The sequence below is a fragment of the Chryseobacterium sp. SN22 genome (genome assembly GCF_008329705.1).
GTDB lineage: Bacteria > Bacteroidota > Bacteroidia > Flavobacteriales > Weeksellaceae > Chryseobacterium.
Genome location: NZ_VTSX01000031.1, coordinates 1 through 46,462 on the forward strand (window position 1 = coordinate 1; position 46,462 = coordinate 46,462).

The 46,462-nt window shown below is 41.8% G+C and carries 43 protein-coding genes and 4 tRNA genes; 25 read left to right on the forward strand and 22 right to left on the reverse strand.

Annotated features, from left to right (window positions below):
* The first annotated feature begins 68 nt into the window (after positions 1-68).
* Positions 69-2,204 (forward strand): N-6 DNA methylase, encoded by a 2,136-nt coding sequence (locus FY557_RS17900; protein ID WP_149248613.1) that lies wholly within the window; start codon positions 69-71, stop codon positions 2,202-2,204.
* Positions 2,201-3,343, forward strand: a complete 1,143-nt coding sequence (locus FY557_RS17905) for a hypothetical protein (RefSeq protein ID WP_149248614.1) — start codon at positions 2,201-2,203, stop codon at positions 3,341-3,343. Before FY557_RS17900 ends, FY557_RS17905 begins: the two co-directional genes overlap by 4 nt.
* A gap of 280 nt (positions 3,344-3,623) precedes the next feature.
* On the opposite strand, the gene FY557_RS17910 is transcribed toward FY557_RS17905, so the two are convergent.
* Positions 3,624-4,034, reverse strand: coding sequence for a helix-turn-helix domain-containing protein (locus tag FY557_RS17910; protein WP_149248615.1), 411 nt, complete (start codon positions 4,032-4,034; stop codon positions 3,624-3,626).
* 171 nt (positions 4,035-4,205) lie between these two features.
* Between FY557_RS17910 and FY557_RS17915 the strand changes: the two genes are divergently transcribed.
* The gene (locus FY557_RS17915) at positions 4,206-5,009 is read left to right on the forward strand and encodes an RNA polymerase sigma factor (protein WP_149248616.1); all 804 of its coding nucleotides are present in this window, start codon (positions 4,206-4,208) and stop codon (positions 5,007-5,009) included.
* A 12-nt stretch (positions 5,010-5,021) separates the two neighbouring features.
* Entirely contained in the window at positions 5,022-6,116 is a 1,095-nt protein-coding gene (locus tag FY557_RS17920; protein WP_149248617.1) for a hypothetical protein, read from the forward strand.
* Between the two features lie 2,378 nt (positions 6,117-8,494).
* Here FY557_RS17920 and FY557_RS17925 read toward each other — a convergent pair.
* The 3 genes from FY557_RS17925 to FY557_RS17935 all read right to left on the reverse strand — a co-directional run bounded on the left by FY557_RS17925 (position 8,495) and on the right by FY557_RS17935 (position 11,663).
* Positions 8,495-8,848 carry a hypothetical protein gene (locus FY557_RS17925; RefSeq protein WP_149248618.1) on the reverse strand — a complete coding sequence of 118 codons (354 nt, stop codon included), beginning with the start codon at positions 8,846-8,848 and terminating at the stop codon, positions 8,495-8,497.
* 760 nt (positions 8,849-9,608) lie between these two features.
* Complete coding sequence (locus FY557_RS17930; protein ID WP_149248619.1) at positions 9,609-10,148, reverse strand: hypothetical protein; 540 nt, start codon at positions 10,146-10,148, stop codon at positions 9,609-9,611.
* 54 nt (positions 10,149-10,202) lie between these two features.
* Positions 10,203-11,663 carry a hypothetical protein gene (locus FY557_RS17935; protein ID WP_149248620.1) on the reverse strand — a complete coding sequence of 487 codons (1,461 nt, stop codon included), beginning with the start codon at positions 11,661-11,663 and terminating at the stop codon, positions 10,203-10,205.
* Between the two features lie 931 nt (positions 11,664-12,594).
* Between FY557_RS17935 and FY557_RS17940 the strand changes: the two genes are divergently transcribed.
* From FY557_RS17940 to FY557_RS17950, 3 genes are all read left to right on the forward strand, one after another.
* Positions 12,595-12,873, forward strand: a complete 279-nt coding sequence (locus FY557_RS17940; RefSeq protein WP_149248621.1) for a hypothetical protein — start codon at positions 12,595-12,597, stop codon at positions 12,871-12,873.
* 226 nt (positions 12,874-13,099) lie between these two features.
* Positions 13,100-13,357: a DUF1294 domain-containing protein gene (locus FY557_RS17945; RefSeq protein WP_149248622.1), complete on the forward strand. Its 258-nt coding sequence runs from the start codon at positions 13,100-13,102 to the stop codon at positions 13,355-13,357.
* A gap of 354 nt (positions 13,358-13,711) precedes the next feature.
* Positions 13,712-14,260, forward strand: coding sequence for a type 1 glutamine amidotransferase domain-containing protein (locus tag FY557_RS17950; protein ID WP_149248623.1), 549 nt, complete (start codon positions 13,712-13,714; stop codon positions 14,258-14,260).
* A gap of 56 nt (positions 14,261-14,316) precedes the next feature.
* Here FY557_RS17950 and FY557_RS17955 read toward each other — a convergent pair whose 3' ends face one another.
* A complete protein-coding gene (locus tag FY557_RS17955) occupies positions 14,317-14,541 on the reverse strand; it encodes a hypothetical protein (RefSeq protein ID WP_149248624.1) in 225 nt (74 codons plus the stop codon).
* Positions 14,542-14,871: 330 nt separating this feature from the next.
* On the opposite strand from FY557_RS17955, the gene typA reads away from it, so the two are divergent.
* The 5 genes from typA (at position 14,872) to ychF (ending at position 23,109) form a co-directional block, all read left to right on the forward strand.
* Positions 14,872-16,680: a translational GTPase TypA gene (typA, locus tag FY557_RS17960; protein ID WP_149248625.1), complete on the forward strand. Its 1,809-nt coding sequence runs from the start codon at positions 14,872-14,874 to the stop codon at positions 16,678-16,680.
* A gap of 632 nt (positions 16,681-17,312) precedes the next feature.
* Complete coding sequence (locus FY557_RS17965; protein ID WP_149248626.1) at positions 17,313-18,422, forward strand: M23 family metallopeptidase; 1,110 nt, start codon at positions 17,313-17,315, stop codon at positions 18,420-18,422.
* Between the two features lie 169 nt (positions 18,423-18,591).
* Entirely contained in the window at positions 18,592-20,172 is a 1,581-nt protein-coding gene (locus tag FY557_RS17970) for a glycoside hydrolase family 10 protein (protein WP_149248627.1), read from the forward strand.
* 1,127 nt (positions 20,173-21,299) lie between these two features.
* Entirely contained in the window at positions 21,300-21,851 is a 552-nt protein-coding gene (locus tag FY557_RS17975) for a ferritin (RefSeq protein WP_149248628.1), read from the forward strand.
* Between the two features lie 166 nt (positions 21,852-22,017).
* Entirely contained in the window at positions 22,018-23,109 is a 1,092-nt protein-coding gene (gene ychF / locus FY557_RS17980) for a redox-regulated ATPase YchF (protein ID WP_149248629.1), read from the forward strand.
* An 80-nt stretch (positions 23,110-23,189) separates the two neighbouring features.
* On the opposite strand, the gene FY557_RS20195 is transcribed toward ychF, so the two are convergent.
* The 3 genes from FY557_RS20195 to FY557_RS17995 all read right to left on the reverse strand — a co-directional run bounded on the left by FY557_RS20195 (position 23,190) and on the right by FY557_RS17995 (position 24,062).
* The gene (locus FY557_RS20195; RefSeq protein WP_185151766.1) at positions 23,190-23,351 is read right to left on the reverse strand and encodes a hypothetical protein; all 162 of its coding nucleotides are present in this window, start codon (positions 23,349-23,351) and stop codon (positions 23,190-23,192) included.
* 276 nt (positions 23,352-23,627) lie between these two features.
* Positions 23,628-23,810 carry a hypothetical protein gene (locus FY557_RS17990; RefSeq protein WP_149248630.1) on the reverse strand — a complete coding sequence of 61 codons (183 nt, stop codon included), beginning with the start codon at positions 23,808-23,810 and terminating at the stop codon, positions 23,628-23,630.
* 36 nt (positions 23,811-23,846) lie between these two features.
* The gene (locus FY557_RS17995) at positions 23,847-24,062 is read right to left on the reverse strand and encodes a hypothetical protein (protein WP_149248631.1); all 216 of its coding nucleotides are present in this window, start codon (positions 24,060-24,062) and stop codon (positions 23,847-23,849) included.
* A 151-nt stretch (positions 24,063-24,213) separates the two neighbouring features.
* Between FY557_RS17995 and FY557_RS18000 the strand changes: the two genes are divergently transcribed.
* On the forward strand, positions 24,214-25,161 hold the full coding sequence (locus FY557_RS18000; protein ID WP_149248632.1) for a helix-turn-helix domain-containing protein: 948 nt from the start codon (positions 24,214-24,216) through the stop codon (positions 25,159-25,161).
* Positions 25,162-25,250: 89 nt separating this feature from the next.
* Entirely contained in the window at positions 25,251-26,015 is a 765-nt protein-coding gene (locus FY557_RS18005) for an SDR family NAD(P)-dependent oxidoreductase (RefSeq protein ID WP_149248633.1), read from the forward strand.
* A gap of 57 nt (positions 26,016-26,072) precedes the next feature.
* Here FY557_RS18005 and FY557_RS18010 read toward each other — a convergent pair whose 3' ends face one another.
* The 3 genes from FY557_RS18010 to FY557_RS18020 all read right to left on the reverse strand — a co-directional run bounded on the left by FY557_RS18010 (position 26,073) and on the right by FY557_RS18020 (position 29,479).
* On the reverse strand, positions 26,073-27,221 hold the full coding sequence (locus FY557_RS18010) for a methionine aminotransferase (protein ID WP_149248634.1): 1,149 nt from the start codon (positions 27,219-27,221) through the stop codon (positions 26,073-26,075).
* 247 nt (positions 27,222-27,468) lie between these two features.
* Entirely contained in the window at positions 27,469-28,635 is a 1,167-nt protein-coding gene (locus FY557_RS18015) for a T9SS type A sorting domain-containing protein (RefSeq protein ID WP_149248635.1), read from the reverse strand.
* A 127-nt stretch (positions 28,636-28,762) separates the two neighbouring features.
* Positions 28,763-29,479, reverse strand: a complete 717-nt coding sequence (locus FY557_RS18020; RefSeq protein ID WP_149248636.1) for a LytR/AlgR family response regulator transcription factor — start codon at positions 29,477-29,479, stop codon at positions 28,763-28,765.
* A gap of 283 nt (positions 29,480-29,762) precedes the next feature.
* Between FY557_RS18020 and FY557_RS18025 the strand changes: the two genes are divergently transcribed.
* From FY557_RS18025 to FY557_RS18035, 3 genes are read left to right on the forward strand one after another with little or no spacing between them, the layout of a single operon-like run.
* Positions 29,763-31,652, forward strand: coding sequence for a DNA topoisomerase IV subunit B (locus tag FY557_RS18025; protein ID WP_149248637.1), 1,890 nt, complete (start codon positions 29,763-29,765; stop codon positions 31,650-31,652).
* A 42-nt stretch (positions 31,653-31,694) separates the two neighbouring features.
* Positions 31,695-32,171 (forward strand): hypothetical protein, encoded by a 477-nt coding sequence (locus FY557_RS18030; RefSeq protein ID WP_149248638.1) that lies wholly within the window; start codon positions 31,695-31,697, stop codon positions 32,169-32,171.
* An 8-nt stretch (positions 32,172-32,179) separates the two neighbouring features.
* Entirely contained in the window at positions 32,180-34,762 is a 2,583-nt protein-coding gene (locus tag FY557_RS18035) for a DNA gyrase/topoisomerase IV subunit A (RefSeq protein WP_149248639.1), read from the forward strand.
* Between the two features lie 90 nt (positions 34,763-34,852).
* On the opposite strand, the gene FY557_RS18040 is transcribed toward FY557_RS18035, so the two are convergent.
* Positions 34,853-35,236, reverse strand: coding sequence for a Fur family transcriptional regulator (locus FY557_RS18040; protein WP_149248640.1), 384 nt, complete (start codon positions 35,234-35,236; stop codon positions 34,853-34,855).
* Between the two features lie 339 nt (positions 35,237-35,575).
* Between FY557_RS18040 and FY557_RS18045 the strand changes: the two genes are divergently transcribed.
* Both FY557_RS18045 and FY557_RS18050 read left to right on the forward strand, forming a co-directional pair.
* Positions 35,576-36,340 carry a GEVED domain-containing protein gene (locus FY557_RS18045; protein ID WP_149248641.1) on the forward strand — a complete coding sequence of 255 codons (765 nt, stop codon included), beginning with the start codon at positions 35,576-35,578 and terminating at the stop codon, positions 36,338-36,340.
* 135 nt (positions 36,341-36,475) lie between these two features.
* A complete protein-coding gene (locus FY557_RS18050; protein WP_149248642.1) occupies positions 36,476-37,129 on the forward strand; it encodes a rhomboid family intramembrane serine protease in 654 nt (217 codons plus the stop codon).
* Positions 37,130-37,371: 242 nt separating this feature from the next.
* On the opposite strand, the gene gwsS is transcribed toward FY557_RS18050, so the two are convergent.
* The 4 genes from gwsS to FY557_RS18070 form a co-directional block, all read right to left on the reverse strand.
* Entirely contained in the window at positions 37,372-38,253 is an 882-nt protein-coding gene (gene gwsS, locus FY557_RS18055) for a grasp-with-spasm system SPASM domain peptide maturase (RefSeq protein ID WP_228451829.1), read from the reverse strand.
* 258 nt (positions 38,254-38,511) lie between these two features.
* The gene (gene gwsG / locus FY557_RS18060; protein WP_228451830.1) at positions 38,512-39,324 is read right to left on the reverse strand and encodes a grasp-with-spasm system ATP-grasp peptide maturase; all 813 of its coding nucleotides are present in this window, start codon (positions 39,322-39,324) and stop codon (positions 38,512-38,514) included.
* Positions 39,325-39,326: 2 nt separating this feature from the next.
* Positions 39,327-40,193, reverse strand: a complete 867-nt coding sequence (locus FY557_RS18065; RefSeq protein ID WP_149248643.1) for a hypothetical protein — start codon at positions 40,191-40,193, stop codon at positions 39,327-39,329.
* 107 nt (positions 40,194-40,300) lie between these two features.
* Complete coding sequence (locus FY557_RS18070) at positions 40,301-40,543, reverse strand: TIGR04139 family peptide modification target (protein WP_149248644.1); 243 nt, start codon at positions 40,541-40,543, stop codon at positions 40,301-40,303.
* 376 nt (positions 40,544-40,919) lie between these two features.
* Here FY557_RS18070 and FY557_RS20430 point away from each other — a divergent pair, with 376 nt between their 5' ends.
* Positions 40,920-41,147 carry a hypothetical protein gene (locus tag FY557_RS20430; RefSeq protein WP_228451831.1) on the forward strand — a complete coding sequence of 76 codons (228 nt, stop codon included), beginning with the start codon at positions 40,920-40,922 and terminating at the stop codon, positions 41,145-41,147.
* A gap of 11 nt (positions 41,148-41,158) precedes the next feature.
* Here FY557_RS20430 and prmC read toward each other — a convergent pair whose 3' ends face one another.
* The 4 genes from prmC to FY557_RS18095 are packed head-to-tail and all read right to left on the reverse strand — an operon-like array spanning position 41,159 to position 44,110.
* A complete protein-coding gene (prmC, locus tag FY557_RS18080; RefSeq protein ID WP_149248645.1) occupies positions 41,159-42,013 on the reverse strand; it encodes a peptide chain release factor N(5)-glutamine methyltransferase in 855 nt (284 codons plus the stop codon).
* 2 nt (positions 42,014-42,015) lie between these two features.
* On the reverse strand, positions 42,016-42,774 hold the full coding sequence (yaaA, locus tag FY557_RS18085; protein ID WP_149248646.1) for a peroxide stress protein YaaA: 759 nt from the start codon (positions 42,772-42,774) through the stop codon (positions 42,016-42,018).
* 4 nt (positions 42,775-42,778) lie between these two features.
* Positions 42,779-43,480 carry a CPBP family intramembrane glutamic endopeptidase gene (locus tag FY557_RS18090; protein WP_149248647.1) on the reverse strand — a complete coding sequence of 234 codons (702 nt, stop codon included), beginning with the start codon at positions 43,478-43,480 and terminating at the stop codon, positions 42,779-42,781.
* Positions 43,481-43,498: 18 nt separating this feature from the next.
* Positions 43,499-44,110: an L-threonylcarbamoyladenylate synthase gene (locus FY557_RS18095; RefSeq protein WP_149248648.1), complete on the reverse strand. Its 612-nt coding sequence runs from the start codon at positions 44,108-44,110 to the stop codon at positions 43,499-43,501.
* Positions 44,111-44,211: 101 nt separating this feature from the next.
* Between FY557_RS18095 and FY557_RS18100 the strand changes: the two genes are divergently transcribed.
* The 5 genes from FY557_RS18100 to FY557_RS18120 all read left to right on the forward strand — a co-directional run bounded on the left by FY557_RS18100 (position 44,212) and on the right by FY557_RS18120 (position 45,142).
* Positions 44,212-44,284, forward strand: a tRNA-Met gene (locus FY557_RS18100).
* 41 nt (positions 44,285-44,325) lie between these two features.
* Positions 44,326-44,398 (forward strand) — tRNA-Met (locus FY557_RS18105).
* A 38-nt stretch (positions 44,399-44,436) separates the two neighbouring features.
* Positions 44,437-44,509, forward strand: a tRNA-Met gene (locus FY557_RS18110).
* Between the two features lie 38 nt (positions 44,510-44,547).
* A tRNA-Met gene (locus tag FY557_RS18115) sits at positions 44,548-44,620 on the forward strand.
* A 111-nt stretch (positions 44,621-44,731) separates the two neighbouring features.
* Positions 44,732-45,142 carry a hypothetical protein gene (locus FY557_RS18120; RefSeq protein WP_149248649.1) on the forward strand — a complete coding sequence of 137 codons (411 nt, stop codon included), beginning with the start codon at positions 44,732-44,734 and terminating at the stop codon, positions 45,140-45,142.
* A gap of 61 nt (positions 45,143-45,203) precedes the next feature.
* On the opposite strand, the gene FY557_RS18125 is transcribed toward FY557_RS18120, so the two are convergent.
* Positions 45,204-45,410, reverse strand: coding sequence for a DUF2945 domain-containing protein (locus FY557_RS18125; RefSeq protein ID WP_149248650.1), 207 nt, complete (start codon positions 45,408-45,410; stop codon positions 45,204-45,206).
* A 337-nt stretch (positions 45,411-45,747) separates the two neighbouring features.
* Positions 45,748-46,332, reverse strand: a complete 585-nt coding sequence (locus FY557_RS18130; RefSeq protein ID WP_149248651.1) for a hypothetical protein — start codon at positions 46,330-46,332, stop codon at positions 45,748-45,750.
* Between the last annotated feature and the right edge of the window lie 130 nt (positions 46,333-46,462).

Sequence of the window (46,462 nt, forward strand, 5' to 3'; positions counted from 1 at the left end):
AAATTTTAAACCCAGAGCATTTAGAATATTATTATTAAATCAAGTACCTTGATTAAAATAACTTTTAAATGAAATACTTTGATAAAACTAATATGAAAAACAGATTTGATATAGAGTTTGAGACACAGGCGTATAATAGCCTCAAAAAATATCTGGAAAGCTTAGGCTATCCTAACTCATCAATTTTTCCAGAATATAATTTACTTAATTCAAAAATTGACGCAGTCGTTAAATCTAAGGATAAGATCCTAATTGCTGTTGAAATAAAGAAAACCGCTGCTATAAAATCAATTGCTATAGATGAAATAGGATATCATCCTATTACTCGAAACTTACAAAAAGTAGCTATTGAACTAAATGCAAAATACTACTTACTTTCTGATGGAAAACAAAATTTGTGGTTTAAAACAGGGCAAGATGGGCGACCAGAAAAAACAATAGCTGTACGGTATAATCAATTTCATACACATACACTATCTGAATTTGAATTCACTAAAGAACTTTTAATACACATTACTGAATACATCCGAAATTTTCCTTTAACTGGAGACCATTTATATGATGTATCAATAGTACTGTATGCTAAGCTAATACAGAATCTCAATGGCAAAAAACATAATACTATTAATTTTCAGAATCTTAGTGGGACGCATCATATTCACGAAAAATCACCTAGCAGTTATTCTCCGGATACTATATTGAAAAAAGCTTTAGAACGTTTGAAAGATATCGATTTGTTAGAAAATCGAATCACAGTATTTGAATTTATTGATTCTTTTTTTGATGCCTCACGAAAAGAATGGAACGTACCAAGATGGATGGCTGATTTGATGGTGGCCTTGATTGACAAAGATAAACAATCTAATCTACTGGATTTATTTTCCAGAAATGGTATATTCATATCTTCAGCTTATTTAAGAGAATTCCAAAACATTACGGCTTATTATAGTTCTCACAACGAATTATATTGGATAAAAATTCAGGAAATTTTAGGGAGAAAAAAAGAATCTAAGGTGAAGTTTGAGCCTGGCTTATTAAAAGGTAATTTAGAAGTATTATCTCAAGATAGTATGGATGCTGTTTTATTGGCTTCTCCTTTTAATCTAAAATTTGAAAAGCATATCGATAGTTATCTTGGGCGACAAGGTGTTAAAGACGGTAATACACTATTTCTAGAAGCTGCATTAAATGCCGCTAAACAGGATGGACAGGTTATAGCTATTGTACCAGATGGTTTTCTTTTATCAGCACAATATAAAAAAGCTAGGAGCTATTTTCAGTCTCAAATTGAGGCTATTATTAGTTTACCAGACGATGCTTTTAAGCCTTATTCTTCAGTAAAAACCAGCTTGCTACTATTAAGAAAAAGCGATTCAAAAAAACAAGAAAAAGTTTTTATGGCTGCTCTGAATAAAGTACCTGTAAGCAATCCGTTGTACAAAGAATATGATTCTTCCATGATAGATATTTTACAAAATCTTGCTTTATATAGAACAGAAAAAAAGATTGTTGCTTCAAAAAATGGGTTCACAGTAGAAAAATTAAATGCAGAAAATTTTCACGTAACCAAATATTGGCTTGATCAGTATGCAAAACCTTTAGGTACTATAAGATCAGATTTTTCCATACTCCCCTTAAAAGAACTTATAAAGAGCATATCTCGTGGTAATACAATTATAAATGACAGCGATGGTGATATTCCTTGTATTAGTCCTGCTGTTATCAGAGAACTGCATTTAAGCAAAGAAGAGTTATCTTTTACTTCTAAAGAAAAATTACCTCATGGTAAAATACACCGAGTTGTTGCAAATGATATATTGGTCAATATAATTGGTCCATATCGTGGAAAAGCTGCATTGGTTTCTAAAGATTTTGAAGAAATGCTGGTAAACCGACATATAGCTATTATCAAGCCCCATCTTGAGTTTATTTTACCTGGTTATTTAGCCATAGCATTAAATAGTCAGTTTGTTCAAGCACAATTCCATGACCAAACTTCGGGTACTGTCATACCTGCTTTAAATCTATCAAGTTTTGATCACATAGTCATACCAGTTCCAAGCATGGAAACACAACAAAAAATTCACCAAGAGTTTGTTTTACAGCTAGATGAATTGGCTGCCATTCAAGCAAAGGCGGCTATCCTCAAAGGAGAAATAAATAAAAGATTGTCTAACCTCAGTAAAGAAGGAGATAAGCTATGAATTCTTTTCCTAAAATCACAAACGATTTAATTACCAATTGCTTTTTCAAATTTCGGACACTTTATAGCAATGATCTAATAAAATTGTTACAAGCAGCACAAACAGCTACATTAGGTGAACAATCAGCTTTTGTCATTGGACCAGGTGATACAAATCAACAGGTTGACATAATCGAAACGAGAATTAAGAGAATAGCGGATAGTTATGGGCAAAAATTGTTGATAAAAATTATAGAAAGCTTGTATGAAGATTTACAAATAAACGGTGCAATTGGAGTAACAAATACCGATTTCTTAGCTTGTAGCAAAATCGTTCTTCAAGATGGAAGTCAGTTACAATATAAAGCAGTAAAAAAATGGCATTGGGTATGGAATCTGGAAGTGGACGGTAACCCTGGCTCAGTTGATCTGGAGATAAGAGCTGGTAATAATACTCCTGGAGAAATTGTACCTGAGTATATCCTACAATATATACAACAAGGTGTTACAGCCTTTAAGTCGGGCAAGCCTGCAGTTGCAATGGCATTAATGACAATAGGTTTAGAAGGTACTCTTCGAGATGCATTGGAAACAAAAGGGTATAGTTATCAATATGGAACTCCTTCACAAGATATTTATGAAAGAGTAAATATGGATGTTCATAAAGATTCTTCAGGCTATAAAGTAACATTTCCCAATTCAATGCCTAAAGTTCATAATGATTATTTATCTGCTCCTGGAGATCCTACTTACAAAAGAGTTAGAATTAAACGAGTAAAACAGCCTGATGGAAATTTTATTCTTGAAATTAAAAATATAGGTGATTTATTTGATTACTGGTCATCTGATCAAATTACTACGACAGGAACCGCACAAGTTAGTGGCCTTGGGGCAGCAATAAACATTGGGAGAAATTTATTAGGAATTATAACTCCCATAGATATTCCAGAAGATTTAGATAGGCCAATCCAAGCAGTAAGAAATAATTTAATTCACTTATCTGGCAATTCGATGTCAGAAATTGTTCAACAGGATACTGTAGGAAACGATATTACATTAAAAGAATTCTTAATTGATAGAAATCGAGTTTTTGATGCTATATGTACTATTGGTAACGCAATTAACATTTTATATAATAGAATTGCAAGCGGAACATTATAAAAATGGAAACTACTTGAACATCTTCGGAAAAACCATGCGGATTTTCTTTATAGACTGCATCTCAAAAGTCTTACCACAGCGAAACTCAGTAACTGAACAGGAATAGATATCAAAATATCTCATATTAAAGTATAAGAATAATCATCTTTTTAGGTTTTGTCTCAAATTGAAAATTATGGATGGTAAATCGGAGAAGATACAATAAATGGCAAAAGAGTATTTTTTACGGGAGAGTGTTTTTAAATATAACAAAGCCTGAGAAATTTCTCAGGCTTCTGTATTATCTAATAAGCTTTTCTAACCTAGTCATCATTTCATCTTTCTCTTTCAACATTCGTTCATATAAAGCAATTTTTTCATCGTGCAATTCAATAATTTTTTCCAGAGGATTTATTGTAGCATTATTACTATATAAAGAATGCATCACGGAATTATCACTATTATTAACCGTGTTAGCAATAATGTTGACTGCTTGTTCTTCGTTAAAATTCTGAAACGCCTCCACAGGAATTTTCAGCACTTCGGAAATCTTTTGCAGCAGGGCTTCTTCTACCACGTCTTTCTGTTCGAGGAGGGAGATTTTCTTCTGGTTCCAGTCTTCGCCGAGGTCGAAGGCGAGGGCTTCCTGCTTGATGCCCAGCATTTCCCTGAATCGTTTGATGTTGCGTCCCTGGTGTATTTTCTGTTCCATGTGTTTTTATTTTTAATGTACCTTAAAGATACGGCGGTTCCGTAATACGATGAAGGGTAAAATTAACAATTATCCGGTAAAAATCCTAATGGAGTGACTATAATATCCCTCTTTGGAATAGAATATCTTTTTACAATTTCCCTGCTTTGTACTGCATAAAATGGGAGGATCATGAAAGCAACAAACACTCTGCCCCGGAAGTTGAGCAATCATCAGTTATACGAACTGCTGAAAAAAGGCAATCCGGCCTCTTTGGAACATATTCATTCCCGCTACAAAAGACTTTTGTTCTGGCTCGGGAAACAGATGCTTGACGATGATTTTGTCGTGGAAACGCTGGTACAGGATGCCTTCCTGAAACTCTGGCTGCACCGGGATTCCATTGAAACGCCGAATCATATCCTTGGTTTTTTGCGTTTTGTCCTGAAAAGGGACTGCATCACGTATTTCAATGCCCCGAAAACCCAATTCAGCCGTTTAATGGGTTCCCTTGAACGTTTTGAGAATTATCAGGATTATCTTATCCGTTACGATCCCGTGCAGGACCAGGAACACCTTCTCCGCCAGGAATCAGATCAAAGAAATTTTGATGAAGTGAATAAGGTGTTAAACGTGCTGGATCCGAAAAGAAAGCACCTGATCGAACTTTGCCTTACGTATGGCTTCCGGTACAAACCCATTGCCGAGGCTATGGGAAGCAGCGTGAAAGACATCAGCAATGAGGTGAGCAGGGCCATCGCTGATCTCCGGAAAATTTTGAATAAAAGTTCTTTTGAACAGCCAAATGAAAAAGCGTGCAATCATGAAAAGCAGCCGGATACACTCAGCAGCCGGCAGCTCGAGATTATGAAAAGAAGGTTTGAGCAGAAGTCTTCTTTCACGGTGATTGCCCGGGAACTCAGGCTGCCTGAAAAGGAAGTCCACCGGGAATTTTTATATGCTTATCAATATGTACAGAAGGACAACAGATATTAAAACCTTTTTGATATGGAAAAATCCACTATGACCCTGACCCGGAAAATCCAGCTGCTGATCGATGTTCCTGCACATGAACAGAAAAAGATGTGGGAAAAACTCCATCGGTATCAGAACCGGTGTTTCCGGGCAGCGAACTTCATCGTTTCCCACCTGTATGTCCAGGAAATGATCAAGGATTTCTTTTACCTCACCGAAGACATCCGATACAAGCTGGCGGATGCAGGGAAAGACGGGATGGGAATGTTTAACCGTTCGAAAACAAATACCACGGCACGCATGGTCTTCGACCGGTTCAAAGGGGAGATCCCGACCGATATCCTGGGAAGCCTGAACAATACGATTCAATCCGCCTTTTCCAAAAACAAAGCCGACTATTGGCAGGGCACCAAATCGCTGAGGAACTTTAAAAAAGACATTCCCATCCCGCTCCCGGTGAAATGCATCAGCAGAATGAGGTATGACCCTGAAAAGAAAGCCTTCTGCTTCAATATGTTTGCGGTTCCGGTGAAAACCTATTTGGGAAAAGACTTCTCGGATAAGCGCCTGCTCATGGAACGCCTGTTAAGGGGAGACATAAAGCTCTGCACCTCGCAGGTCCAGCTGAAAGCCGGGAAAATCTTCTGGCTCGCCGTATTTGAATTTGAAAAGGAAGACCATCTTTTAAAACCTGAAATCATTGCCGAAGCTTCGCTGTCCCTGGAACACCCCATCGTCGCAAAGGCTAACAACGTACGGATCAACATTGGGTCAAAAGAAGAGTTTTTATATAGAAGGCTGGCCATCCAGGCCCGTCAGAAAAGGGTTCAAAACGGTATTGCCTATGCCCGTTCCGGGAAAGGAGCAAAACGGAAACAGAAAGCATTGTACAAAACCGATAACCTGGAAAGCCGGTATGTCAGCCACCGGCTTCACCTGTACAGCCGGCAGCTGATCGATTTCTGCATCCGCCAGCAGGCAGGCACCCTGATTCTTAAAAACCAGGAAGACAAAATCGGGATTGCCAGGGAGCAGGAATTCGTGCTCCGCAACTGGAGCTATTATGAACTGCAGGCCAAAATAAGATACAAAGCCGAAAAAGCAGGCATCGAACTGATCATCGGATAGAAAAAAAACAACGAGGGTGCCTGTACACCCGCAGGGTGAGGTTGTCATAGGAAACACTCACTAAATACTTTAGAGTATATACAGCGGCGTGGGCTCTTTTTAATTTAAAATATTGATAACTAACGGAGTGGTCCGGCGACGGTAAGGATTTAAATGAACTTTCTATTAACACACCCACTTCTCAATACGGTTTTTCAAACCTACCCGAAGTGGCGGCGTTGTTCATCAATCGACGAAATTGAATTATTTAGGCCTTCGATTTGACCATTAAACTTTTAGCGTTAAGCAAATTGAGAGGAGTGGCCACCAGGAAACCATCTATGGTTCGGCGAAACCAATAAAAAAATAAGAAATCATGAGCCAAAAGTTTAGTGTCTGAAGCGCGGGACTCAAAGTCACTAAGGAGACCAATGATCAATCCGCGCAAACCTAACGAAGCGGTTCGACGACCGACGGGAGTCAATTTTTAAACTTTTCAGCGCCGGCTCAATTTGCAGCGTTAAAAAGTTTTGGGGTCCTGAATTTTTGGTTCGTTTTGGATCAAGCCAAAATGAACAAAGTGGTCCGGCGACGGTAAGGATTTAAATGAACTTTATTAATACACCCACTTCTCAATACGGTTTTTCAAAACCCACCCGAAGTGGCGGCTGTATTCATCAATCAACGGAATCTATTGGTTTGCCCCCAACTGACCATTAAACTTTCAGCGTTAAGCAAATTGAAAAGCGAAGGCCACTTAAAAACCATTTATGGTTCGGCGAAACCAATAAAAAATAAACAATGATGAGCCAAAAGTTTTATGTCCGAGGCGCGGGACTAAAAGTCACTGAGCAGGCCAATGATCAATCCGCGCGAGTTTAAACTTTTCAGCACAGGCTCAATTTATAGCGTAAAAAGTTTTGGGTCCTGATCTTTTGGTTCGTTTTGGATCAAGCCAAAATGAACGAAGTGGTCCGGTGACTATAAGGATTCAAATAAACGTTTCTATTAATACACCAACTTCTCGATACGGTTTTTTCAAAACCTACCCGAAGTGACGGCGGTATTCATCAATCAACGGAATCTATTGGTTTGGCCCCAATTGACCATTAAACTTTTAGCGTTAAGCAAATTGAGAGGAGTGGCCACTACGAAAAGTTTAGTGTTCGAAGCGCGGGACTAAAAGTCACTGAGCAGGCCAATGATCAATCCGCGCGAGTTTAAACTTTTCAGCACAGGCTCAATTTGTAGCGTAAAAAGTTTTGGGGTCTTGATCTTTTGGTTCGTTTTGGATCAAGCCAAAATGAACAAAGCGGTTCAGCGACTGTAAGGAATCAAATGAACGTTTCTACTCATTACACCAGCTTCTCGATACGATTCTTCTTCGAAAAATCAATTGAAGTGACGGCCGTTCATCAATCGCTCGGCAGGAGTGGTTATTTGGGTCCGAACGACCATTAAACTTTTAGCGTTAAGCAAATTGAAAAGCGAAGGCCACTTAAAAAAAGCTTAGTGTTCGAAGCGCGGCGATAACAGTGATCAACAGGCTTATAGCAAATCCGCGCAAGTTTAAACTTTTCAGCGTTGGCTCAATTTGTAGCGTTAAAAAGTTTTGGGGTCCTGATCTTTTGGTTCGTTTTGGATCAAGCCAAAATAAACAAAGCGGTCCAGCGACTGTAAGGAGTCCAACGAACGAAGTAACTGCCATTCATCAATCAACGGAATCTATTGGTTTGGCCCCAACTGACCATTAAACTTTTAGCGTTAAGCAAATTGAAAAGCGAATGCCACTTAAAAAAAGTTTAGTGTCTGAAGCGCGGGACTAAAAGTCACTGAGCAGGCCAATGATCAATCCGCGCGAGTTTAAACTTTTCAACGCCGGCTCAATTTGTAGCGTTAAAAAGTTTTGGGTCCTGATCTTTTGGTTCGTTTTGGATCAAGCCAAAATGAACGAAGTGGTCCGGCGACGGTAAGGAATCAAATGAACGAAGTGACGGCGGTATTCATCAATCAACGGAATCTATTGGTTTGGCCCCAATTGACCAATAAACTTTTAGCGTTAAGCAAATTGAAAAGCGAAGGCCACTTAAAAAAGTTTTATGTCCGAAGCGCGGGACTCAAAGTCACTGAGCAGGCCAATGATCAATCCGCGCAAGTTTAAACTTTTCAGCGTTGGCTCAATTTGTAGCGTAAAAAGTTTTGGGGTCCTGATCTTTTGCTTCGTTTTGGATCAAGCCAAAATGAACAAAGCGGTCCGGCGACCAACGGGAGTCAATTTTAAACTTTTCAGCGTTGGCTCAATTTGCAGCGTTCAAAAGTTTTGGGGTCCTGAATTTTTGATTCTTTTGTTTGACTGCGTCGAATCTTCGATTTCAGGACAAAAGAATATTAGGGTTAAATCAATTTAAAATCCCCATACTTTTAATCCTTACACAAAACTCAGTCCCCAGAAACCTCGGATCCCCGTGCTTCTCCGACCAGAACCCGTCCAGCACATCGGGACTGAGGCAGCGGTAAACGGCGACGCCTTTGTAGGTCCTGTCTTCCCCTTCGTAGCGGAAGTTGATCACCAGGATGCCGTCTCTGTAAAAGCCGGTGCCCTGCTGTTCGTGGTCGCCGATGAGCCATTGCGCAAGGAGGCGGTGGTTCCCATCCAGCGAAAGGGTAAGGAAGCCGTGATAAGTAACAGCGTCGGTGGCTTCCTGGTTGCTGCCCTGGACAGTATAGCTGCCCACCAGATCGTGTACGGTCATTGGTATTCGGTTTTAGATAAAACAAAAATAAAAAATTCCGGCGTCAATTTGCAACCGGTTTGAAATCATCTAAATGGGTTTCCAAAATTAAGGTCTCGCAGATCAGGCAGGGGACGCAGATTTTTCTAAAAGGCAGTGTTGTTTCCTGTTGGTTCTAAAGATTGGAAATTAGCAAAGCCGTAAGGAATACGGAAATATTGCTGCAGTTCGACGGTTCCCTCCAAAACCACCCCGTCAAAAATTCAATGAATTTTCGCCACCCCTCCAAAGGAGTGGAATTTCGGTTAAGGTATTTCAGTCTTCTGCCTTCCGCAGCCTTCCGCCTTCCACACCAAGCATCTAAAACCTCCCGCGCCGCTGCTTTTTTTAAAAACCATACATAACCGCTGCAAAAAGACTGTCATGATGTACTTCAAAGTAAATACAGATATTCGGTAATAGGATGTTCTGTATCACAATATACTGTTGCGGAAAGATTCTGCCGGCGACATACCTGTTATAGCCCAAAATTTAAGCCTCTCAATGGAGAAGCTTAAATAGGATGTCATCAATGTTTTTAGAATCTGGTCTATTAATTTTTACCGTTGTTGTAAATGCTGTGTTGTCCGCTGTTGATGCAGTGGCTTACAGGATACGATCGATGATCCTCAGTCTGTTGCCATGTTCAGTATCGGTCTTTTACCGCGAAAAGATTAAAAAGAGGCTTTTATTGTAAGCCTCTTTAGGGAGATTTGCATTAACACCGTTACAGTATTATATCTTAAGGCTTCCAGTAAGACCATTTACTTCCGTTGTAAACAGCCAGACGTTTTGCGCCGCTTTTGTTTATATAAACCATCATGCCGGGAGAAGGGCTTGGGATGTTCTGTACATCCGATACGGTCGGCAGTATCATGGATTTTGTAGTGGACTCCAAAACAAGGACACCGTCCGCAGAACTTGAACTGGCTCCTATAACGGTCTTTGCGGAAGTTGCTTCCGAAACCTGTGCACCGGTAGGCTGTGATGCCAAAGCCGTGGTGATATCAGCACTCTGTCCGCTAAGATCAATCCAGGTACCGTTGTAATATCTTACCCTTGCGCCTGTGGGAGAAGAAGCATCCAATACCAGTGTTCCTTCAGAAGGGGTGGAAGGGAGCGTTCTTACATAAGGCAGAATAATACCTTTATTCTGATTTGCGGGAAAATCCAGCAGTACCGAGGTTTTTACGGCAGCTGTTCCCGTGGCATCTCCCAAGATCATCTGGGCATGGGCCAGAGAAAGCCCTGTTATAAAGAGTATTGTAATTATTTTTTTCATGGATCTTTTATTTGATACGTGTAGTAGTTGATGGTAAATTATCTTATAAAGCGATTAAGGACAGGCTGGGGTACTGAAACAGCTCCATGCCGTGCCGTCATATAATTTCAGGCATTTTGCCGTGATATCATAAACCATCATTCCTTCCTGGGGTGAAACGATAGCGTTTATCTGAGGCGTACTGAGCCTGGTAATAACAAGTCCTTTGGTATTCGATTCCAGGACAACATGCGCCGACTTTCTGATCATCGGCCAGTTACCGTCATCTGTTCCTGCTCTTTTCAGAAGGGTAATCCCGATTTTGCTGTCGGTTCCTGCAGCAGAAGTATTGGCATCATCATAGCATACACATCGACGGATGAAATAATCATTGGTGGTCGGATAGTAAGTATCACCGAAAATCGGGGATGAAGTGGAAACAAAATTATTGGTGGAACCGTTTGTGCCCTGCTGCTTGATTTCAAATTTAAAAGTCTCATCAGGCTCATACAGCGCATCGTTTACAGAAGCAATATTTACTGCAATACCGTCTTCGTCATTGTTGGGACTGGAATATCCCGGAGTTACCCCTCCGTCATAGTTACCCTGCGGGACGGAAATCAGGTAAATGCTGCTTCCCGCAGTATGGGTAATTACCGGGGTACCGTTGGAATTCGCCACCGGGCTTAAGGCAATATCCGCATCCGTCGCCAGTGCTGTTCCGTTTGCCGGGTCGATCAGCTGCACCGCTACGGTGGTCGGACTGGTTACCGCACCGTTAATCCTTAAAAACAAGGTGCCGTTGGAAGATCCCTCACACGAAGATAGCGCATTGGAGAATTTCAGGTCGATCAGGGGGTTCAGGGTAATCCTGATATCATCCAGAAGGTTACCCGCTCCGGGACTGCCGCCATCTACTACAGCCCTGAATCCTACCCGGTATACACCGGAAGTTCCTGTGAAGGTATAAGTCCCCTGGTTAGAAGACCAGGCTGACGTACTGGATGGGACCGTCGTGGACCGTACAGTTGCGATGTTGTTCTGGTTCTGGTCCTCAATCACCATGGCAGACTGTTCGGCAGTAGTACTCCTGGCCCGGTGCCTGAAATTAAAGGAAATAATATCCCCGTTGGCCAGGTACATATTCTGGTAAATCATAGAACTTACAAAAGCATTAAGCTCAACGAAATTACTGCCCTGTGCAGCAGGTACGCTTTGGAAACCCGTTCCCCAAATTTCGATCGGATGGCAGGCTCCGGAAAATCCCGGTTCACACGCATTGGCCTGAGTAGGGTGTGACGTATACCACGGTGATGTTATGGCCGCTCCGGCATCAAAAGTTGCTCCAAAACCGAAATTGGCATCATATTGCCCATATCCGCCTGGCGCGATCCCAAATTCTAATCCGGGATTGACAATGACCCTGGTCTGGGCAAAGTAAACGTGCGGAAAAATTAACAGCAGCAGTAATCCGGAGAAAATACAGGATTTGTTCCTGCTGTTTCCGTATTCTGCATTTCGCGAAATAATGTTCATAAGTTGATTTTTATTGTGAATTATTTGAATTAGTATGGTAAAGAAAAAAAGAATCCGACAGCCTGTACTTTTATACTGACAGACCAATATTGACGCGCAAATCTACATTATATCTTTGATCGAATGCACGTTATGATTTATCATTTTCGCGAAAATGAAAGATTGAATATTGATGTTGGTGGTTGGGATTTGTCTGTATATTTTTTGTATACTTTTGATCTGCACCAGTTTATTCGCCCGGCAGTTTTGTGGATTAATTTTCTTTAGCTGAATACTTTAACATGATGCAGTATATGTTTGACCTGTCATTTTCGCGAAAATGAATAGCCGTACGGAATTTCATTATAAAGAAAAGGACTGACTATTTGAAGTGGGTAGGATGATCATCAATACCGGGTTATATCATTTATTTATTACATTAATAATTAAAAATTTTTGCAAGTGATTTAAAGAGAGCTGTTTGTGTTGTGAAAACATGATTTACAATTTTTTTTCTTCTTTTTACAAGAAAAAAATATTCTATTGTATTAGCTTTACAGTGTATTTCGTGTGGACGGCGAGTTTCTTTTTGCCATCTGCCAGCAGCCTTCATAAAATACTTAGCTGATACAGTACATGAATTAATTATATATCTGGAAATTTAGGAATGTCCGGGCAGGATGATGTATGATGAGCCTTTCCTGCTTACAAAATTGTATTTTGAATTTTACACAGAATTATATTTTGACCACCTGAGAATTTATTTTTCAGGTCAATCCTTCCGGTAATACCGGAGGGATTTTATACTTATGCAGGTCTAATCTCACAAAACGATTGAAATATATTTAACCCGGATTATTTTATTTCTACAGGTGAATGATAGCCGGATGCAGAGGCAAAGCAGAAAATGATTCTTTAAAATGAATATGAGGCTGTTATTAAAACTAAAAATATGAAGCTATCCGAAGAACAATACATCATCATTCAGACTACAGCTGTCAATTATTTTAAAAATATTGGCGGGATACGTGATATTAAGATTTATAATTCAGCAGAATTTTTAGACATCGTTGTTTATCCTGAGTCGTCCTTAATTTTAAATTCAAATGATATTGAGAAGTTTTCCGAAACGTTGAAAGAAATTATTTTTCAATTAAAAGATAATTCTGAACTGATGATTGTTGAGTTTGATGTGATAAACAGATGTATTTCATTTTCAGTCAGCTTTTAAAATCTCAAAAAACAATCAAATTTCGGAAACTCGGTGAGCTTTTATAAGTGAAAAGTGTATGCTGAGCCTGTCGAGCCAGCTTTGTGAAACTTAAATGCCCCCGGGTATAAAAAAAATCTCTGTGGTCTTCGTTTTGAAAAATAAGTAAAGCCACCATTATGGGGACTACTGCAGAAATTTACCATTCACCACTGACTTCCCGGAATATTCCTACCTTTGCCCCCTCATGAAGTATTTTTTCATCATTTCCACCCTGGTTACCTTCCTTACTTTCGGCCTCGACAAACGCAGGGCCGAAAAGCATCAGCGCAGGATCCCGGAATCGGTGCTCCTTTTTCTCACGTTCATGGGCGGAACCGCCGGCGCCTTACTCGGAATGATCTCCTATCGGCATAAAACCTCCAAAACCTCCTTTCTCATTAAAATCGGGCTGGTTGTCCTCCTGCAGGGCCTGATCATCTACGCATTGCTTTATCACTTTTAAAACCCGGTAGCCATTGCCGGGCCCTGTATTTATTGATTTTATCATTACGCAGATGGGCAGGTGGCGCAGATTTTTGCTCATTCCTCAACGCCTAATCAACCGCAGCTATCACTTGCTGAACCTAAACTGAAAGATTACAGACGCAGTTCAGCCTTCGCAACCGAAGACAGCCGCGGTCATCATTAAATTTTACCCTCTGCGGGCCCGGCGCTGCACCCTGGTCTCAGCCTGATACCTAAAGCAACTGTATTGAAATTACCTCCCACATTTTTAACAAAGATTTAGCATTTGTATTTTTCCCACGGCACCATTTTTTCTTCTACCTGAACTGTAAACACCAAAAAATTTAATAATATGTCTAAAAAAATCGCCATTTTGGCAACCCACGGATTTGAAGAAAGCGAACTGAAATCACCGAAAGAACATCTGGAGCAGCAGGGATGGACAGCCCACATCGTAAGCCCAGAATCAGGCTCGATCAAAGCATGGGCGGAAAAAGACTGGGGACAGGAATATCCGGTGGATAAAACGTTGGATGAAGCGTCTGCTTCCGATTATGATGCCCTGGTACTGCCGGGCGGCGTGATCAATCCGGATCAGCTGAGAACCAATGAAAAGGCCCTGTCTTTCGTAAAGGATTTCTTTGAGCAGCACAAACCGGTAGCAGCCATCTGCCACGGCCCGCAGATCCTGATCAATGCAGGGGTTGTGGAAGGCAGAAACATGACTTCCGTAAAATCCATCAGCCAGGACCTGAAGAATGCAGGCGTACAGTGGGAAGACAGCGAAGTGGTCACCAACCACGGACTGGTAACCAGCAGGACTCCTGAAGATTTACCGGCCTTCAACAAAAAGATGGTAGAGGAGATCAATGAAGGAAAACATGAGGAACAGACGGTGTAATTCGTATACACAACCGATAAAGGGGCCCGGATCATTTGATCCGGGCTTTTTTTGCCTTATCCCGGAATGGATTGGTTTTTCAGGAGCTTTATCCTGCTATCCGCTATTACTCCTCGCACCGCCGCAATCCGGCCCCGCTGTGGGGTAGCCGCTTCTATCAGGGCTAAGGCAGCCGCCGTTCCGTTCCCCGGCAGGCATCGGGTGAAATTTGCGTCTTTTGACTGCGCCGGACCTTTCAGCAGTCTGTATTGAAAAATGGGGCTTCGGCTCCGCTCAGCCACCGGACGGTGCTTCCACTCAAGACGACATTAAAAAAATCTTTGATTTTTAATCTTATGTGTTCTGAAATATCTGCAGTCCATCAACCTAAAAATCTAATGTCTCTTATGTGTCAAAAGCTTTTAGCACTTTTATAGTTGACAAAATCCGGCAATATACGTTGTTAAAATTACAACTTTTCCTAACCTTCAGGGTTTTCAAAACCCGGAAGGTTTACATACGGCTTTTCCGCTTCCCGGACTAAAGATCTCATTATGAATTTGTTAAATTATTGGTCTTCATACACGGTATTTGATTTAAAATCACTATTTTTGCACCCGTAAAAATCATTCATGCAAAACATTAGAAATATTGCGATCATCGCACACGTTGACCACGGGAAGACGACTCTGGTTGATAAAATCATTCATGCTACGAACATTTTCAGAGAAAATCAGGAAAGTGGAGAACTGATAATGGATAACAATGATCTTGAAAGAGAGAGAGGGATTACCATTTTATCAAAAAATATTTCTGTTACGTATAAAGACACAAAAATCAACGTAATCGATACCCCCGGTCACGCCGACTTCGGTGGGGAAGTGGAAAGGGTATTGAAAATGGCAGACGGGGTAATCCTGTTGGTGGATGCCTTCGAAGGGCCGATGCCGCAGACCCGTTTCGTACTTCAGAAAGCGTTGGAATTAGGATTGAGACCCTTAGTGGTCATCAACAAAGTAGACAAGCCGAACTGCCGTCCGGACGAAGTTCACGATCAGGTATTCGATCTGTTCTTCAACCTTGAAGCGACCGAAGAGCAATTGGATTTCCCTACGTTCTACGGATCTTCAAAACAGGGATGGTTCAACACTTCCCTGGAGCAGACTGAAGACATCTTGCCGTTACTGGACGGGATCTTACAGTACGTTCCGGCTCCGCAGGTAACCGAAGGGAACCTTCAGATGCAGATTACTTCCCTGGATTTCTCTTCTTTCTTAGGAAGAATTGCGATCGGGAAAGTAACGAGAGGCGAACTGAAAGAATCACAGTGGATCGGTCTTGCGCAGGCAGACGGTAAAATCGTAAAAGGAAAAGTAAAGGAACTTTACGTTTTCGAAGGATTAGGAAAGAAAAAAGTAACCGAAGTACAGGCAGGGGATATCTGTGCCGTAGTAGGTTTCGACGCCTTCCAGATCGGGGACTCTTTCGTAGACCTTGAAAACCCTGAGCCGTTGGAAAGAACGGCCATCGACGAGCCTACGCTGAACATGACGTTCTCCATCAACAACTCGCCGTTCTTCGGGAAAGACGGTAAATATGTGACTTCCAATCACCTGAAAGAAAGGTTGACCAAAGAGTTGGAGAAAAACCTGGCATTAAGGGTTCAGCAGACTGATGATGCCAACACTTTCCTGGTATTCGGTAGAGGGATTCTTCACTTATCCGTTCTTATCGAAACAATGAGAAGAGAAGGGTACGAAATGACCATCGGTCAGCCGCAGGTAATCCTGAGAGAAGATGAAAACGGGCAAAAACTGGAGCCTTATGAATCTTTGGTAGTAGACGTTCCTGAAGAATATGCTTCAAGAGTAATCGATTTGGCTACCCAGAGAAAAGGGGACCTTCACATTATGGAGACCAAAGGGGAAATGCAGCATATGGAATTCGAGATCCCTTCAAGAGGTCTGATCGGATTGCGTTCCCAGATGCTTACAGCTACTGCAGGTGAAGCCATCATGGCGCACCGTTTCACGGAATACAAGCCTTTCAAAGGAGCAATTCCGGGAAGAAACAACGGGGTACTGATCAGCAAGACGCAGGGACCGGCTACGGAATATTCGATTGCCAAACTTCAGGACCGAGGAAAATTCTTCGTGGATCCGGGTGAGGAGATCTATGCAGGGATGATCATCGGGGAGCAGAACAAACCGGGTGACCTTGTGGTAAACATCGTAGAAGCCAAGCAGCTGAACAACATGAGAGCCTCCGGAAAAGACAAAGATACCGGCGTAGCACCGAAAATCTTATTCTCTCTGGAAGAATGCATGGAATACATCCAGGGTGATGAAGCCATCGAGGTAACCCCGAACTTCATCCGTATGAGAAAGAAAATCCTTTCCGAAGAAGAAAGAAAAAGAGTGGAAAGAGGAGCGAAAGCTTAATTTCAACATTCATCTGGGCACTGGCCGTTTCGTCAGTGCTACAGAATACCATACAGCCTTCCGTTTCTGCGGAAGGCTTTTTTGTTTCCCGCAGATCACACGGGTTTCCCGGCTTCGGCCCCGCTCAGCCGCCGGGTACGGTCCGGGGGTCACAGGACCAGGCAGTCATGCAGCCCCTGAAAGGGCGAAATTTCATCTCATATAAATAAAAACGCTCTGATTTTTTATCCTTTCTAATGTACATGGACGTCAACTCCGCTCAGCTACCGGACAGACATTATCTGAATGACAAGACATAAAATCTCTGATTTTCAAAAACTTTTGTGCGCCTTCTTCAGTATGATTCATTCAGCTTCTTTATCCAGCATCAATATCTTTTGTTTCTTTTGGGACGGATATCCGGTAATTTGAGATTAAAAGATACAGAGTCCCAAACTTATCGCCAGATATAATTGATTCTAAGCCGCTGGAAGTCTCTGATTTTTAATCTCCTGTGCTCTGAAATAAGCGGGCTTCTAGACCTCAGCCGCCAAAAATAAATCTTATGTGACTTATGTGTTAAAAACCCTTCCGTCATCATATCAATAGCGGCCGGGCCAATCCCACGGCCAAGTTTTTGTATTTCCGTTACCATGAACACCATCCAGCGAATATTCTTTCTATCCATCACCATCCTTGCAGCAACCGCCTGTAAAGAGCTGAAATTCCCCGATAAAATCTTCGAGGCTTCCGAACGGGCACGCTATGAACGCAGCTATTCCGGGGCCGATAGCCTGATGGTGCAGTGGAAAAACAGCTTTTCTTCAGCTGTGACCAACCGCCTTATGATAGGAGAGAGCAATGCCATTACCTTCTTTGCCAACCAGCCTAAACAGGATGCAGCCGGGTATTCGCTCGAACTGAAAAAAGGTGATCTGCTGGTGGTTGAAGCGTCAGGGATTATACCGCAGACAAAAATATTTGTTGATGTTCTGGAGCCCGGTGCAGATGCCGGGAAAGCCAAAAGCGAAATCCTGGAAAACGGAAGATTCACCCGGTTTACGGAAACCGGCGGTCTGCATAAAGTCGTCATCCAGCCTGAAATCGGCTGCCGGAATACGTTTGAACTGAAAATATACACCCAGTCGTCCATTTCATTTCCCGTAGCAGGAAAAGGCAACCGCGATGTCCAGAGCTTCTGGGGAGCCAGCCGTGACGGCGGCGGAAGAAGCCATGAAGGGGTAGACATCTTCGCTTCCCGCGGAACTCCCGTGGTTGCGGTGGCGGATGGATTCATTACCCGTACCGGAAACCAGGGGCTCGGCGGGAAGCAGGTCTGGCTCCGCGACGGCATCCTGGGAAATTCCTACTATTACGCGCACCTCGACAGCATCCTGACGGAAGGCGGCAGACAGGTGAAAACAGGTGATACCCTGGGCAGGACAGGCAACACCGGCAATGCCGCCGGCGGTCCTACCCATCTGCATTTCGGCATCTATACGGCCGGCGGGGCGGTTGATCCGTATCCGTACATCAGGAAGCGTCCGGTGCAGGCTTCAGGATCCATAGGGCAACTGCCGGAAGAAAAGTGGATCAGGGCAGAAACCCGCCTCCGTTCAGGCCCGGGAACGAAATATGAGAGCCTTACTCTGATCAGCAATAAGGTTCCTGTTAAAATCCTGACTGCATTCGGTTCCTGGTACCATGTGAAAACGGCAGACGGGCAGGAAGGCTTCGTCCCGAAAGAAAGGCTCCGGAAATAAGAGATTTGCTTTAGCGGTGTCCGCATCATCCAGACAAGGGAAAGGAATCAGGTTCTTCACAGCGTGATACATGAGAATGGCAACAGGTTCAGGCGGCAATACCCTTTAATGTGTAAAACTTCATTAATCCGTATGATCTAAAATAAAAGATTAACCTTATTTTTGTGAAATGAACCTCCGAAATATTAAATATACCCTCATCTTATGTTCAGCCGTTACGCTGACTTCCTGTGCATCACAAAAAGCGGCGACACCCGTAAAAACGCCCGCTTCAAAACCAAAACCGGACCTTCCCCCGAAACCGGTTGCCGCCGTTCCGCCGGCGGATGAAACGTTCAGAACCGTGCTTCCCGAAATCAGAAGGGAATTCCGCGGTGCGTGGATTGCCAGTGTGGCCAACATCAACTGGCCTTCAAGAAACAACTTACCGGTAGACCGGCAGAAGGCGGAAGCGATTGCCATGCTGGATATGCTGAGAGACAATAATTTCAATGCGGTCATCTTCCAGGCCCGCCCGTCTGCTGATGCTTTGTACACCAGCAACCTGGAACCCTGGTCTTACTTTCTGACCGGGCAGACCGGCGCAGCACCTTATCCGAATTACGATCCGCTGCAGTTCTGGACCGAAGAGGCACACAAAAGGGGACTTGAGCTACACGTGTGGCTGAATCCGTACCGGGCCCACCATTCCAACGGAGGTTCCCCGAACAGCCTGTCGATGGTGAATAAGCTTTCTGATATTGTTATCCGGCTGAAAAACGGGATGTACTGGTTTGATCCCGCCGATCCGAAAACGCAGGGACACGTTTCCAATGTGGTTAAAGATATTGTCAAAAGATATGACATCGACGCCATTCATTTTGATGATTATTTTTATCCGTATGCTACCTATAATAAAGGCGCCGATTTTCCTGATAACAAAACCTGGAGTGCCTATGTAAGCAGCGGCGGAACCTTAAGCAGGGCAGACTGGAGAAGGGACAACGTGAATAAATTTGTAGAGCGGATTTATAAAGAGATCCATGCCGAGAAAAACTATGTGAAATTCGGGATCAGCCCGTTCGGGATCTGGAAGCCGGGGTATCCGGCAGGGATTACCGGTTCTTCGCAGTACGACGAGCTGTATGCCGATGCCAAATTATGGCTGAATAAAGGCTGGGTCGATTATTTTTCACCCCAGCTGTACTGGCCGATCGAATCCAAAGGTCAGCCTTTTGAAGCGCTGCTGCGCTGGTGGAAATCCGAGAATACCATGAACCGCCACCTCTGGCCGGGACTGAATACCGTAGAAATCCGGTCTTCTGACCGTCCGACAGAGATTAAAAACCAGATTGAAGTTTCAAGGCAGGTTTTGGGGAGTGATGCCGGGGAAGTTCACTGGAGCATTGCCGGGCTTACCAAAAATGCCAGTATGCTTCCGGTATTGAAAAACGGACCGTACCAGGAAAAAGCCCTGGTTCCGAAATCACCGTGGATCAAAACCGTACCTCTGCAGACGCCGAGCCTTTTTATTAACAACAACGGAAGTTCCGTACAGGTAAGCTGGAGTACAAAGAATATAAAAGACGTTTTCCAGTGGGTGCTGTTCACCCGGTACAACGGCGCCTGGGAAACCGAGATCCTGACCCTGGATCAGCTTTCAAAAGAAATTCCAAAGATGAAAGACGGGAAAATACTGAATGCCGTCGCCGTCAAAGCCGTTGACCGGCTGGGCAACGAAAGCGATTATACGGCAAAAATGCTGAAATAACGGATTGTAAAACAACCTTATTCCCGTAGTTAGTCTGCGGGAATTTTTTTGTGCCCATTTGCAGTGAATGGTGAATTTTGCTGCGCAAGTGAATGGTGAATCTAAACCGGGTATAAGCCGTGTGAAAATTTGACAGTGTCAAATCTTTGCGTCTTTCAGCGGCATGATCATCCCATTCTCTGGTGTCTTTGCGCAGTCCAACAAAATAGGAAACAATAGTTACATACCCTTAACCGCAATTCCCCTCCCTTGGAGGGGTGGCGAAAATTCTTCAGGAATTTTTGACGGGGTGGTTTTTTGGCTTCGGCTCCCCTCAGCCACCGGATTAGTTGCCGGCTGTTTACATCAGCATCGTTTTGAGTGGATTTTTATTCCTGTAGTTAGTCTGCGGGAATTTTTGCTCTGTTTGTGTTAAATGGTGACTTTTGCTGCGCAAGTGAATAGTAAATCTAAATCTGGTATAAGCCGTGTGAAAATTTGACAGCGTCAAATTCTTTGCGTCATTCAGCGGCATGATCATCCCATTCTCTGGTGTTCTTGTGTAATCCAACAAAATAGGAAACAATAATTACATACCCTTAACCACAATTCCCCTCCCTTGGAGGGGTGGCGAAAATTCTTCAGGAATTTTTGACGGGGTGGTTTTTGGCCTCGGCTCCGCTCAGCCACCGGATTAGTTACCGGCTGTTTACATCAGCATCATTACGGGTAAGATTTTGCAAAAATCATATCGGGTAGTTGTTGAGGCAAATGCAGTCACATCAGGAAATTCATCATTCCAGGCCGAACCGGATTCACCATTCCCCTAAAAAATGCTTAATTGTTGGGCTCAAGCAGAAACAAAGGACAGCCGTCCCAGCCCCGATTGCAGTGGAAATCCTTTTTTGAAAAAAAAGATTGCAGCGGAAAGCGGGAAAAAGCTCCTTAAAATTAAATGATGAACAGGCAAAAGGTCGATCCATATGCCTGAAATTGCCGGCAGAAGTTTAGAATAACTATAAATTGAGGTATAAAATGTAGTCTTTCAATAATTTACGGACCGCTTAAATGAAGTTTCATAAACAGGCAGCACTTCCCGGAACTATTTTTGCATCGGTACATCTATAATCACTTAAAAAATATGAATTATGAATACCAACAGACTTTCGGCTAAACTTGAACAGGCACTGAGTGACCAGATGAATACAGAAGATCTCCAGTCGAGAACGTATTTTTCATACGGGATCTGGGCTGCTGATAAAGGATATGCCGGAATCTCCAATTTTTTATTCCGTCATGCGCAGGAAGAAAGGGACCATGCGGTAAAATTCATGCAGTATGTGCTGAACAGAGGCGGAAAGCCGAAAATCACCGAGCTTGCTGCACCGGGAGAGGAACCGACCAGCCTGACGCATTGCTTCGACCTGGTTTTCCAGCATGAAGTAAACAATACCACAGCTATTTACAAGCTTGTGGACATGGCCTTTGAAGAAAAAGACTGGGCCTCATGGAATTTCCTTCAGTGGTTCGTGAAAGAACAAATTGAAGAGGAAACATTTGCCATGAACCTGATTGATAAGCTGAAGATTGCCGGAGGAGACCGGGCTTCCGACGAATCACTGTTCACCCTTGACAAAACCCTTGAAACACTACCGGATGACGCTGAGCAGGCACAGGATGCCACAGGCGCAAATCCCTAACATACAAAACACCCACTGAAAGAAAATTTATTAAGATCTGCCGAGTTCCGGCAGATTTTTTTATTATGAAACTCCCGTTAAATTCACTATCTTTGCCCGCTGAAAGTTCAGGGTTTTTACAACATCAAATCCTGGACGGTAAACATTAAACTTTGAATCTTACGTTATGAAATGTGGAATCGTAGGCTTACCGAATGTAGGTAAATCAACTCTTTTTAACTGCCTGAGCAACGCCAAAGCCCAGTCGGCCAACTATCCTTTCTGTACCATCGAACCGAATCTCGGAACGGTTTCCGTACCGGATCACCGGTTGTTTGAGCTGGAAAAAATAGTAAAGCCTGAAAGAGTTTTGCCGGCGGTAGTGGAAATCGTAGACATTGCAGGTCTTGTGAAAGGGGCCAGCAAAGGAGAAGGGCTGGGCAACCAGTTTCTGGCCAACATCCGCGAGTGTGAAGCGATCATCCACGTTTTAAGATGTTTCGATAACGGGAACATCGTTCACGTAGAAGGATCGGTAGATCCTTTGAGAGACAAGGAAATTATCGACATCGAACTTCAGCTGAAAGACCTGGAGACGGTAGGAAAAGCGGTTGAAAAAGCGAAGAAATTCATTAAGTCCGGGAAAAAAGATGACATCCTGGTGTATGAGACCCTTCAGAGTCTTGAAAAATTCCTGGAAGACGGTAAGAACGCAAGGGAATTTGCCACTGATGATGCAACGAAATCCATTATCAGCGATGTACAGTTATTGACGAACAAGCCGGTGCTGTATGTTTGCAATGTAGATGAAAACTCCATTAAAAACGGAAACGAATGGATCGGTAAGATTGAAGAAATGGCCAAGGGCGAAGGGGCTGAAGTGGTGGTTCTGGCTGCGCAGATTGAAGCGGACATCAACGAACTGGAAACTTTTGAAGAAAGAGAGATTTTCCTTGATGAACTTGGGCTTACCGAACCGGGCGTTAACCGACTGATCAGAAAAGCGTATGACCTTCTGAAACTTCAGACGTATTTCACGGCAGGCGTGAAGGAAGTGAGAGCCTGGACCATCGGGCAGGGGTGGACCGCCCCTCAGGCTGCCGGCGTTATCCATACCGATTTCGAGAAAGGTTTTATCCGTGCAGAAGTTATTAAATATGACGATTATGTAACCTACGGTTCCGAAGTAAAGATCAAGGAAGCCGGAAAGCTTTCGGTAGAAGGAAAAGAATATATTGTGAAAGACGGTGATATCATGCACTTCAGATTCAACGTATAAAAAATTATTAAAGTTAGTTATATAAAAAAACGCTTCGGAATTGATTTCCGGAGCGTTTTTGCCTGAAATGAAGTTTTGGTTTAAGGCTCTATTACATAGCGGCATTCAAATTCTGCACACTGTCTGCCGTAGGCCTTGCATTGTCCTGTATACGGATCGATGCACTGTTGCAATCCTCCGGTAATTGATCTGAGCTGTCTTTTATCCAGCTTTTTTCCTTTAGGTAGGTTTTGATTTTTCATAATAATGGATTTTGATTTTGGTGTAAATTAATAACTATTGTGGTCTGCACTGTCTTTGCGCACAGGCATTAGAAATCGTAACGCAGCCATAATCATTTAAGGGTGGACACCCATCTACCGTTGGGCAGCTTCCTCCCAAACAATCTAAAAGCCCGCCTGTAATAGAGCGCAGCTGTTTTTTATTCAGTTTTTTTCCGTTGATTAAATTTTGATTTTTCATACTGATAGATTTTTAAGTTGTAAAAATGAGATTGGAAAACTTCAGAAATTCAAAGATTATGACGGCCGGCATTCCTTTTGTGCGCAGACAGGGGAGATTCTCGTACACATCGACCCCGTTGGCTCGCATGGAGGATCGGTACACAGCACAGGCTGCATACAGTCGATCAGACCGCCGGCAATGGAACGCAGCTGTTTTTTGTTTAATTTCTTACCGTTGATTAAATTTTGATTTTTCATACTAATGGATTGTAGGGTTAATAAATTAAATCAGGATTATTCGTTAACAGGATAACAGGTCTTGCAGTCATCAGGCCTGCATTCCTTCTGTCCGCAGGCGTAGGAGATAATCGTACATCCGTATTCATTGGCAGGCGGACAGGATTCATCCAGACAGCTGCCTGCAAAACAATCTATGATGGCGCCTCCGGAGATAGAACGCAACTGGTTTTTGTTTAATTTTTTTCCGTTGATCAGGATTCGGTTTTTCATATTGAATATTGTTTTAAATTGATTGTCACTAATTTATAAAATATTCGGTTACTATATCACTTTGGTATGAAAAAAAATAATCATTTTTTATTTCAGGTTATCCATTGCAAAAATATTTATTTCTTACATTTGAATTTTACAAATCCTGACTATGGAAAAGACCGCGCATACCAGCTATACTTCGCTGGATGATTTTTATCGCGAAATGACTGCCAAGCTCGGAACGGATCTGGAATCTGTCTTTCCGAAAGGCCTGCATAAAGATATAGGGCATTTCAATGTTTTCGATATAGCCCAGACCATTGAAAAAATAAAAACAACTTCGGAAATGCCCTATAACCGGAGAAAATACTATAAGATCAGTCTCATCCGTGGTAAAAACCGGGCTGAATATGCCGATAAAGTAATTCAGATCAAAAAAAATGCTTTACTGTTTGCCACGCCCCGTGTACCTTATCACTGGATCCCGGAAGATCCCGGGCAGTCGGGGAGCTTCTGTGTTTTTACGGAAGATTTTTTTATCAAGGATAAATCCCACAATACCCTGGAAGACCTTCCGATTTTCCAGCCGGGGAATATTCCGCTGTTCGAAATAGAGGATGATCTTGCGGATGAAATTGAGCTTCTGTACGGCAAGATCAAAAACGAAATCAGTTCCGACTACATTTTTAAATATGATCTGATCCGCAATTACGTGCTGGAGCTGATCCACTACGGCCAGAAACTGCAGCCGGCTTCGAAGTTATCAACTTCTCAGGACGCTTCCATGCGGGTGGTTTCTTTGTTTATAGAACTCCTGGAACGGCAGTTCCCCATTGAATCTTCCGACCAGAGGCTGCAGCTGAAAACGGCAAAGGACTATGCCGACCGGCTGGCGGTTCATGTGAACTACCTGAACAAAAAACTGAAGGAGAGCACCGGGAAAACAACCACTGAAATTATTGCCGAAAGAATGATCCAGGAAGCAAAGATCCTGCTGAAGCAGACCCGATGGAATGTTTCGGAGATTGCTTATGCACTGGGATTTGAAGAGATTGCCCATTTCTCAAATTTCTTTAAAAAGAAAACCTCTATGGCACCGCTGGAATTCCGTTCCTGATTTGAATTTTGCAAATTTGTGTTTGAATCGGACAAATGCCGCATGCTCCAGATACCTGAACTTTGTAACATCAAAAAAATAATTTAATAATGGATACAAGAACAAAAATTGCATTGGTAACGGGTGGAAGCCGCGGCCTGGGTAAAAATTCAGCTTTAAAAATTGCCGGAAAAGGGCTTGATGTGATCATTACCTATAAAAGCAATAAAGAAGAAGCGGATAAGGTAGTCGCTGAAATTCAGGCATTGGGACGAAAGGCGATTGCCTATCAGCTGGATACCAAAAATGTAAGCAGCTTTGATGACATGGTAAAGACAGTAGGCGATCATCTTGAAGAAAACACAGGAAGCAGAAACATCGATTTCCTTGTCAATAACGCCGGAACCGCTTTATACGCTCCGATTCCCGATGTAACCGAAGAACAGCTGGACGATGTGGTGGACATCCATTTCAAAGGCGTATTCTTCCTGACCCAGAAATTTCTGCCTTTCATTAATGAAGGGGGCGGTATCATCAATATTTCTTCAGGGCTGTCCAGGTTTGCCCTTCCGGGATCGTCGGTATACGGATCGGTTAAAGCAGCTGTAGATATGCTTACGAAATATCAGGCGAAAGAACTGGGGACCAGAAAAATTAAATCCAATGTCGTGGCTCCCGGAGCTATTGAAACGGATTTCGGCGGCGGAAGGACAAGGGACGACGAACAGGTAAATGCGATGGTAGCCGGGGCAACCGCTCTGGGAAGAGCCGGGCTTCCGGACGACATCGGTGGTGTGGTAGCGTTTCTCTGTACGGAAGACGCCGGCTGGATCAACGGGCAGCGCATTGAAGCTTCCGGCGGAATGTTTTTATAAGCGGAGATGATTAAAAAGGTCCGGTGATTGAGGCTCTCGAAATCACCGGACCTTTTTTTATAATTTCGATAAATTTTCAATCGCCTCCTCCAGGGTTTCCTGTTTTTTGGCAAAGCATAAGCGGATCACATGATCATTCCGTTTATTTTGATAAAATGATGAAAACGGCACGCTGGCTACTTTGTGTGTAACCGTCAGTTCGGAGGCGAAATCGAAATCATTTTTATCAGAGATCTTATCGTATTGCAGTGCCTGAAAATAGGTTCCTTCGCAATCCAGCAGAGTAAACGGAGTATGGGCCAGCCCCTGCCTTAAAAAGTCTCTTTTTTCCTGAAAGAACTGGTTAAGATACAAATAATGTTCAGGGTTTTTCATGTATTCCGCCAGAGCGAGCTGCATCGGTGTATTAACGGAGAATACGTTGAACTGATGGACTTTCCGGAATTCATCCATCAGGTATTTCGGAGCAGCACAATATCCGGTTTTCCAGCCGGTGACATGGAAGAGTTTTCCGAAAGAGGCCACCATCAGGCTGCGTTTTTTAAGCTCGGGATACCGGCAGATGCTGAGATGCTGTTTCCCGTCAAACACAATATTTTCATACACTTCATCACTCAGGATAAGAATGGAGGTATTCTCAACAATTTTTATTAATTCCCGGATATCATGCTCCTTTAAGATTTTTCCTGCCGGATTGTTCGGGTTGTTGATGATAATCATCTTCGTTTTGTCGGAAACCAGATTTTTCACGGTAGTCCAGTCGATTTCATAATCGGGAGCCTTCATTTCAAACCGCCTGACGATTCCGCCGAAAAGTTCTACCGTCGGCTCATAACAGTCATAGGCGGGCTCGAAAACGATCACCTCATCATCTTTTTTTACGAAAGCGGCAATGGCTGTGAAAATGGCCTGGGTTCCGCCGGCGGTTACCGTAATTTCAGAATCGGGATGGTAAACGGCCTGATGGCTGTCTTCGATCTTTTTTGCGATTTCTTCCTTTAACCCTGTCATTCCGCCCATGGGCGCGTATTGGTTGAAGCCTTGTTTAATAAAGTTGCTTACGTAATCCAGCAGCTCAGGATCTGCCATAAAATCCGGGAAACCCTGCGACAGATTGATGGCGTCATTCTCAGTGGCAAGCTGCGTCATCGTGCTGAAAATGGTGGTTCCTACATTGGAGAGCTTTGATAAAGGAAGTTGTATCATGAACGGTTATTTTTATATTCCGAATGTAAGGAAAAATCACGTATTGACGGTAAATTGATCAGGAGAAATGTGAAGAGAATGATGTATCGGATTTAAATCCTTGAAAGAAGATTCAATTTGACTTGCGTAATACTTTGCATCATCAGGCTTTTAGGAACTGAACAGTAAACGGCACCAGATAAATAGAAAAGCTGCCCGAAGACAGCTTTTGGTGTAAGAAATCGTATTTTTGAAAGCATATCTGCTATTAATCCTGCATCAGCATTTTCCTGGTATCGGCATTCTTGCCGTCTACCGAAAGGGTATATACATACGATCCGCCACGGATTCCGTTCAGGGTAACGCTGCCGTTGCCTTTATCTTTAAGCGGAATATTCCTGATCAGCTGTCCTGAAACATTATAGATTCCGATAGACGCCGTATTCACTTCTTTTGGAAGATAATACTTAATTACGGTTTCGCCTTTTCCAGGATTCGGGGCATTCTGGTATAATTTAGGCTCGCCGGATGCGGTGCTCATATCAACGTTGGTCCTGCTTTGTTTCAGCAGTTCCTTCAATTCCCGGACTTCTTTCTTAAGATCATCGATCTGGGCCTGGTAATCTGCTGTCTGGTTTCCGGCCGGTCTGTCAATAAAACTGTTGGCCACCATCACATTCCCATCCGGATCAACCACCAGTGCCCTTCCGGATCCGGTCGGAAGATTTTCCATTCGTACTTTGCCGTTGGTATGAAGAATGGCTGTAGGAGCAGTGGTGCCGATTCCCACCCGCTGATCCTGGATCAGCATGGTCGGCGTTGAAGAAACGCCAAACATCAGCGAGGAAGAGATATTGTTGGTGAGTTTCGAGCCGTTTCCTGTTCCTGATCCGAATACGAAGGAACGGTTTCCTGTGGCGGCCAGGTCTACCCCAAAACCGCCCGAATATTCGGATCCCAGATCGACGCCTACGCCGATGGCAAACTGGTTGGACGCTGTAATTCTGTTTACCCATCCTAAAGCTACGGATTTACTGGCCTGTTTAAACACGCGGTTTCCCTGGCCGGCTACAATATTGGCACCTCCGGCATCTGCCAGATCGTTCTGCCAGCCGCTTACCATGGAACTGTTGGCATTGTTGCCCAGAACATTGCTAGATCCGGCGATGATGCTTCCTTTGGTTTTTGCAGCGTTGGAATTGTTTACGCTTTCCACGATAAATGATCCCACTTCATTCAGAAGAGCCTGGCCGGGATTATTGGTCGCGCCGTTGGTTCTCAGGTAAAAAGGGACTGCGTTTACGGTTCCTGCGTAATTTGAAGCGGTAATGCCGCCGTTTCCGAAAGTCTGCCATGCCTGGGCATTAATTTCTGCTGCCGAAAAAAGTAAAGCTGCCGCTACAAGTCCTTTTAAAGATAATACGTGTGTTTTCATGATACGTTTTGTTTTTGGTTGTTTGTTTCTCAAAACTATCAAAACATTACCGGCCAGACTATCACCACTGATCAAATGGCGGCAGAAAATGAGTAAATGTAAATATTTATCAAATAAGTGTGAATTGTCAGATCATTTTATGAAGGAATTCGTTTTTGCGCCGTATGGAAACATCCAGTACGGAATTATCGGCCATTACCACCTGCCCGCCTTTCCCTTTGATGTACTCCCGCAGGTGCTCCAGGTTGATCAGGTGCTTGTGGTGGATCCTGAAAAAATTATAGCCCGAAAGATTCTTTTCAAAATCATGAAGCGTTCTGGAAACCATTACTTTCGTTTTGTCCAGCAGGTAAATGAAGGTATAGTTGGAATCAGCTTCACAACGGATAATCTCATCAATATTTACCCTTTTGAAGCCCTGTAAAGTAGGCAGGTTGATTTTACTGTGGGGCAGGGAAGGCGAAGTGATTTTGCTGTGGCGGGAATTTTCGATGGCTTTATTAACGGCCAGTACAAAATTGAGATTCGTAACGGGTTTCAGGATGTAGCCCGTGATTCCCTTTTTTACCGCCTGGATGGCTGAATTTTCCGAATCCGTCATGTAAATAAGGAGGGAGGGTTTTTGCTGGAATTCAGATAAAATTTCAAAGGTAGTTTCGTCATTCAGAGGGATGTCGACAAAAATAAGGTCAGTGGAATTTTTGCTGAGGTAATCGGAGGCTGACCACAGGTTTTCCGTACAGAAATCGATCTTGAATTCGGGGAATTCTTTTTTCAAAAGCAGGGAGATGGATTCGCTGCCATCTTTGTCCCCAAGGATGCAGGCATGGAACGTATTTTTCATGGTTGAGTTGTGGTTTTTAGAGTTGGTTTTTAAGTTTTTTACATTTAATACATACTGTTAATTTTAGTTTTTAAACGGCTGAATTGCTAATAATGATCGCTTTTTATACAAATAATGTTAAAAATAAACGGTATTTGTTTTTCACTTTGCATTGAATAATGTAAATATAGAATTTCACAGAGAATAATGCAATATTTTTTAATAAATATTCGTAAAAAAGGAACCGAAATATTCGGATATTTTTGGGCAATTTCGTACTTTTGTATGTTCGCTGAAATTACATATGTCACAAGAAATAAATCTAATCTATTCCGAAGATAATATCAGAACCCTCGATTGGCAGGAACACATCCGTCTACGTCCCGGAATGTACATCGGGAAGCTCGGAGACGGTTCTTCTGCTGACGACGGTATTTATATTTTGCTGAAAGAAATCCTGGATAACTCGATTGATGAGTTCAGGATGAAATCCGGTAAAAGAATTGAAATAAAATTAGACGACGGCAAAGTTACGATCCGTGATTTTGGCCGTGGAATCCCGTTGGGAAAAGTGGTGGATGCCGTATCCAAAATGAACACCGGAGGGAAGTACGACAGCAAGGCATTTAAAAAGTCCGTCGGGCTGAACGGGGTCGGTACCAAGGCGGTCAATGCCCTTTCCGATTATTTCCGGGTACGCTCATTCCGTGACGGGAGGATGAAAGCCGCTGAATTCTCGCGGGGTCTGATTAAAGAAGATTTTGAAGAGAAAGATTCTTCGGACCGCAACGGGACCGAGATTTCCTTTATCCCGGATGCCGACATTTTCCTGCATTTCAAATTCAGGAAAGAGTACATCGAAAGAATGCTCCGAAACTACGCCTACCTGAATCCGGGACTGAAAATTCTTTTTAACGGTGAAATCTTTTATTCCGAAAACGGGCTTAAAGATCTGCTGGACGAAGAACTGGAAAATGAAACCCTGTATCCGATCGTTCACCTGAAAGACAATGATATCGAGGTGGCGATTACGCATACCGATAAATCCCAGACGGAAACCTATTTTTCATTCGTCAACGGTCAGAATACGACACAGGGGGGAACCCACCTGAACGCCTTCCGGGAAGCATACGTAAAAACCATCCGTGAGTTTTTTAATAAAAATTTTGATGCTTCGGATGTCAGGAAATCAATTGTAGCGGCTGTTTCCATCAACGTGGAAGAACCTGTTTTCGAATCCCAGACCAAAACCAAACTGGGGTCCAGCGACATCGGCCCGAACGGCCCGACGGTACGTACCTTCATCATCGACTTCCTGAAAAGCAAGCTCGATAATTTCCTGCATAAGAATCCGGAGGTTGCCGAGGCGATCCAGCGGAAAATATTAATCTCCGAAAGGGAAAGAAAGGAACTTTCCGGAATCCAGAAGCTGGCCCGGGAAAGGGCGAAAAAGGTATCGCTTCACAACAAAAAGCTCCGCGACTGCCGGCAGCATTACAACGATCAGAAAAACGAGAGAAAGGGGGAAACCCAGATCTTCATTACCGAGGGGGATTCCGCGTCAGGATCGATTACCAAATCCCGCGACGTAGAAACCCAGGCTGTATTTTCGCTGAAAGGAAAGCCGCTGAACTGCTACGGACTCACGAAAAAAGTAGTGTACGAAAACGAAGAATTCAACCTCCTTCAGGCTGCTTTGAATATCGAAGAAAGCCTGGAAGATCTGCGTTACAACCAGGTGATTATTGCAACCGATGCCGATGTCGACGGGATGCACATCCGTCTGCTGATGATTACTTTCTTCCTGCAGTTCTTCCCGGACCTCATCAAAAACGGGCATCTTTACATTCTTCAGACGCCATTGTTCAGGGTAAGGAACAAAAAGGAAACCAGGTACTGCTATTCCGAACAGGAGCGGATCAAGGCGCTGAATGATCTGGGTAAAAATCCCGAGATCACCCGATTCAAAGGGTTAGGGGAAATTTCTCCGGATGAATTCAAGCATTTCATCGGAAAAGATATCCGCCTGGAGCCCGTTGTGGCAGGAAAAGATCAGACCATTGAGCAGCTTCTCGAATTTTATATGGGAAAAAATACCCCCGACCGGCAGACTTTCATTCTTGAAAATCTGGTGGTGGAAGATCCCGATATCGATAAGAAAGAAATACTGACGGAAGCCGTTGATGAAAACTAATACAGTAAAAACCATAAACCAAAAAGCAATTAAATTAATATAATGAGACTGAGCAACCGTAACAAAACTTCGGTGTACAGCTTTATAAACAGCCTTCTGATCATGTTTCTGCTCGGAGGCGTCGGAGCTTATATTCTGGAAGAGTACAAATTCAACATTTTAGGAAAAGAAAGCCTGCTGCTGATTATTATTCCGGTATTTTTAATCGTGCTGTTCTATATCAGCGGAAGGCAGGTTTTTGAATATGACAGCGATGGAGAAGCGCTTCATTTCAGGAACAGAAACATTATCCCTTTCCTGCAAAGGCCGTTAAGTGATGAATTTCCGAAATATAAGCTGCTGAAATTTGAGATCATCAATCTTTTCATCATGAAAAGGCTTTATATTACCATCTCAAGCAAAAATAACGGCTCTACCATTCTGAAATATGAAATTTCATATCTTACGAAAAAAGAAGTTAATGATTTAAGATTCTCCTTACATAAAGTGGTGAAAACCAATAACGAGAAAAAGAGTTAATAAATTAAATGATAACAGAAGAATACTCGAATGAAGGTGACAGCTTAAAAAAGGTTTCCGGGCTTTACAGAGACTGGTTCCTGGATTATGCTTCTTATGTAATTTTAGACCGGGCGATCCCGTCGATTTATGACGGATTCAAGCCGGTTCAGCGCAGAATTATGCACTCCATGCGGGAGCTGGAAGACGGGCGTTATAATAAAGTCGCCAACATTGTAGGAAATACCATGAAGTATCATCCGCATGGTGATGCTTCCATTACCGATGCCATGGTAGGAATCGGCCAGAAGGAACTTCTGATCGATACCCAGGGAAACTGGGGAAATATCTACACGGGAGACTCCGCCGCTGCGGCGAGGTACATCGAAGCCCGGCTGACGCCGTTTGCGCTGGAAGTGGTCTTCAACCCGAAAACAACGGAATGGTCTAAATCCTATGACGGCAGAAACAACGAGCCGATCGACCTGCCCGTAAAATTCCCGCTGCTTCTGGCGCAGGGTGTTGAAGGAATCGGGGTAGGACTTTCCACGAAAATCCTTCCGCATAATTTCAATGAACTGATCACCGCTTCCGTAGCCTATCTTAAAGGGAAGAAGTTTGAGCTGTATCCGGACTTTTTAACGGCCGGTTTTCTTGATGTTTCCGAATATAATGACGGGCACAGGGGCGGGAAAGTAAGGGCGAGGGCCAAGATTTCCCCGCTGGACAAGCATACCCTGATCATTACGGAACTTCCATATTCCAAAACAACCAGTGACCTGATCGATTCGATTTTAAAGGCAAATGAAAAGGGCAAGATCAAGATCAAAAAAATTGAGGATAACACTTCCGATAAAGTTGAGATCCTGATTCATCTTCACAACGATGTCTCGCCGGACAAAACCATTGATGCCCTGTATGCCTTCACCGACTGCCAGGTAACGATTTCACCGAACGCCTGTGTGATTGTGGGTGATAAGCCGATGTTTATGAACGTATCCGAAATTCTGAAAATGAACACGGATCATACGGTTTCCCTCCTGAAAAAAGAGCTGGAAATCGAGCTACATGAGCTGCAGGAAAGCTGGCATTTTTCTTCTCTGGAGAGAATTTTTATCGAAAACAGGATCTATCATGATATCGAAGAGGTAAAAACCTGGGAGAACGTACTAAAAGCAATAGCCAAAGGCCTGAAGCCGCATACCGGACATCTTCTGAGAGCGGTAACGGAAGAAGATATCTTAAGGTTAACGGAAATCAGGATTAAAAGGATTTCCAGATTCGACCTGAATAAGTTCAAGGAAAATATTGCGGCACTGGAGGGGAAAATCGAACAGGTGAAGCATCATCTGGCCAACCTTGTGCAGTACGCCATCGATTATTACCTGAACATCCAGAAAAAATACGGAAAAGACCGGCAGCGTAAAACCGAACTCCGGATTTTCGATACCATCGATGCGACGAAAGTAGCAGTCGCCAACGAAAAGTTCTATGCGAATTTTGAAGAAGGCTTTATCGGAACTTCGCTAAAAAAAGACCAGTACCTGTTTGACTGTTCGGATATCGATGATATTATCACCTTCCGGAAAGACGGCAGCATGAAGGTGGTAAAAGTGGAAGCCAAAACGTTTATCGGAAAAGATATCGTTCATGTGGCCATCTGGAAGAAAAACGATAAGAGAACGGTGTACAATATGATCTACCGGGAAGGCCGGGAAGGCCCTTATTACATGAAGCGTTTTTCGGTAACGGGCGTGACCCGGAATACCGATTATCCGCTGGCTTCGGATAAAAAAGGTTCTGAAATGCTTTATTTTTCGGCAAACCCGAACGGGGAAGCAGAGACGGTTACTGTCCTGTTAAAACCCAATCCGAGGATCAGAAAAAATAAGATGGACCTGGATTTCTCCGAGCTTGCCATCAAAGGCCGTGATTCCAAAGGGAACCTGGTCACCAAATATTCGGTGAAGAAAGTAGACCTTAAGGAAGAGGGGGTTTCAACGCTGGCACCGAGAAAGATCTGGTTTGACGATACGGTGCGGAGGCTGAATGCAGACGGAAGAGGGACCCTGCTGGGAAATTTTAAAGGAGACGATAAGATTCTGACTATTAACACCAACGGCGAAGCAAAGCTGGTATCCTTCGATCTGGGCAACCGGTTCGACGATCAGTATCTGGTTCTTGAAAAATGGAGGCCGAATCAGCCGGTAACCTGTATTTATTATGACGGCGAAAAAGACATTTATTTTATCAAAAGGTTCCTGTTCGAGAATTCACCGAATGTTCAGACCTTTATGCCGTCCGAACACCCGAAATCGTTTATTGAAAACATTATTGTAGCAAACGGTGCGACAGCGGAAATTATCTTCGCCAAAGACAAAGGGAAAGAGAGAGAATCTGAAACGGTAACCATCGATGAATTTATAACCGTTAAAGGAATTAAAGCGATCGGCAACCAGTTTACAAAGTTTAAGGTAAAAACCATCAACATCACCATTCCGGAACCGTCTGAAGAGGAACCTGAAATCTATGAAGAGCCGGAACCTGCTGCCGGATTTGATGAGGACGGAGCGATCGGGAATTTATTCCATGGCGAAGAGAGCAATGAATAGGCGCCTCAGATAATACATCATAAGATAAAGAAAAGACCAGCTGTTGATTCAGTTGGTCTTTTTTATGTTAAATTTATTCTTTAGGTCAGATTACCGGCATTTCGGACATACTCCGCTGATCACGAGATTGTAGCTGCTGATGCTGAAATTTTCAGGGAGACTGATGACGGGAACAGCATTTTCAATACAGATCACCGTATGGCATTTCTCACAGTTGAAATGAATATGATCATGGGTATGTTCCTCGGTATGGCATGCGTGGCTGCATTTCGCAAAATTAACGACACCGTCAACATTGGTTATCTTATGAATGTTTCCTTCTTTTTCAAGCCTTTCGAGGACGCGGTAGATCGTTACCCGGTTGCAAAGGTCACCGATCTGTTTCTGGATATCCGCGTGCGACAGGGCAACTTCTGAATTGTTGATGAGATTTAAGATCTCTGTTTTGGCCTGGGTATTCCTGATCTGCTTCATATCATTGGGTAAAAAACAGCAATGTTAACCGTTATTTACAATTACAAATTTACGTATAATTTTATATTTCAGGTCATCTTAAAGTGCATATGCTTCATCAGATCAGCTTGCTGATGCTATTTTAGCTTCCTTAGATCAGACATCAGGAGAAATAAAAACTTTGCGTATAAAAATTGATTTGCAATCTTGTGCTTAAAGTTAGCTGACTATCAGGCAGTAAATAGGCATCCTGAAAATAATGAATACACCGCCTGCGATAAAGATATATTAATTTTATTTATTAATGCAACTTTGTTTCAATAGTTGTTTTTTGTAGCTTTGTCGCCTAAATTTTTATATATGAAAACAGTTTTATTATCCGGTCTTTTTGCGGCATGTCTATTTAATGCCCAATCCACACAAAATCCATGCACTTCAGGTTTAGGCGGTGATGTAGATCCCTCCTTTATTGAGATCAGGATAAATTCGACATCTTTGAACCATCAGACTTTTACTTCCCAAAATGTTTTTTACCATGAGTATCCCGCCTCCGGAAATACGACGGCGACACTGGTGGCGGGACAGTCTTATTCATTCTACACTTCAACATCCTCGGAAGCCGTCGTCGGGATCTGGCTCGATACCAATCAGAACAATGTTTTTGAACCTCAAGAATACGAGCAGCTGGTCAATTCTATGAATACACAAAATACAGCCTCCTTTACCGTACCGGCATCCGCTGCCAATGGAAATACAAGGATGAGAATACGGTCCAGGGCTTACGGAAGCTCCATCAATTCAAACAATGCCTGCACTGCATTCGGCTCCGGGGAAACAAGGGATTACACCGTCAACATTACCGGTACCCAGCTCGGGACAAAGGAGATCCATCCAGCCAGCAGCCTGACTGTTTATCCTAATCCAGCAGCAGACCTTCTGCATATTGAAGGAAAAGAATTTATTCTTTCTGCTGAAATCTACAATCTGGAGGGAAGGAAAATCGGAAATCAGATCATCAACAGCAACCATGCATTGGTCGATCTTTCAGAATATGTACCCGGCGAATACCTGATCAGAACTTTTACCCGTTCGGAGATCAGGACATTTAAGATTTCCAGAAAATAAAGATTTGCCCGTATAAAACGTTGGAAATTTTGTATTTTTATACCCATGGGAAATGGGAAATCTTTTCAGCAGTTTCCCGTTTTCTTAGAGTAGCATAAAACTTGCTTGAAATCCTGAAAATTATACGATCTTAAAATGAATATTCTGATTTTAATTATAGCCATTACGGCGATTATAAGCTTTGTTGCACCGAACGGAAGCAACAATTTCGAAAAATACAAGTTCAGCGTAGGAGCAATTCTCAACCGGAAAGAGTACGTAAGATTGATTTCTTCAGGCTTCCTGCACGCCGATATTATGCATCTTGTGTTTAATATGCTTACGCTGTATTTCTTCGGGCCGGTTGTTATCCAGGGATTTGGAAGTCTCGGATTTTTAATTATCTATTTCGGGTCGATCCTTTTAGGGAATATGTTTTCGTTATTTGTTTATCAAAGGCAGCCATGGTATTCTGCCATCGGAGCAAGTGGTGGTGTGTCCGGGATTTTGTTTGCATCCATCGCATTGATCCCTCATCTTGAAATCTACATGTTTTTCATTCCGATAGGAATTCCCGGCTATATTTTTGGCCTTGTGTATTTCAGTTATTCTGTTTATATGATGCTGAACCCCAATCAGCATGATAACATAGGTCATGCAGCCCATTTGGGAGGTGCCTTTTTCGGATTACTGTATGCTGTTGCCAATCAGCCGCAATCTGCAATGGCCAATGCTTTGTACATCGGGATCATGGCTTTACCGCTGATTTATCTTGCGTACGAAATCTTTGTACGGAAAAGAATAGGATAAAAAAGATATAACCCATATAAAAGTCAGCAAATTTTTGCTGACTTTTTTATTGATGTTACAGTACTCCGTAATATAGGATTGCTTTCTGTTTCAGCGGGTTTGTACTCCATTCTTCCCATTCTGCAGTATAAGGATTATAGCCGCATTTCAGAGGTTTGGAAACATCGAGCCGATCTTCATCAAAATTCGTCTGCTCCGTAAAAGCCCGGCAATCCGTACAGATGTACCGGAATTCACAATCTTTACAAACTTCGATGCCATCTTTGAAGATTCCAGTATTTTTTAAAATCTTTATGCTGTAAAGCTTCTTCCAGGGTCGTATCTTTTATATTTCCGAAAGTCTGGGGCATGGCCGGACAGTTTTTGATATTACCGTTGCTATCAACACCTATTTTCTTATGCAGACAGGAATTGTGATTCACGGCTTCAAGGACTTTTGGGAGATTGGTGTTGAAATATTTTAAATCAACTTTTCCGCAGGAGTTTAATTTTATATTCTCTTTTACAAATGATACTAAGAATTTATATTTATCCTTAGGTTTAAAAGGGGGCTGTGCACAATCATAAAATATCAAATTAAATATTCTTGCACAAAGTGGTTCTAATCGATCTATAAAATTTTGATCTATATTTTCTTCAAATTTTGAGAATATCTCTATAGAAGTTATCGTAGAATTTTGAAATACTTTTTCTATGTGATTAAATTCATTCAATAATAATGAATTTCTGTACAAAATAGCCAAATGTTCTGTTCCAAGATTAGAAAGCGACTTTTCTATCTTTAAAAGGTCATTTAAATGGTCAAGTATTAAATAAGCGTTCGTAATCTCATTAGGAATACAAAATTCGTAAGATAAAGGAGGAAAATTTTTATCCCAGTTACCATTAGTAATAAATCCAAATTCTTTATCTAAAAGTATATCAATGTATTCCTTTACAAATTGTTGGGATTCTGTATCATAAGAATGAATCACCTCTTGTATAGGTTTTGTTTTTAACCCGGTTATTATATCATGTAATTCTAATGGGAACAATTCTGTATTATTTCTCTGCAAATCAGTGATAGAAATTCTTTGTGCACCAGTTGTAACAAGAATATTACTGAATAAATTAAAGTAGTTCAAAGTAATCTGATTATTGATTTGTATGGTTTATGCCTGAATAAATTCTCCGTTTGATATTTTTCACATTCTATAAAAAAGTAAGACTAGATTTGTTTGTAATAGGGATTTTACTTTTTTTAAATTCAATATGTTTGAATATGACAGGTAACTTATTTTTTTTCTTTAATTATCTTCTTCATAAATATTTAGCAATTTCAGAATCCAGTCCATAATTACAATGGAAGGAAACATTTCCAAATTGACCTACGGGATTCACTTCTAAAAAATAAATTTATCCCCTCTCTTTATAAAGTCTATAGAACCAGAGGTTAAATCTAATTTCTTCATTAAGAACTCGATTTTTTCCTCCATATTACCCGGCAAATTGTATCTGATGTTTCTATTAGGTTTTTTATGATTATATTTTCTGTAATCAACTTTTGTTTGATCATCGTTTTGAGAAAATATAGCCATCGACCATATTTTTTCGTGTAGATAAAATGTTCTTATCTCAAAATCTTTTTCTATTTTTTGTTGAAAAAAGCTGATGAAAAAATTTTTTTCTATTTTTTTTTCAACTAAAGAAGTATACAGAAATCCGTGATTTTCCTCAAATTCCAATATCCCGTTTCCTGCAATAGTTTTAGTAATTATATTTTCCTGATCTACCTCAGAGGTATTGTCAGCAAGAAAAAACTCAGGAACATCGAAACCTAATTCTTTAGCAATATCCAATACGATAAGTTTATTTAAATGATAATTACTCTCTTTATTGATATGTTTCTTATTTTCCAAATAATTTCGTACATAGTCTTCAAGCCAGTGTTGATACTCATTCATATGAAGATTTACAGCGTAGTCTTTGTATTTTTTTCTTGAAAATTGTAAGCCTCCTCTTCTATACCAAACACTTGTAATTTCATCAATAAAGAAACAATTTCTGAAACTTTCTATATATATTCTTTTTTCTTTCGTCTTTATTTCAAATACTTCATTCTCATGTATCCTAATAAATTTTTTTTTCATTGTGACAAGCCAGCGGACAATTTCAGTGGTTGTACTTTCACTATTTTCAGATATTATAAGAATCATGTTTAGTTTTTAAAATAATCATCATGAATTTTTTTAGCATGTTTCAGACTAGGAAGTCCTATTTTTTTTCTGTTTTTGTTTACTCTCACCGAATCTACAATAGGAACATTTGAAAAGGTACCATATTCAGGAATTTCAGTCATTAGAGAATATTTATCAATCATAGCTGCATAGTCATCAGGAATGCACTCCCCTGTTTTTATATACTCTAAAAGCTTTTCCTTGAAATATGGATATCGTTTAGAATCTGCAGCATGATTCATTAGAATGCTCATAGACATGAAAGTATCATTATTCCCCCAAAGTCCTATTTTTTGAAGAGAAGGATATCCATAGTTTTTAAATGTCCACAGTAATAACTGTTCATTTTTTTCATCATTTTTTTGCCGTAAAACAGCATCTCTACGACGCTTTTCCTGATCTCTGAAACTAGCTACTGAAAATGAATCTACTAATCTTTTATTTAATCCTCTTTTCCAATTTGTGACCTTTTCTTCAATTTCTAGACTGTCGATGCCATACTTTTTATATAATGCAAAAAAACTCTTATCCATCCTGTTGTACTTCCAGTTAGGAGCAACTAAAGAAATCAATTTATATAGGCTTTCTTTTCCTCCAAAATCCTCATGATATTTATCGGAAAGGATAATATAAGTCTGATATTCATCAATTAATTCGGAGTTATAGGGTGAGTATGTCTTAAAAAGAGTCTGATACATTTTAAGAGCAGTAAGAGTATCATTTTTCAAACGATAAATACTGTCAATTTCATTAACCTTATTTAAGTAAGTGATATGATTGTGTTTTCTTGTTTGACAGGAAAATGCTAAAATACAAATGAAAAGAAAAAAAATGTTTTTTTGTATCATATATAAGATTTGAAAATATCTGTTGCTTTATCCAATATCCAATGCTTCATATACATGAGCCAAAATAAAGTATAGAAGCATTTAGTAAGGATTATTTATTAATACCTTTAGGGTTGAGAGGTTACAACATTGTTAGTGTCACAATCGTCAGTCAAGCATGATTGACGTTGAGTCCATTTACCGTCAACTAGGGTATCTATATCTTTACAATTCCAATTATCAAGTGAGTCACTATACCAATAAAAGTTAGTTGGAGTTCCTACAGAACCTCCAGATACAGATTCTAAATTTTTTAATCTTTTGTTTTCCAAAGAAGAAAAGTTCTTCTTCATTCCTGTAAGTTTTTTCATTTTGTAATTTTTTAAATTAAAAATTTTATTTGCCGTATTATCCCCGGCGGTAGGAAATCTTAAGCCGTATTTGCATTGTGCACCTACAATAAGAACTTAAGTAATGTATCGATGTCGACAATTCAAAACTAGAAATAAAAATCAAATTAAAGTGAAATAATTTGTGCATTTTTTTTGCAATTTTACTGCTGGATGTGTACATATTTTGCATATTTGTAAAAAAATACAACACGATGACCCAGGAAAAATTACGAAATTTGAGAAAGCAAAAAAAGATTTCTCAGCAGGAAATGGCTAAATAATCGGTACGGATACTTCCAATTACTCACGCAAAGAACGGGGTGAAGTAAGGATTTATGATGATGAATGGGAGAAAATGGCAAGAGCATTGGATGTGACCATAGAAGATATTAAAAACGAGGGTGAAGAATTTTCCGATCATTACAGCCGTTCAAATATGATAGAACAGTCAGGGAACGGTATATTTTTTTACCATGTTCCTGATATCTTCATTGAAACCCAGAGAAAATACATCGACAAACTTGAGAAAGAAGTCGAATCTTTAAAGGCAGAAAACAAGCGTTTAAAATCTGAGACCAAGTAAATACCGGCTCATTACTTCTGCCCGAAAATGAACCGGTCGTTCTCCGAAAGGTCTTTAATGAGTTCAGCCTTGGAAAAATACGGGAGATAGAGTTCAAGCGTTTCAGGACCCAGTTTCTGATTGATCTCCAGAAACAATAATCCGTTGTCCTGCAGATGTCTCCTGGCATCCTCTGCAATCTTCCGGTAGAAAATCAGCGCGTCGGAGGTAGGTGAGAAGAGGGCCATCATCGGCTCAAAACCCTTAACCGAATGCTCAATTTCGTATTCCTCATCAATTCCGATATAAGGCGGATTGGAAATGATGATATCAAATACTTCGTCCGGCTGGAAATTCAGGTAATCGGCGTGGATGAAGTTGATCTCCAGCCGATGAAAATCCGCGTTTCTTTTTGCTGTTTCCAATGCTTTTTCAGAAAAATCAATAGAAGATACCCGCGCATGCGGAAAATGTTTTTTTAGCACCAGCGGGATAATCCCGCTGCCGGTTCCGATATCAAGGATTCTCAGATCTTCAGTACGGGTCAGTTCATACTGCCGGATCTTCTTAATGGCAAATTCCAGCAGTTCTTCAGTTTCGGGACGCGGGATCAGGACGTGTTCATTCACGAAAAAAGACATTTCGTAAAATTCGGTTTCGCCCAGGATATGCTGGTAGGGCCGGCCGGTTTTTAACACCGAAACAGCGTGTAAAAGTTTCTCCTTATCATCAATCAGCAGCTCCTGTTCTGCAAACCTCCGCTGATAAAAAGGGTTGAACCCGACGATCTTTTCGACGAAAATGCTGCTGAGAAAACGGTTTTCCGAATCGGTATATAAACCGGAAAGCTCCTTTTTGAAATGGGTTTTAAATTCTGAAATGGTCATTTTTATCTCGTGAAAACCAGTTTTGTATCCGTCGATTTTTCTTCATCAATTAAATAGCCTTCTTCATTGAAAGCTTTCACGTCATCCAGCGTCTGCGCATTGGTCCGGGCACAGAACCTGGCCATCATTCCTCTGGCATGTTTGGTATACACGACGATGGTTTTCAGCTTACCGTCCTTTAATTCATAAAAATCAAAATCAATCACCGGATGATCAAGCTTTTTACGGTCAATGACTTTAAAGTATTCATTGCTGGCAAGATTCAGCAAAATTTCGTTCTTTTTCATTTCCGAATTCAGCTGATCGGTGATCCTGTCTCTCCAGAATTCGTAAAGATTTTTGTAATCGTCAAATCCAAAAGGCCTTCCCATTTCCAGGCGGTACAGCATCACTTTGTCCGAAGGTTTCAGAAGCCCGTACAATCCGGAAAGGATCCTCTGGTTTTTCTGCAGGTAATCCACTGCGTTTTTATCCAGCGTTTTTGCATCCAGTCCGCGGTATACCTCCCCCGTAAAGGCAAATAATGCCGGAGCAGATTCTTTTGCCATAGGCTTTGCTTTCCATTGCTGGTTCCTTTGCCAGTTTTCATCCGCCAGTCTGGCTGAAATTTCCATCAGCTCGGAAAGGTATTTCGGGGATTTGGGTTTTAAAAAAGAATGAATGAATTCTGCCTGCTCAATAAATTTTGGGGTTGTGGTTTTCAACAGGTCGGTTGAATTTTCCACGTTCATGAGCTTGGCAGGAGAAGTTACTATTTTCATAAGATTAAAATACAGATAAATGTTTGATATCCACAAAATTCATCACCATCAGCGATACGAAATCGTACATAAAATGACAGATGATCAGGATTTTGATATTGGAATAAATTTTATAAAATACGGCAAAGACAATCCCTATAAAGCAAGGTACCAGCACCTGACCTACGGTACCGTAGCTGCTGTGGAGAATTCCGAAAAGCAAAGCGGAACCGATAATGCCGGCATACCGGTTATGGTAGATCTTCTCGATCCTCGGCTGCATAAACCCCCGCATCAGAAATTCTTCTACTACGCCCGCCGTCAGGCAGGTAAAAATAATCAGCACATAATTGTTCCTGAAAATATGCGAAAGCTGCAGCAGCTTACCGCTTACGTTTTCGCGCGTTGATAATTGAATTAAAAAATTTAAAAAAGCACCTCCGACAGCACAGATCAGGTACAGGCTGAAAATCTTTTTAAGATAAAATCCCGGAGAATAGGCTTTGTCTTTCCAGAGCAGGAATGGCCGTTTTTCAATAAAAAGGCTGTACAGAAAAACAGCCAGCAAAACCACCCACAATACCGCCCTCGAATAGGTAAATACTGCCGTTGCACTGCGTGTTCCTCCCGGGATCAAATGAATCAACGGAAAAACATACAGCATGACACCACCAAGCACAACAAAGGTCAGGAGAATTCCCAAAGCATATTTCCCGTTCAGACTCATCAGAAACCGTAACTGCTGTTAAATTTCACCTTTTCCCTGACGGATAATTTCCGGTTCTCCGGAAGTAAGATCCACAATGGTTGAAGCCACATTGTCGCCATACCCTGAATCGATTACAAGATCAACGAGATGGTCGTATTTCTCTGCGATCAGCTCCGGATCGGTGGAATATTCGATGATTTCGTCATCGTCCTTAATGGAGGTGGAAGCAATCGGATGTCCCAGTTTTTCAACGATCAGCTGAGGAATCGGATGGTCGGGAACCCGGATACCGATGGTCTTGTGGTTTTTATAAGCCAATGGCAGGCTTTTATTGGCGTCCAGGATAAACGTGAACGGACCCGGAAGATGGCTTTTCAGAAACCGGAACGTAGAAGTATCGATCGGTCTTGTAAAATCCGAAAGATGGCTTAAATCGTTACAGATAATCGAGAACTGTGCCTTTTCGAGCTTGATTTTTTTGATCTGGGCGAGCTTTTCCATTGCTTTAATGTCAAAAATATTGCAGCCCAGTGCGTAAACGGTATCCGACGGATAGATAATAAGCCCGCCGTTATTTAACGTTTTAATTACTTCATTGATAAGGTTTTCCTGAGGATTATTCGGGTAAATTTTTAATATTTTTGCCATACTTCAAAGATACGAATATTAAAATAATTTTCATAGATAGCCTTTATTTACAGGAAAAATTAGGAGTTTTAAAAAATAATCGTATATTTGCAGTCCAATATCGCGGGATGGAGCAGTAGGTAGCTCGTCGGGCTCATAACCCGAAGGTCATCGGTTCGAGTCCGGTTCCCGCTACTAAGTAGCAAACGTTGTCGGTAACGTTTTAAAAAATATACCGCGGGATGGAGCAGTAGGTAGCTCGTCGGGCTCATAACCCGAAGGTCATCGGTTCGAGTCCGGTTCCCGCTACTAAGATAACGCTTTCGGTAAGCGTTCTGAAAATATACCGCGGGGTGGAGCAGTAGGTAGCTCGTCGGGCTCATAACCCGAAGGTCGCACGTTCGAGTCGTGTCCCCGCTACTAAAGTAACGCATACGGTGGCGTTCTGAAAAATACACCGCGGGATGGAGCAGTAGGTAGCTCGTCGGGCTCATAACCCGAAGGTCATCGGTTCGAGTCCGGTTCCCGCTACTAAGAAGAGTATCGCAGTTTTTGTGATACTCTTTTTATTTCCGATACCTCATCAATTCCGGATGGCTCAATTTATGCAATTCATTAGGGACACCATTAAATTTAAAGAATATGTATAAGAAAATCATCGCAGGTTTAGGAGGCGCAATTGCCCTAAGCCTTCTGCACGAAGCAGTCCGTAGAAATTTCGATAATGTACCGGAGATCAATAAAGTAGGTGAAGAAGCCTTAAATAAAGCACTGGATAAGGCCGATATGAAAATTACCAATCAGGATCAGTTGTATGCCGCAACTTTGGCAGGCGACGTCATCGGTAACGGAATGTATTACGCCACAACAGCCACCAGCGGTTTCAATATCGCATCCGGACTGGCTATGGGACTGGGTGCTTTGGCACTTCCCGAAAAGATGGGACTGGATGAAAAGCCTGTTGCGGAAAATACCCGGAAAAAAGTAATGACGGTTGCCTATTATCTGTTCGGAGCGGTTGTTACCAAATTTATTTATGATAAAATAAAATGAAAGAGTTTTTTAACTGAAGTTTGACTAAAGAAAATTGCCACATCCATTTGTGGCAATTTTTTTACATTTTTTTCAGTGCTGAACCTTTATGTACGGCCGATTTTCCTGACTTTTCACTCATTACCTCGTACTGAGGTTCGTCTTCTGAAGCGCGGCGCTGCCTTTCCATAAAAGTAAAATCCCTGGTGTGTACCTTGGTTATTTTTCCGTGGGTCTGTCCGTTGCTGGAATTCCACCTTACCATGTCTCCTTTTTTTAATGTGCTCATTTTGTTGATGTTGGTTGGTTATGGTAAAATCATTTATTGTGCCATGAAAGCAAAAGCCTCTGAATACAGAGTATTTGTTCCGCTGAATGATCTTAACCCGCAAAGATTCTGCAGATTTTTTGGTTTTGTAAATGTATATCGGTGATGCAGACCTGGCGGGGATCATAATTCAGTGATTTTCTTAGAGTCGAAATTGATACTGCGCATTCAAATTTATTCACGCAGCTTTTGCAGATTACACAGATCTTTTTGGTTTGCCGTCTGTATATGATTCGGTATAAACAAAAAATCCTGCTTGATCAAGCAGGATTCATATCATTTAATTAAAAAAAATACCTTACTGTGCCGCAAGTTGGTTGAAGGGCGCCAAAGCATTGTCATCTTTCATGGTCTGACCGATGAATTCTTTTTTCTGGGTTCCTTTCATCCTGTTTGCCGCATCGCTTCCATTAAAGAAAGACTCGCTCAGCTTGGTGGTCACTTCAGCGGGATTGAAGTTTAATTTCGTATCTCCTTCTACCCCCAGGTATCCGTTCTTTTTGGTAAGGTTGGTGATGTAGTTGTTATAGTTCGTCAAAGTACCTCTGAACATATCATTGTGGTACTGCATACATTTTTTTGCCTTCTTGGAAGAATTGTTCAGGATACAGTTGTTCATGTTTCCTCTGTACAGCCTCCACTCAAGTTCCACTTTTCCGTATTCTTTTGCCAAGGCAGCAGTACCGTTGGATAGAATAGCAGGATCATTTTCTTTTTCGCTCACTTCTTTCAAATGCTTGATCACCAAAGGAACTGTACTTTCAATTTTAGATTTAGCTTCACCTACTGCGCTGAAATCGGCTGCCGGAGAACCTTTTTTCTGGGCGGTAGTCAGGTTAAAAATAAGTAATAACAGTACAATTAATAAATTATATCTTTTCATGAGAAATTTTTAAAGCACTAAAATAAATATAATTTCCCGGTTTAGACAAATACATTTTAATTTTATTTAATAAAATTTAACAAGTTTTAAGAATTTTAATAATGAAACAGGTATTTGATAATGATTACTC

Excerpts from the sequence above, each read along its gene's own strand:
- ychF (WP_149248629.1), top strand. The coding sequence starts at position 22,018 with ATGAAATGTGGAATCGTAGGCTTACCGAATGTAGGTAAATCAACTCTT.
- FY557_RS17900 (WP_149248613.1), top strand. The coding sequence starts at position 69 with ATGAAATACTTTGATAAAACTAATATGAAAAACAGATTTGATATAGAG.
- FY557_RS17950 (WP_149248623.1), top strand. The coding sequence starts at position 13,712 with ATGTCTAAAAAAATCGCCATTTTGGCAACCCACGGATTTGAAGAAAGC.
- typA (WP_149248625.1), top strand. The coding sequence starts at position 14,872 with ATGCAAAACATTAGAAATATTGCGATCATCGCACACGTTGACCACGGG.
- FY557_RS18090 (WP_149248647.1), bottom strand. The coding sequence starts at position 43,480 with ATGAGTCTGAACGGGAAATATGCTTTGGGAATTCTCCTGACCTTTGTT.
- FY557_RS18120 (WP_149248649.1), top strand. The coding sequence starts at position 44,732 with ATGTATAAGAAAATCATCGCAGGTTTAGGAGGCGCAATTGCCCTAAGC.
- FY557_RS18005 (WP_149248633.1), top strand. The coding sequence starts at position 25,251 with ATGGATACAAGAACAAAAATTGCATTGGTAACGGGTGGAAGCCGCGGC.
- FY557_RS18020 (WP_149248636.1), bottom strand. The coding sequence starts at position 29,479 with ATGAAAAATACGTTCCATGCCTGCATCCTTGGGGACAAAGATGGCAGC.
- FY557_RS17920 (WP_149248617.1), top strand. The coding sequence starts at position 5,022 with ATGGAAAAATCCACTATGACCCTGACCCGGAAAATCCAGCTGCTGATC.
- FY557_RS18070 (WP_149248644.1), bottom strand. The coding sequence starts at position 40,543 with ATGAAAAAACTTACAGGAATGAAGAAGAACTTTTCTTCTTTGGAAAAC.
- FY557_RS17930 (WP_149248619.1), bottom strand. The coding sequence starts at position 10,148 with ATGAAAAAAATAATTACAATACTCTTTATAACAGGGCTTTCTCTGGCC.
- FY557_RS18010 (WP_149248634.1), bottom strand. The coding sequence starts at position 27,221 with ATGATACAACTTCCTTTATCAAAGCTCTCCAATGTAGGAACCACCATT.
- FY557_RS17945 (WP_149248622.1), top strand. The coding sequence starts at position 13,100 with ATGAAGTATTTTTTCATCATTTCCACCCTGGTTACCTTCCTTACTTTC.
- yaaA (WP_149248646.1), bottom strand. The coding sequence starts at position 42,774 with ATGAAAATAGTAACTTCTCCTGCCAAGCTCATGAACGTGGAAAATTCA.
- FY557_RS17910 (WP_149248615.1), bottom strand. The coding sequence starts at position 4,034 with ATGGAACAGAAAATACACCAGGGACGCAACATCAAACGATTCAGGGAA.
- FY557_RS18035 (WP_149248639.1), top strand. The coding sequence starts at position 32,180 with ATGATAACAGAAGAATACTCGAATGAAGGTGACAGCTTAAAAAAGGTT.
- FY557_RS18045 (WP_149248641.1), top strand. The coding sequence starts at position 35,576 with ATGAAAACAGTTTTATTATCCGGTCTTTTTGCGGCATGTCTATTTAAT.
- FY557_RS18130 (WP_149248651.1), bottom strand. The coding sequence starts at position 46,332 with ATGAAAAGATATAATTTATTAATTGTACTGTTATTACTTATTTTTAAC.
- FY557_RS17965 (WP_149248626.1), top strand. The coding sequence starts at position 17,313 with ATGAACACCATCCAGCGAATATTCTTTCTATCCATCACCATCCTTGCA.
- FY557_RS17915 (WP_149248616.1), top strand. The coding sequence starts at position 4,206 with ATGAAAGCAACAAACACTCTGCCCCGGAAGTTGAGCAATCATCAGTTA.
- FY557_RS18050 (WP_149248642.1), top strand. The coding sequence starts at position 36,476 with ATGAATATTCTGATTTTAATTATAGCCATTACGGCGATTATAAGCTTT.
- FY557_RS20195 (WP_185151766.1), bottom strand. The coding sequence starts at position 23,351 with ATGAAAAATCAAAACCTACCTAAAGGAAAAAAGCTGGATAAAAGACAG.
- FY557_RS18125 (WP_149248650.1), bottom strand. The coding sequence starts at position 45,410 with ATGAGCACATTAAAAAAAGGAGACATGGTAAGGTGGAATTCCAGCAAC.
- FY557_RS18025 (WP_149248637.1), top strand. The coding sequence starts at position 29,763 with ATGTCACAAGAAATAAATCTAATCTATTCCGAAGATAATATCAGAACC.
- FY557_RS17940 (WP_149248621.1), top strand. The coding sequence starts at position 12,595 with ATGAAGCTATCCGAAGAACAATACATCATCATTCAGACTACAGCTGTC.
- FY557_RS17935 (WP_149248620.1), bottom strand. The coding sequence starts at position 11,663 with ATGAACATTATTTCGCGAAATGCAGAATACGGAAACAGCAGGAACAAA.
- FY557_RS17990 (WP_149248630.1), bottom strand. The coding sequence starts at position 23,810 with ATGAAAAATCAAAATTTAATCAACGGTAAGAAATTAAACAAAAAACAG.
- FY557_RS18030 (WP_149248638.1), top strand. The coding sequence starts at position 31,695 with ATGAGACTGAGCAACCGTAACAAAACTTCGGTGTACAGCTTTATAAAC.
- gwsG (WP_228451830.1), bottom strand. The coding sequence starts at position 39,324 with ATGATTCTTATAATATCTGAAAATAGTGAAAGTACAACCACTGAAATT.
- FY557_RS18000 (WP_149248632.1), top strand. The coding sequence starts at position 24,214 with ATGGAAAAGACCGCGCATACCAGCTATACTTCGCTGGATGATTTTTAT.
- FY557_RS17975 (WP_149248628.1), top strand. The coding sequence starts at position 21,300 with ATGAATACCAACAGACTTTCGGCTAAACTTGAACAGGCACTGAGTGAC.
- FY557_RS18040 (WP_149248640.1), bottom strand. The coding sequence starts at position 35,236 with ATGAAGCAGATCAGGAATACCCAGGCCAAAACAGAGATCTTAAATCTC.
- prmC (WP_149248645.1), bottom strand. The coding sequence starts at position 42,013 with ATGACCATTTCAGAATTTAAAACCCATTTCAAAAAGGAGCTTTCCGGT.
- FY557_RS18015 (WP_149248635.1), bottom strand. The coding sequence starts at position 28,635 with ATGAAAACACACGTATTATCTTTAAAAGGACTTGTAGCGGCAGCTTTA.
- FY557_RS18095 (WP_149248648.1), bottom strand. The coding sequence starts at position 44,110 with ATGGCAAAAATATTAAAAATTTACCCGAATAATCCTCAGGAAAACCTT.
- FY557_RS17925 (WP_149248618.1), bottom strand. The coding sequence starts at position 8,848 with ATGACCGTACACGATCTGGTGGGCAGCTATACTGTCCAGGGCAGCAAC.
- FY557_RS17995 (WP_149248631.1), bottom strand. The coding sequence starts at position 24,062 with ATGAAAAACCGAATCCTGATCAACGGAAAAAAATTAAACAAAAACCAG.
- FY557_RS17970 (WP_149248627.1), top strand. The coding sequence starts at position 18,592 with ATGAACCTCCGAAATATTAAATATACCCTCATCTTATGTTCAGCCGTT.
- FY557_RS18065 (WP_149248643.1), bottom strand. The coding sequence starts at position 40,193 with ATGATACAAAAAAACATTTTTTTTCTTTTCATTTGTATTTTAGCATTT.
- FY557_RS20430 (WP_228451831.1), top strand. The coding sequence starts at position 40,920 with ATGGCAAGAGCATTGGATGTGACCATAGAAGATATTAAAAACGAGGGT.
- FY557_RS17905 (WP_149248614.1), top strand. The coding sequence starts at position 2,201 with ATGAATTCTTTTCCTAAAATCACAAACGATTTAATTACCAATTGCTTT.